This is a genomic window from uncultured Marinobacter sp. (assembly GCF_913055835.1).
Classification (GTDB): domain Bacteria; phylum Pseudomonadota; class Gammaproteobacteria; order Pseudomonadales; family Oleiphilaceae; genus Marinobacter.
On sequence record NZ_CAJXKQ010000006.1, the window covers coordinates 57,672 to 115,342 of the forward strand.

Genomic DNA, 57,671 nt, shown 5'->3' on the forward strand with positions numbered 1-57,671 from the left:
TTGAGAAACTGCCGCATCTCCGGTTTGTCGCGGATGACTGGCGCGGACAGGAAGCGCTTGTCGAAGGTGAGGGCGATCTTGTCGGATTCGAACGCCAGCGGGCAGTGAAAGATGTGCCGGTATTCGTCGCCATGGGCGGGCCGCGGGTAATCGAATTCGGCCTTCTCCAGCTCAATGGGTTGGCCGATCAGCCAACTGCCCAAACGGTGCCAGATCACCAGGATACTCTCCCGCAGGAAAAAGCTCGGGTCGTTGATCTCACCCTCCATCCGTGCGACGAGCTGAGCCTTGTCTTCGCCAATCTCCAGTTTCATCGACACCATGGGCTCGAACAGACGGGAGAACTGGAACGCCTGTCGGTACACCGACTCCAGATTGGGGCAGTCAATCACCAGCGCGCACATGGTGGCAAAGGTTCCCGTCCGGGCCCGTCTGGGTCCGAGCCCCATGAACTCATCCCCCATCCGGTTCCAGAGCACCTGCATCAGATGGCTGAACTGGTCACTGCTGACCCGGGCCATCTCGATACGTAGCAGATCGGGGGAGATTCCCGCCTCCCGGAGCATTTCGCGGGTATCAAAACCAAGTCTCTCGGCACCCCCAAGGGCCGCCTGAACAAAGTGCTTCGAAACCGTCAGATCGGACATCACGCTCGCCATTCCAGAAAAACGAAACCCATCATAAAACCCCGGCAGAACAATGCAACCGAAGCCGCTCGGATGGGCTGGTAGAAACGGCCAATCGGAATGACGGAACCGGCAGTTGGCCCCGTTGGCAAAACCGGGCAGCATGAAGGAAACGAATGCTATTCAGACAACTCTGAGAACAAAAGGAGATCATCATGGCGGGTCCTCTGACGTCGCTGAAAGTCCTGGATTTCAGTACCTTGTTGCCCGGCCCCTACGCCACTATGCTACTGGCAGACATGGGGGCCGATGTATTGCGGGTGGAGGCGCCCGACCGAGTGGATCTGACCCGGGTAATGCCACCCCACGATGCTGGTGTGAGCACGGCTCATGGCTTTCTGAACCGTGGCAAGCAGTCCCTCGGGCTAAACCTTAAAGAGGAGGGCAGCCGGGAGAAGGTTCTGGAACTGGTCAAAGACTATGACGTTGTCGTCGAACAATTCCGGCCGGGAGTGATGGACCGGCTTGGTATCGGCTATGAAGCCCTCAAGTCGGTAAACCCTCGCCTGATCTATTGCTCCATCACCGGCTATGGCCAGACCGGCCCCTACAAGGATCGAGCGGGCCACGACATCAACTATCTCTCCCTGGCTGGAGTGAGCAGTCACTGCGGCCGAGCCGACAGCGGCCCGCCCCCCATGGGTATCCAGATAGCGGATGTGGCGGGCGGATCCCACCATGCCGTGATGGGTATCCTGGCGGCTGTGATCCATCGACAGCAGACCGGGGAGGGGCAGTTCGTTGATATCAGCATGACCGACGCGGCCTTTGCACTGAACGCCATGGCCGGGGCCGCCTGCCTGGCTGGTGGCCAGGAGCAGAAGCCGGAGAGCGCATTGCTCAACGGCGGCTCATTCTACGACTACTACCAGACCAGCGACGGTCGCTGGCTATCCGTCGGCAGCCTCGAACCCCAGTTCTCCGCTCGCCTTTGCGACACCCTCGGTATTTCCGATATGAAAAGCCTGGCCATGAGCCAGAAGCCCGAGCATCAGCAGCAGCTTAAAGCCGCCATCAAGGAAAAAATTGCCGCGAAACCACTGGCCGATTGGCAGGAGATTTTTGCCGACCAGGATGCCTGCGTGGAGCCGGTTCTGACTATTTCAGAGGCTGCCGAGCATCCACAGCTGAAATCGAGGGACATGGTGATTGGCGTTGATAGGGGAGACGGCACTCAACAGCCGCAGATCGGGTTTCCGATCAAGTTTGAAAAAACGCCGTCTGAAACGTCCCGAATCGGGAAAATGCTTGGGGCTGATAACGATCAGTTTCTTTAGAAGAAAATAACGTGAATACATGTTCAGTTTTGTCTGGCTGAAAAGGAGGGCTCTGCTAATTTTATAAGTGTCACCGGACATGGTGAAAACGTAGTGAACAAATACAAGGACAACACTATGAAACTCAGGAAAACCCCGAGTGGCAGGCATGCCCTCAGTCTCACTGTCGCCCTGCTTGGCAGTACTTTGCTGGCGGGTTGTTTTGATAGCGATAACGACTCTTCTGGACCCTCACAGGCTGAGGTGGATCCCAATCTCTTTCCGTCAGATGGTCAGCTTGAGGCGACCATTCGTCGAACTACGGGCGGCGTTCCTCACATTGTTGCTGATGACCTGAAATCCGCCGCATTCGGGCACGGTTATGCTCAGGCTCAGGATAACGTTTGTATGCTGGCTGAGGCGGTTGTAAAGGCCCGAAGCGAAAGATCCAAGTATTTTGGGCCTGGGCCGGACGTTCAGTTTGCGCCCGGGGCCAGTGTAGGGCTCAACATCATTAACGACTTCAGCTACAAGGCCCAACAGATATATGCTGGCGCTGAAGCCGAATTCCCGACTCTTAGCCCGGAAAGTCGTGCGCTTATTGAGGGCTTTACGGAGGGGTATAACCGGTACGTTAACGAAACCGATGCCTCTCAGTTCCCTGTGGAATGCGCGGATCAGGAGTGGGTCAAACCGATAACACCGGTGGATCTGCTGGCTCACTATCGCATTGTTGGCCAGTATGCCAGTGGGGCGTTGTTTGCCACGGGGGCGGTTTTCCTCGCAGTTCCTCCAGGAGAGAGTCCGGCACCGACGCCGGTAACCCCTGTGGCCAATGCTGAGGAAGTCAATAAGCTCCTCAAGAATGTTGTGGCTACCGCAGAGGCTGGCGCGAAATCACAGACCAATTTCGCGGACATGGGCCTTGCCAGCAACGCGTGGGGTATCGGTAGTGAGTTGACCGAGCAGGGACGGGGTGCTCTTTTGGCGAACCCGCACTTCCCGTACACAGGCCATCGAAGGCTTTATGAAGTCCAGATGACCGTTCCTGGGTACCTGAACGTCCACGGCGCCGGGCTGCTTGGTACGGCGATTCCTCTGATCAATTTCAACGAAAACCTGGCCTGGTCACACACGGTGACGACCAGTCGTCGCTTTACCTGGTATGAGCTGGTGCTCAAGGATGGAGATAATCTGACCTACGTGAAAGACGGGGTTGAAAAGCCGATTACAACCGAGACCTATCAGATCGAGGTCGATTTGGGGATGGCCCAACCCGTCGTGCTGGAAAGAACGTTCTACTTCTCCGAGTATGGCCCGATGATCGCAGCGAATGCTGTGAGTAGTCAGCTGCCAGCCTGGGGCGACAACGGTGCGCTGAACACGTCTTCGGTGGTTGCTCACACCTATCGTGATGCCAATGCCAATACCGGCGGCCTTCTGGACACTTGGCTGGGAATGAGTCGAGCCAGTAATCTCGAGGAGTTCCAGAGTGTTTTCCGGAACTGTGGTTCAACCCTCTGGACCAACACAACCTACGCGGATGATCAGGGCAATGCGTTCTACATCGATAGCAGCTCGGTGCCGAACCTCTCCGAGAAAGCCATTGCGCTTGTGAACTTCAGAAGGGCCGGCAGTGCAGCATACGCTGGCCTCTTTGATCAGGGCGTTACCTTGCTCGATGGCAGGCTTTCCCAAGAGGACTGGGTTGAGACGGAGTGCGGTCCCTTGGTGCCGTATGACCAGAAACCGAAGTTGGTGAGATCGGATTGGGTGCAGAACTCGAATAGCAGCTATTGGTCAACCAATCCGGACGAATTCCTGACAGGCTTCTCGCCTCTGTTTGGTGATGAAAAGGCGCCCATCAATCCCCGTACGCGCCTGGGCATCAAAATGCTTCAGAATCTCATGGATCCGGGCTTCCCGGATGCGCCGCTGCCAGCAGGGCAGGATGGCAAATTCAGCGCGGAAGAGCTGATTGGTGTGATCTGGAACAACCGCGCATGGTACGCAGAACAGTTCCTGCCTGAGCTTCTGCAACGCTGTACTACCATTGGCAGCACCGCAGTGAACGGCGTGGATCTGTCTACCTGGTGCCAGTCTCTGAGCAACTGGGACGGACTCTATAATCGGGATAGCGTTGGCGCCCACATCTTCCGGGTGTTTATGGCCAACTACATCGAAGACCTTGAGTCAGACCTGACAACGCCTTTCAGTCCGGCTGATCCTGTTGGCACACCGGCGGACCCATCCGAAGAGAATGCAGGCACAGCGACCGACACCATGCTTCTGGCGCTTGCCGATGGTGTGACAGCTTTGCAATCTCAGGGCATTTTGCCAACTGATGCTTTGGGAGATCTGCAATACTATCGCGCTTCTGGCGGTGTTGTGCCCGGTTCCGGTGGAACCCCGGTTTTTCAGACACAACCAATTCCCTGGCACGGTGGTGACGGCAACATTGATGGAGCGTTCAACGCGATCGGTGTGGTGACGGATCCGTTCCTGGAAGACACTCGTTTCCCTCGGATTGCACCGTCAACGATCGACAATACCGCCGGATTGTCTGACGGAACGGATGGCATTGATGGCTGGTTGATGGCCAGAGGTACCAGTTGGCATTTTGGTCTGGAGTTCACGGACAATGGTCCGGAGGCTTATGGCCTTGTGAGCTATTCGCAGTCCACAGACTCAATGTCACCATTCTTTAGTGACCAGAGCGAGCAGTATTCCAACAAGGATTACCGCCAGCTGTTCTTCACGGAAGAGGACATTCAGGCGAATTTGTTGCCACAAGGTGAGACTGTTATTTCTTCGGATTAAGAAACAGTCCACTATGAAAACGCCGCACTCTAACAAGTGCGGCGTTTTTCGTTGCTATTGGTCATGTCGTTGAGCACAAGTGGCATTGCCGTCTGAGCCCTCGCAACGCCTGAAATCTCTAAGCCTTGACTACCTATCCTGCCCGACACCACCCCCTTCGCTGGTCAGCTGAGCGCCGTTAACAAGCCTCATGATATGAACTTCTCTGGAAAACGTGAGCCGCAGACATTGACGCATGAGTTATGGGGCCTGGGGACTGTTCGGAATATTGATTGTTCGTGCCTGACCCATGTCGGGCATCGTCCAAAAAAAAAGCCCCGGCGATGCCGGGGCTTGGTAGGCAGAAGCTAGTCCTTAAGGAGCAGCTTGCTCGTCCTGATCGAGTGCGTTGGCCAGAGTCGGACTGGTTCCCAGTGCATCGATGTTGTTGGGGGAAGCTGGCACGTTGCCGCCGCTCAGAGCTTGGGCTGTTTGAGTGACCATTACCGTAAAGGCGTCACTGGTAACGGCAAACCCACCTGGGCAGGCTTCATTTGGCGCTTGAGGCGCTACAAAAGTACCGTGATTCGCGGTAGAGCATGGGTCACTGCCATCAAAGAATACAGCGACCGGTGTGGCAGCAGACCCGGAGATATCTTCGCCCTGAAGCAGGTTCAGGTCGGCATCATCTGCAAGGTTGGTGCCGCCTGCTCCCAGATCCAGCAGTGCCATCAGAGGCTCTGTCCCAGCCAATGGGGCTGAGAATGCGTTGCCCAAAGGGTTGACGTTTGCTTCGTTCGGGACGGTGCTATCGCCAACCACCTCAGTGATCAACAGATTGCTGGTTGAAGCTCCAAGTTCAACCGCAAAGTTCACCGGGTCGCCAGCATCAACAGCTGATTGGAACACATAGAAGAAACTCTCGAAGGCCGAAGTTCCCTGCGTAACACCCGCAGCGGCAAGGCCTCCAAGAATTCGTCCTGAAATGTCAGATGAATTTTCGACAAGACGAGTGACTTGGCCACCTGTGTCATGAAGAACCACACTATTGAGATCTGGGTATGTAAAACCAGAGGTTCCCAATACCTGATCTGCCAACTGGTTACGCGTGAGATCTGCCGTTGTCGGTGGAGTTGTTGAACCATCCACGACTACGGTGTAGGTGCTCTCCCCGTTTACCAGTGATGAGAATGTGGTGCCTGAAATTCCTCCAAGGGAATGCCCGACAAAGTTAACAGGAACACCTGACAAAGCAGGAACAGTGCTTGGTTCTTGAGAGAGCGCAAAGGCCGATGACAAGTTGAACGTTTGAATAGACGCCGCAACGTTCAATAGGTCGACCACTCCCTGGCGCAAATTGTCACGACTATTCAACATGTTCAGAGGGTTGATGAACAGGCTGCCAGAAGAAATATTCGCAAGGTCAGCAGCTACTGGTTGCAGAGATTCATTGGCAGTGTAGCCAAAGTGGCGTTCCCCGATGTAGTCAGCGTTAATCAGAGCTGTGAGAGCACCGATGGTCTGCGCGTCTGCTTCTGGATCAAGGGTGCTGATGACTCCCTGAACTGTTGCCGTCAGCACATCAGGATCCAGTGCACTTAAGCCTGGGACAGTCCCGACTGTATCGCCCGAAAGGCCATGCAGTGGTTGGTCAATCGCCACTACAGTCTGGCAGGCACTCTGTGCGAGCAGGATTGCAGGCAGCATAGATACGCTGCGATCAACGGTAATGCCATGCTGGAAAATAGTTACGCCATTTGGCGATCCAGCGTTGACGCATGAATCCGGCTCCGCTGCGGTGCCCAGTACAGGATGGAAAATAACGACTGGCACAGTAGTTGTAGCTTGTTGTTCTGGGAATGGGAAATAACCATTAACGTTCAACTGACCGTCGATATCCCGCAAAAACTCGAAGATTTCTTCGCCTGGCGAAAGTGTTTCATTCAAGGCAGCCTCAAGGCTGGTGTTACCTGTCCAGCTTCCATTTACGATGCCAGTACCAGTTTCACCGGGCAGAGACTGGAAGTAAGGTAGCGTGATTGCACCCTGGGAAACCAGAACCTGCTTGGCAGCTAGTGCGATAGCATTGGTCTCGTCCTGAGCCAAACCCTGAATAGTAGTCAATTCCGTCGCAGACTTGGTGTCATAGAAGAAAGACGGGCGAGGTTGGGGAACGTGTATGGTATCGCCGATTTCAGCGCGGATTGCAGGAGCAATAGTTTCAGCGGTTACTTTTTCCTGCACGTTTGCGAGCGCTGTGATAGCGGCAAGTTCTGAAGCAGTCAGAGTTGCAGGATCTAGTTCCCCTTCACCGAGTAAAGCAGCTTTCTCAGCGATGTCAGCCAACTTGGCCGTTAATTCAGAGAAGTTCAGTTCTGGGTAGTTATCACGAACGGCTTTTAGTTGAGCGGTGAAGCCTATTTTCTCGCCAAGCGCTGTCGCGAATGCTGCCGGCGCCATCAATGCTTCTAGAACGTCTGTGTCGGAGTTGGTGGTAAATGTATAGGCGAGAGCAGACTCAGGAGTATTTTCCGGGATTGCTATTTCAAGGAAACCGTTTGCCAACGCATCAGAAGCCTGGAGAATGCTTTTAACATTACCCAAGGCTGGATTGCCCAAAACGCCATCCGCCAGATTGACATCTTGAACAGACCTTTCAATGGGTTGTCCGTCCGCCCCGACGATATTATTCGTCGCGACGACGAGATACTTTTGTCCTTCCGCAAGTGGTTCAAGCGGGACAATCCTGATGGCGTTATCGCTACCGCCGTCAACGCTAACAACATCAGCTCTGAACCGAGGGAGAGAAGTCAGGTCAACAGGGTCTTCCTGATCGATGTTGGACGGATTGGTATTGGGAAGGGCATTGGGAACACCTTCAACCTGATCATTCACATTTAGGGGCAACAAGAAAACGGTCGCGCCTGCCTGTACCGAAACGGGGTTCAAGGAGCCGTCAAACTTCAGCGTGAACGCCCCAGATGTGGAGAAGCCAGAAAGGCGGTTCACAGCGTCGTCTGCAGGTGTTGAGCCTGTCGAAAGCCCTGTAAAGTCATAGTTGGCGCTCTGAGTCGCACCCAACAACAGGATCAGGTCGGCATTGATTGGGAACGCAGGCTCTTCTGCAATCGGGTTAGGGTTGTAGATCGGGCGAACAATCGACTTGTCGATTGTCGTGTCTTCAATTTTATAGTCCGGATTAGCATTCGCCCCCGTCTCGCCACTATCAAAGCAGCCTGTAAGTCCAACGGAAGACGCCACGGCAAGACTTATTAGAGTTTTCTTGAACATGGGTGGAACCTTTTCCTGTTGTTGTGTCGTTATGTTCGGCAGCTGACGGGGCCGGTCTGATCCGGTAAGCCCGTTGTCAGTGGCCTGTTCTGCTTAAACTGTTGTCTGAAATTGTAGCCAGCGCTTTAAGCCAATTTCTGTATCTCTGACTATAGCGGCAGTATGGCAAGTGTTGATCAGCCAAAAGTGTGATTCTGATGCTTTGAATCCTCCCCGCACGATTGGAGTTCGGCCTTTGAGAAAAATAGTTGCCGGATAACGGTTTGTCGAGGTCCCGCAACCGGGAAATTGGGGCCTGGTCGAGGTTTATTCGAAGCGCGAGAAATCCGGTGGGCGTTTTTCCATGAAAGCCCGGAAAGCTTCGGCAGCTTCGGGGGATTTCAGGCGCTCTGCAAACAAATGTCCCTCCTCCAACATGGTTTCCCGTAGTGCTTCCATGGTTGGCTTGTTGAGAAGCGCTTTGGTGGCCCGAATCGCCGCCGGGGCTTTTTCAGTCAGCCGCTGGCAGGCTTCGAAGGCATTGGCTTCCGTCTGCTCGGGCTCGCAGACCCGGTTGATCAGGCCAAGCCGAAGCGCTTCTTCCGCGGAGAAGGCGCCGCCAAGCATCAGCAGTTCGGCGGTGCGTACCCGTCCGATCCAAGAGGGCAGTAGAAGGCTCGATCCGCCCTCGGGGCACAGGCCGAGGCTGGCAAAGGGCATCTGGAATGCCGTGTTGTTGCCGGCGAACACCAGGTCGCAGTGCAGCAACATGGTGGTACCTATGCCAACTGCTGCGCCATTGACGGATGCCACCACAGGCTTGGTTGCGCTCGCCACTAATAAGAGAAAGCGGCCAACAGGAGTCTGTTCGAAATCACCGGGCAAGCCGGCGGCAAATTCGCCCAGATCGTTGCCTGCGGTGAAACACTCGCTGGTGCCGGTGAACAGTACGCACCGGATTTTGGTGTCATCCCGGGCCTGCTCCAGGGCATCGCCCATGGCGGTGTACATAGCGTGAGTGAGGGCGTTCTTGCGATCTGGCCGGTTCAGTCGAACGATGAGGATCTGGTCTTTGATTTCGGTGAGGACGAGTTCAGTCACGGTGTCTCCTGCGCTGTTATTCTAGTTTGGTTAGGATGATACCTTTATCTCGTGGCGATTTTCACGGGTTTTAATCCTCGCTTCGCCATCTGTCGAATCACTCGCCAAACCGATTTTCTGGTAAACTCTCGCCTCCCGATTTTTGATGACACGACATAACGATATCAAGCTGATGAGGCGCCTATGACCACCGTAATCCGCCAGGACGACCTGATTGAAAGCGTAGCGGACGCGCTGCAGTTCATTTCCTACTACCACCCGAAGGATTTTATCCAGGGCGTCTACGAGGCCTACCAGAAGGAAGAATCCCAGGCGGCCAAGGATGCCATGGCCCAGATCCTGATCAACTCGCGCATGTGTGCCCAGGGCCACCGGCCGATCTGTCAGGACACCGGCATCGTGACGGTATTCGTGAATGTCGGCATGAACGTCCAGTGGGACTGCGAACTGCCGCTGGATGACGTTATCAATGAAGGCGTTCGCCGTGCATACACCCATCCGGACAACGTGCTGCGTGCTTCGGTACTGGCCGACCCGGACGGCAAGCGCCAGAACACCAAGGACAACACCCCGGCCATCATCCATTACAAGATTGTGCCGGGCGACACTGTAGAGGTTCACGTAGCAGCCAAGGGCGGCGGTTCTGAAGCCAAGTCCAAGTTCGCAATGTTGAACCCTTCCGACTCGGTCGTGGACTGGGTGCTGAAGATGGTCCCGCAGATGGGTGCCGGCTGGTGTCCGCCGGGCATGCTGGGTATTGGTATTGGCGGTACCGCTGAAAAGGCGATGGAACTGGCCAAGGAATCCCTGCTGGACCCGATCGATATCCACGATCTGAAAGCCCGTGGCGCTTCCAATCGCTCCGAAGAGCTTCGCCTGGAGCTGTTCGACAAGGTCAATGAACTGGGCATCGGTGCCCAGGGCTTGGGCGGTCTCACCACGGTTCTGGATGTGAAGGTGAAAGACTATCCCACCCACGCGGCCAACAAACCGGTTGCGATTATTCCGAACTGTGCAGCAACCCGTCACGCCCACTTTACCCTGGACGGTAGCGGACCTTCCCTGCAGACCCCGCCGAGCCTGGACGACTGGCCAGAAATCACCTGGGAAGTGGGTGAGAACGTGCGTCGTGTCAATCTGGATACTGTTACGCCGGAAGACGTGAAGGACTGGCAGCCGGGCGAAACCGTTCTGCTCTCCGGCAAGATGCTGACCGGCCGCGACGCTGCCCACAAGAAGATGGTGGACATGATCGAGAAAGGCGAGGAGCTGCCCGTCGATCTGAAGGGTCGCTTCATTTACTACGTGGGTCCGGTTGATCCGGTGCGTGAAGAGGTGGTTGGTCCTGCAGGCCCGACGACCGCAACCCGTATGGACAAGTTTACCCACACCATGCTCGAGAAGACCGGCCTCACCGGCATGATCGGTAAAGCCGAGCGCGGTCAGGTGGCCATCGACGCCATCAAGGAATTCGGTGCAGTCTACCTGATGGCCGTGGGCGGTTCAGCCTACCTGGTCTCCAAAGCCATCAAGAATGCGGAAGTGGTTGCCTTCCCGGAACTGGGTATGGAAGCCATTTACGAGTTCGAGGTAGAGGACATGCCGGTCACAGTCGCCGTTGATTCACGGGGCTCGTCTGTGCACCAGACAGGTCCTGCGGAATGGCACGAGAAGATCATCGCTGCCAAGGCGGTCTGAAGATCTGAACCTGGGGTCAGATGAAAATTTCATCTGACCCCGAATTTACTCCTGCTCCCTTTCCATCCCGTCAGCTTGAACAGCTGATATTCAGGTGCTTGCCCCAATCCGGCGGCAATGCAGCATAAGCCTCATTCTCCGGTTGCTCGTCAAAGGGCCGCTCAAGAACCTTCAGCAGTGCTTTCATAGGTTCGTAATCCCCGTTCTGGGCTTCCTGGATGACCTGTTGCGCCAGGTAGTTTCTCAGCACATACTTCGGATTCACGCGGCGCATAGCGTATTCCCGCTCATCGTGAGCGCGGCTTTCGTTCAGGAGTCTCACTTCATAACGCTCCAGCCACTGGTCGGCCACGCTGCGATCCACAAACAGGTCCCTCACCGGCCCATGGCCATGGCTGTGCAGATTCGAGAGCGCCCGGAAGAAGGCGGTGTAGTCGACATAGTGCTCGTGCATCATGCTGAAGGTGTCCATGATCAGACTCAGGTCTGCTTCGTCCTCGATGACAAGGCCCAGCTTGTCTCGCATGTTCTGGAGGAAGCGCTCGTTGTAGGCCACTTCATAGCGGCGAAGCCCCCGGCGCACATCGTCCTCCTCCATTACCGGCAGCAGCGCGGTGGCCAGGTAGCGGCAATTCTCGAACCCGACTTGCGGCTGACGGTTGTAGGCGTAGCGCCCGCCCTGGTCGGTATGGTTGCTTATATAGCCGGCATCGAAATCATCAAGGAATGCGTAGGGGCCGTAATCAAAGGTGTCGCCGATGATGGACATGTTGTCGCTGTTCATCACGCCGTGGCAGAAGCCCACCGCCTGCCAGTCCGCAATGGTTCTTGCCGTGCGCTCCACCACTTCCTCAAACCACCGGCTGGAGCGTTCGTCATCGGGCAGATTGATCAAGTGGGGAAAGTGCAGCGAGATCACATGCTCAATCAGGGTTTTGACGGCTTCAGGCCCTTCATGATGGGCGGCGAATTCGAAATGCCCGAAGCGAATGTGGGTCTGGGCCACCCGTACCAGCGCCGCCGCCGTCTCGATGGATTCCCGGCGCACCGGGTCTTTGGCGCTCACCATGAACAGGGCCCGGGTCGTCGGGATGCCAAGTCCATGCATGGTCTCGCTGCACAGGTATTCACGAATGGTGGAGCGAAGTACGGCGCGGCCATCCCCGAAGCGGGAGTAGGGGGTCATACCTGCACCTTTGAGGTGCCAGTCCCAGCGTCGTCCATCCGGGCCAACGGTTTCCCACAGCAGCAGGCCTCGCCCGTCGCCGAGTTCCGGATTGTAGACGCCGAATTGATGGCCGGTGTATTTCATGGCCACTGGGTCCATGCCCTCCAGCAGTTCAGAGCCCGCACCCACGCCGGTCCAGTCAGATTCGGAATCGGCGCGAAAGCCCATCTGGTCCGCGAGCTTGTGGTTGAAGCACACCATTTTGGCGTCTTTCAGTGGTGAGGGCTGGACCCGGCTGTAAAAACTGTCCGGGAGCTCCAGGTAGCGATGCTCTATTCGAAAATCGTTGCCACTCATAAAACGCCTATACTCCCATTGGTATGAATTCTGCTGCCGTCTCTCTTCAGTCATCCATTAAACCGGAAATCCAACGTGTCTGATCGCTCGCTAGAACAAACCGTCAGCGCCCTGATTCAACAGGAGGGCCTGCCCGACGCCTACGCCGAAACGGTGGAAAAAACCATTCTGCCGCTGGCAGACCGAATCTGTGCGCTCCATGATACGCAAAAGCAGCCTATTGTGGTCGGTATCCACGGAGCCCAGGGTACAGGCAAGTCCACGTTGACCCTCTTTTTACGGGAAATTCTGCTTCGGCATCGCAACCGTGCCACTGCCAATTTCTCCCTCGATGACATTTACCTTACCAGAGCAGAGCGTGAGGACCTTGCCCAACGGGTTCACCCTTTGTTCAGAACCCGTGGTGTGCCCGGAACCCATGACGTGGCGCTGGGGCAAGAGGTTCTGCACCGTTTGCGCAGCGCGGGGCCCGAAGACGCCACAGCCATTCCTGCTTTCGACAAATCCAGAGATGACCGTGTTCCACCAGAGGATTGGCCCGTCTTCGTCGGAAGGGCAGAGGTCATTCTCCTGGAGGGCTGGTGCCTGGATGCCCGACCGGCGAAAGCCAGTGCGCTCGTTGAGCCGATCAATCGCCTGGAGTCGGACGAAGATCCAGAGGGCGTCTGGCGCCGCCATGTTAACGATCAGTTGAAGGGAGAGTACCGGCAGTTTTTCGATGAAATCGATTGTCTGGTCATGTTGAAGGCGCCCTCCATGGAGTGTGTGCTTGAATGGCGTCGACTACAGGAGAAAAAGCTGGCGAAGAAAATCCGAAATGCACCAGAAAAGGGCGGCGCCTCTGGTGGCGCACAGGATTTGCGCATTATGACCGACGAGGAAGTCGGTCGTTTCGTGATGCACTATGAGCGCGTCACCCGATCCTGCCTCGCTGAGATGCCAGGCCGGGCCGATGTTCTGATCAACGTGGCCGAGGACCACTCCCTCGGTCTTCCGAAGTTCCGCAAGTCTTGACGGAGACCGGCCATGGCCAGACCCCATTTGATTATCTTTTCCGATCTCGATGGCACCCTGCTTGATCATGATGATTACCGATGGCAGGCGGCGGGCCCGGCCCTGGACAGACTGAAAGCCGCCAGGATCCCGCTGGTACTCAACTCCAGCAAAACCATGCCGGAGATCCGGGCATTGCGAGAAGAGCTTGGAAATACCGATCCGTTCATTGTCGAAAACGGTGCAGCCGTGGTTATTCCGCCCCATGTGCTGGGCAATGCCGAAGAAGAAGTGGTGAATTTTGGTGCAACCCGGGATCGGGTCCTTGAGGTTCTGGTCGCCCAGCGGCAGAAGGGTGCGCGGTTCAAGGGCTTTGCCGACATGTCCGCGAACGAGCTGGCAGCCGAGACAGGCCTGGATCCGGCGGCAGCCGGGCGTGCCAAAGAGCGGCTCGGGACCGAGCCATTGATCTGGCAGGGCACCGACGAGGAGTTGGTCCACTTCGAGAAGGCTCTTGGTGCCGAACAACTTCGCCTGGTGCCCGGCGGACGGTTCCTCCATGCCATGGGAATTTTTGATAAAGCCGATGGGGCCCGGTTCTTGCTAAACAAATATAAAGAGCGATACCGGGAGCAGTATGGCGATGCGCCCGTGTTGGCCATTGCCCTGGGTGACAGCCCCAACGATCAGCAGATGCTGGAATCGGCCGATATACCGGTAGTGATCCGGGGTGTGAAAAGTGAAGAGGTGCGGTTGCCCTCGGCAAAGCATGCCATGCGCTCCCTCAAGCCCGGCCCCGAAGGCTGGAATGAGTGCGTACTCAATCTACTGGTTGAGTACGGGTACTGACCCGTTTGAGTGCGGGCATAAAGAAGGAGAGCCGCCATGGGCGACTTTTACCAGAATGGCATAATCACAACCCTTCATAACCTGGTTCGGCGTCCGGTGGAGGATCTCGAAGCAGAGCTGATGAGCTTTCGCAAGGCCCGGCCCATGTCGCTGGTGCTGCCGTCACTGTATTCCGAGCTGGAAGGGCCAGCCCTTGAAAATATCGTGCAGGAGCTGGGCAAGGTGCCGTATCTGGATCAGGTAGTGATTGGCCTGGACCGCGCCAACGAGGCGCAATACCGCCATGCCCTCGAGTATTTCTCGGAATTGCCCCAGAACTTCAAGGTACTCTGGAACGACGGGCCCCGGCTCAGGAACATTGACATGAAGCTGCGGGAGCAGAACCTGGCGCCGACGGAAATGGGCAAGGGCCGAAACGTCTGGTACTGCTTCGGTTATGTCCTGGCCTCCGGTGTCAGCAAGTCCGTTGCCCTGCACGACTGTGACATCCTTACCTATTCCCGGGACCTTGTGGCCCGCCTTATCTACCCGGTGGCCAACCCGGGGTTCAACTATATGTTCTGCAAAGGCTACTACGCCCGGGTGGCGGACGGAAAAATGAACGGAAGGGTGAGCCGGTTGCTGGTGACACCGCTGATTCGCGCGCTGAAGAAGGTCTGCGGCCCCAACGATTTCCTGGACTACCTGGACAGTTACCGGTACCCCCTGGCCGGTGAGTTTTCATTCCGCACCGATGTGATCAATGATCTTCGCATCCCCAGCGATTGGGGGTTGGAGATTGGCGTGCTGTCGGAGATGAAGCGCAACTATGCGACCAACCGTTTGTGCCAGGTGGATATCGCTGATGTCTACGACCACAAGCACCAGGAGCTTTCACCGGAGGATGCCAGCAAGGGGCTGTCCAAGATGAGCATGGATATCGCCAAGGCTCTGTTCCGAAAGTTGGCGACCAACGGTGAGATTTTCTCCAATGAGAAATTCAGGACCATCAAGGCCACGTATTTCCGCATTGCCCTGGATTTCGTGGAGACCTACCAGAACGACGCCATTATTAACGGCCTGACATTCGATCGGCACAAGGAAGAAAAAGCCGTGGAGCTGTTCGCCCAGAACGTGATGCGGGCCGGGGCCTATTTCCTCGATAACCCGATGGATACACCCTTTATTCCCAGCTGGAACCGGGTAACCAGCGCCATTCCGGACATCAAGGAGCAGTTGCTGGAAGCGGTGGAGCTGGATAACGAGGAATTCCGGCCATGACCCAGCCTCTGAAAGCGAAGCTGGTTGCCATGCTGGAGGTGGTTTATCCGGATCTGGACTGTGATTTTCTGGCCGAGCAGTTGCTGAGTAACATGGGGCTGGAGCCCAATCAGGAGCCGCCACCTGCGCACCAGAATAACTGGGACGAATCGGATGTGGTGCTGATTACCTATGCCGACACGGTTCAGCGGGCGGACGAAAAACCGTTGCAGACACTGCATCGTTTCCTGGGCGATTGCCTGTCAGATTCGATTTCGTCGGTGCACATTCTGCCGTTTTTTCCCTACAGCTCCGACGACGGTTTTTCTGTGATGGACTATCTGGCCGTGAACGAATCCCACGGGAACTGGGAGGACATCGAGGCCATCGCCCGGGATTACAAGCTGATGGCGGACCTGGTGATCAACCATATGTCGGCTCGCAGCCGCTGGTTCGAGAATTACCGAAAACGGGTAGATCCGGGAAAGGATTATTTCTTCGAGGGTAATCCGAGAGATGATCTGAGTGCCGTCGTGCGCCCCCGAACCTCGCCACTGTTGAACGCGGTTCAGACCGATGATGGCGAGCGTTATGTCTGGTGCACCTTCAGTGAGGATCAGGTCGATCTTAATTTTGCCAACCCGAAGGTGCTTATCGAATTCGCCGCCATCATCCGGCGCTATCTGGAGCGTGGCATTATCATCTTCCGGCTCGATGCCGTCGCCTTTCTCTGGAAAGAACCGGGCACGCCCTGCATACATCTCCAGCAAACCCATGAGCTGATCAAGATCCTGCGCCTGCTGATTGAACATCACAGCCCGGATGCCGTGGTGATTACCGAGACCAACGTACCCAACCGGGAAAACCTGACCTATTTCGGCAACGCCAACGAAGCCCATGTCATCTATAACTTTTCCCTGCCGCCCCTGCTGATCAATACCCTGGTGACCGGTGACTGCAAGCACCTGAAAACCTGGCTGATGAGCATGCCGCCGGCGCAGATGGGCACCACCTATCTGAACTTTATTGCGTCCCATGATGGCGTCGGTATGCGGCCGACGGATGGTCTGCTGACGGAAGAGGAAAAGCAGCGGCTGATCAACACCATGGATTCTTTTGGCGGCAAGGTCTCTTACCGGCGCACGCCGGATGGCCGCGACCAGCCCTACGAAATCAACATCGCCCTGTACGATGCGCTGCAGGGCACGGCGGAATCGGGCCGGGATCACTGGCAACTGCAGCGCTTTATCTGCGCACACACTGTGATGCTGTCCCTGGAGGGCATTCCGGCGTTCTACATCCACAGCCTGCTGGCCACCGAGAACGATCTGGAGCGAGTGGAGCACACAGGACGGCTGCGATCCATTAATCGGAGTCAGTGGCAACTGGATGACCTGGAACAGAGGCTTGTGGACCCTCTGAGCCATCACAGCAAGGCCTTCCAGGAGCTGAAGCGCCTGATCGCCATTCGGCGTAAACAGCCAGCGTTTCACCCGAACGCGACCCAGTTCACCCTGCATCTTGGGCTTCAGCTGTTCGGTTTCTGGCGCCAGAGTATGCGCCGGGACCAATCCATCTTCTGTATCCACAACATCAGCAACGAGGTACAGCAGGTTGCCCTGAGCGACATCAATCTGATTGGTACCGACCAGTGGCAGGATCTGATTTCCGGAATGACCATTGATGACCTCTCCGGCTCGATTACCCTGAAACCCTACCAGAGCGTGTGGCTGTCCAATCTTGAGGTGACCGGCTGACAATCTGCAGGCGTCATTTGTGCAATGCTCGAAAAACATAGGGTATCCTGTGCCCATATGAGCAAGGCCGAGACGTCATACATGATCAAAGCAATCAAGGTAAGCGGGGGTAACCTCAGTTGGGATTCCTGGGAAGGGCCGGGAGAACCGCCGGCAGACCACGTCGAAATCGAGGTTGTCTGGACAGCCATCAATCGTGCCGACCTGATGCAGCGGGCGGGTGTGTATCCACCGCCGCCGGGGGCGTCTGAGATTCTGGGATTGGAAGTCAGTGGCCGGATCACCTCGGTTGGATCGGGTGTCACCCAGTTCAAGCCCGGCGATGAAGTCTGCGCCTTGCTGACCGGCGGCGGTTACGCCACCCGCGTGGTGGTGCCGGCGGTACAGGTACTACCTGTGCCCAAAGGATTATCTCTGGAGGCAGCGGCGGCCATTCCGGAGGTGTTTGCCACGGCGTGGCTGAACCTCTATCACGAAGCCGCACTGAAACCGGGTGAGCGGGTGCTGTTGCACGCCGGTGCCAGCGGCCTTGGGACTGCGGTCATTCAACTGGCGACTGCCTTTGGCAATCCGGTCTTTGCGACCGCCGGTGACAAAGCCAAGCTGGAGGTGTGCCGCAATCTGGGAGCCAGTGGTGTCTGGAACCGAAACGAGGGGTCCTTTGTGGATGCTGTCACTGCGTGGGGCGGTGTGGATATGGTTCTGGACCCGGTCGGCGGCAAATATATTGCCGAGGATCAGCGGGTTCTGAATGTTGATGGCCGGATTGTACTGATTGGACTGATGGGCGGCCGCATGGCCGAGGTGGATCTGGGCCTGATGCTGGTTAAACGCCAACGCCTGATCGGTTCCACTCTCCGTTCACGGACGGTCGAGGATAAGGGCGAGGTGATGCAGGCGCTCTACCGGCATGTCTGGCCACTGCTCGCAGCCGGCCAGATTGAGCCCCTGATTGATAGCACCTGGCCGATAGAGCAGGTGGAAGACGCGATGGCCTATGTGGCCGAGAACAGGAACACCGGCAAGGTGCTCCTGAAAATCGCCGATTGATCACGCAGGCCCTCGCGCCTCCGCAGAGTAATCAGTCTGCGATATGAACCAGCTGTTTGCCGAAGTTCTGTCCTTTCAGCATGCCCTTGAAGGCATCAACGGCATTTTCAAGACCTTCGGCAACGGTCTCCCTGTATTTGAGTTCACCCGAGGCAACCCGTGAGGCCAGGATGTCTGTGATTTCCTGATGCTGGTCCTGCCACTCGGTCACAAGGAAAAAACGATGCTCGGGAGCGGGATCCAGTGCCCCAAGCACGTGGAAGGGAGTCTCTACGCTGGCCATATCTTTTGCATTGTAGGCAGAGACAAATCCGCAGATGGGTACCCGGGCTCCCTCATTCAACAATGGGGCAACGGCGCGCGTAACGGCACCCCCTACGTTTTCAAAGTAGATGTCGATGCCGTCGGGGCAGGCGGTTTTCAGGTCCGCTTCCAGGTTGCCCGCCTTGTAGTCGACGCAGGCGTCGAAGCCCAGTTCATTGACCACGAAATTGCACTTTTCGGGCCCGCCGGCGACGCCAACCACCCGGCACCCTTCTGTTTTCGCGGTCTGGCCAACCACGGTGCCCACAGGGCCGGAAGCCGCCGAGACAACTACGGTTTCGCCGGCTTTCGGTTTACCCACGTACATCAGGCCGCAATAACCGGTGCGCCCGGGCATGCCTGCAACGCCAAGGTAGGCTTGCAGGGGCACATTCTCCCGTTGCTGAATCTTGTAAACCATCGGCGCATCGGCCGGAAAGGTCACGTATTCCTGCCAGCCGGAGTAGCAGGTCACCAGGTCGCCGACCTTCAGATCGTCTGAACGCGATTCCACAATTCGGGCAACACTCTCGCCGACAATGGGCTCATCGATGCCAATGGGGTCCATGTAGCCTTTGGCGTCGTTCATGCGGGGACGCATGTAGGGGTCCAGCGAAAGCCAGAGCACTTGAGCAACAACTTCTCCATCGTTGGGGGAGCGGACAGGGCGTTCTTCCAAAACGAGATCGCCTTGTTGGATTTCACCTTGCGGGCGTTGTTTGAGCACGACGGCTCGGTTCTGGTATTCGCTCACTTGTTCTCTCCGGTTGCATAATGAAACCAGATTAGGGTGCAGCAGAATGATTGTCGGGTCAACTGTTAAGCTGGTGCTTGTTTTCTTGCAACGTTTGGTCTCAGTTGTAGCGAAATGCAACAAGTGCCATAATTTGAGGTGCGAACTAGATATCTTCTTTGGAGGCAACCATGACTACCGCCGTCCGTCTCGACGATTCGCTCGTCCGTCACGCCGCCGCTGAGGGTGCGGTCAATCGGCGCTCGACGCCCAAGCAGATCGAGTATTGGGCCGAGATAGGGCGCGCTGTTGCCGGTGAGGTGAGTGCAGAAGATCTGATCGCCATTCTCCAGGGTATCCGCCAGGTGAGGGTGGAGCCGGTGGTGGCCGAATCGATTTCCAGCGATGACCTCTGGGCTGAGGTGGATCAGGCCCGGGAAAGCGGTGACCTGGAGCGCTCTATCAGCCGGGGGCGCACGGTTTACCAGGCTTCTGGCGAGAAACCGGGCTATCTGGAAGCGATCTATCCGGACGGCAGCCGCGAAGTCGGCCAGTTTCGCAACGGGCGTTTTGAGGCACTGAGTGACCGTGACAACGCAGCCTGAACTGTGGCTGCTGGTTGGCGGAAATGGGGCCGGAAAAACAACGTTCTATGAGCGGTTTCTGGCTCGTCGCAGAATCCCGCTGGTGAATGCCGACAACATCGCCCGAAGTGTCTGGCCGGACGCGCCGGAGAAGCACAGTTATGAAGCGGCCCTGATTGCCGAAAGGGAGCGGCTCAGACTGCTGGAGGAGCGTCAAACATTCTGTTTTGAAACGGTCTTTTCCCATCCTTCCAAAGTGGATTTTGTCGGGGCTGCCAAAGCGGCAGGATTTCGCATTCGGCTGTTTTACTTCCACCTGGAACTGGTATCCCTTAACAAGGCCCGGGTCGCGTCCCGGGTAACGTCCGGTGGGCATAATGTTCCGGAAGCGAAGATTGAGTCGCGGATTCCAAGAACCGTGGAGAACCTTCGCCAGTGCATCGGTCTGGCGGATGAATTGCACCTGATTGATAACTCGAGTCTCGATCAGCCCTATGTGCGCGTTGCGGTCTGGGAAAGTGGTCAGTGGCGTTCCTTGCAGGAAAGCCTGCCTCATTGGGCGGCAGATCTGATTGACACCTGATGGTTCATCACGGCCAGCTTTCGGGCACCACAAACAGGCGATTGGTTTCCTGCCATAATCCGCTCACGCAATTCTTTTCGAGCTTTGCGAGCAATAGCGGAATGCCGTGGCGCTTGATGGTATTCAGCGCAGCCGTTACGGCATCAGCCCGAGGAGGCTCTTCCTGGCGCCATGGACCGATCCAGTGGGGTTTGTTCAAAACCACCCAACCTGGGATGTCTGGCGGCTCGATCTGTGAGATGTAGCACCAGTGTCCGCGAAGGTGATTAGCAGGCACTGACTCGGGCGCAATTGCGCGGGTTTCTTTGGGGTAAAACAGATAGCCCGGCATGAAAATGCGGGGCGTCACGGGTTCGTTGATTCCAGCTTCGGCGAGCAGTGCTCTGGCTTCGGGCAATCTGGTTCGCTGGCTTTGCAGGTTGAGCATGCGATCTGACTTAAGGTCCAGTCGATCTCTTGCGTTAGGGCCGTACCAGAGAGTATTACCTCTTTGCTCCGGAACCCCCAGGTAGTATTTGATGGCAATTTCGTGATGCTCGATTCGATCCTCAGAGCGATTGTGTACCACGAAATCCAGCTCTCCAATGGTTCGACCCTGGGACTGTATTTGTTGGTTCTGCAGCAGAACATCCCAGCCCAGCAGATCTTCCAGTAATACCCGGTAAAGCCGCTCGAAATAGAATCCGAGTCGCTTCTGGGGTGTCTCTCTGAGCAGCGCAGGCGCCGTTTCCGGGTTTTGATCCCAGGCCTGAAGTTGTTCTGTCATACCGTCAGGCAGATAACGGCCCGGCTCAAACGTCAGTGGAGACTGCAGCAGTTGGGGCGCCTGGCACAGCCAGGCAAGATGCCGGACTGCCGGGGTGGTCAGGCCTGAAGTAGAGTAGTGCGTTGTTTTTGCATCCATATGGCCAGAATACCGTAAACTGTCCGCAAGGCACGATGATCAATACAGTTCTGAAGGAGGCGTCATGCAATATCTTCACACCATGATCCGGGTGAGTAACCTGGATGAGACACTGCATTTCTTTTGCGATCTGCTGGGGATGGTTGAGATCAATCGCAAGAGCAGCGACAAAGGCCGGTTCACTCTGGTTTTCCTGGCCGCGCCGGAAGACGAAGCCCGTGCCCGTGAAGACCGGGCGCCGATGATCGAACTTACCTACAACTGGGATCCGGAAGAGTATACCGGCGGGCGCAATTTCGGCCATCTGGCCTATCGGGTGGATGACATTTATGCCCTTTGTGAGCACCTTAAAGCCAATGGGGTAACGATTAATCGTCCGCCCCGTGATGGCTATATGGCTTTTATCCGCACGCCAGATAACATCTCGATCGAGCTTCTGCAGAAAGGCGAGGCACTGCCACCGAAAGAACCCTGGGCCAGTATGGAAAACACTGGTACCTGGTAAGCCCTCAGGCCGGCCGCAACAGGGGGGGCGAGCGTGATATAGTAGCGGCCTGCAATATAGCTTTCGCATCAGGATGATGCATTCATAACATGGAGAAGTTTGATGGACGATTGGCAAGGATGCCTGGATCCCCAGTGCCAGACCGCTTTGTTACGAGCCCGGGAAAGTGTTGAACGCCGCGGTGGCTCGGTAATTACCGTTGAAGACTACCTGCTTGCCCTGCTGGACTCAGCGCCTGCGATAGCCCGCTTTCTGCGCGGCTGCGGCGTGGATATGGATGAACTTACCCGCACCATTCAGTGCGAACAACCGATCGTTACAGAGGTTGGTGGCGAAGGGCAGTTATCTTCCCAACTGATGTACTGGTTCGCGGCGGCCCGGGAAACCAGCGATTCACCATGGCTTGGATGGTCGCAACTGCTGGAGACCCTGGTTCGCCACGCGGAACGGCTGCAGGAGAAAGCCTATGTGGCGGTTTTTGAGCTGGTCCCACGCTGGCCGGATCCTTCCGAGGATCGGGAGCCGCCACCAATTGATGAATTCCAGCGAGCGCCCGTGGTAGTGACTGATTCTGCATGGGTTGAACTGGCCGAGGATGTCGCGATCGGTCTGGCGGCCTCTCCGTCAGCCATGATATGGGTGCGTGGTGAGCGCGGGGCGGGCAAAACCGCCTGGCTGCAATCGCTGCTCCCTGTACTTGAGCAGGATTATGTCGAGCTGGATCTCAGGCGTGAAGCGGAGATCATGGCGAGTGATCTTCCGGTTCTTCCGACGCGCTCATCGGATGCTTTTCCGGGAGAGGACAGGTCTCGCTGGCCGGTACTGGTACTGGATAATATCTCACCGGCTGATCTGATTACCTTGATGGATCTTTCTGGTGGGCTGGCATCAGCCCTGGTACTGCAGTGGGCAGGCCCAATACTCTTGCTGGGTCCTGACGAGCCCATGGAAAGCGGTGCGGGCGCCTCACTGCAACATCGTCTTGGCCGAACTCTCGACATCTTTGATATGCCGGTTTCAAGTGTGGTTCAGCGTCAGGCCATTCTGACCGCGCATCAGGCGGCTATCGAGAAGCAGTGGAACGTCCAGATTTCCCGCCCGTTGATCCGGTTTGCTGCCTCTCGTCGAAGCCGATGTGTGAGCACACCCGGAGGAATGCTTCAGTGGCTGGAACGGGCCGCTGCGAGGCTTGATCTCTTTGCGCGAAGAGGGCCGGCCGAGGCGGTGGCTCTGGCAGGGCAGGCCGACACCCTGAGGCGTCAGTCCCTGGTGGCGCTGGCGCGAAAAGAGCCGCTTGATGATATCGAGGCGTCGCTAGGCGAAATCCAGCTCCATCGTGTTGCGGCCGAAGTGGCTTGGCATGAGCGAAAGGCTGCAGGCACGTTGCGTCGGTTGTGTGCGGAAGATTTACGACAGGAACTCGAGCGCTGGGTTGCAGCGCGGCCCGGGCCGGTTCACTATGTGCTTCATTGTAAACGGCAGGACGGAGATTCAGCAGGTGCAGGATCTGGAAATTTACATTCGTGATCTGGAGCCAGGTGCGGTCTCTGGGTGGCTTGAGAACCATCTGGACGAACTGGAACTGGATGACGGTCAGGTAACGAGCGTGATCAAGGGCGTGGCCCGCTACGAGGGCGAAAGGCTGCGGCTATCGCTCTACCCCGGAGCTTTCGGAAAGCGGTTTACCTCCTTGGTTATTGAAGGCCCGAGAGTGCCCTGGAACAGTGATCTGGACTGCGCGCGCAGCGCCTGGCGTGCCATGGATACCGAGATTCGCTGTAGTCCGGGAGACTGGAAAGAAGGTGAGCCGGTAGACGATGAGAAGTGGTGGCGATTGGATCACCGGGGCGAGCAACAAGTCGTCTGGAACTGAAAGAGGCAGCCCGTAGGCTGCCTCTTCGTTTTCAGTGGGCGATTACTCGCTCAGGATGGAAACGTTGTCGGCCTGAAGACCTTTGTCTGCCTCCACAACATTGAAGCGCACCAGTTGGCCCTGGCGCAGAACCCGACGACCGCGGCCGCGGATCGCGCGAAAGTGTACGAAAACCTCGTCGCCACTGTCGCGTACAATAAAACCAAAGCCTTTCTTCACGTTAAACCATTTGACGGTGCCTTCCTCGTTACCTTCAGGACTGCTTTCGTCATAGCCATCATCATCGTCGTCGTTGTAGCTTTGGCTCGGTGCACGATTGCTTGGCCGGGAAGTGCTGCGCTGTTCGGCCGGTTTCTTGACTGAGAACGCAATGGCCAGGAAGCCCGCAACGCCAAAAACGATCAGCGTGATGATGTAGGCGGCGATACCGCGATTGCTACCCAGCGCCTCTACCAGTTGGCCTGCAGCGATCAGGCGAAGTGGCTCGGGTGTGAACGACAGCAACAGGGCAAGCACCAGAGGCGCGGGTATGGCGATCAGGAGAGCAAAAAGGATCGCTTTGGATGGATTACGCATTGACTGAAATTTCTCCATTCTTGTAACGCTAACGATAAAAACCGGATATCGGGTAAAATCGCACATCCGGCCGGTGAAAACCGCCAGTTCCGCGGAAAACGGGAGCGCTGGCGGGCAAAAGCGGCATGATACCAGATTATCCCGAGCGCTGACCAAGCAGCGGGGTAAGCAGTGTCATCGATCACATTCTTGATAGATCCATCCAGGGAGTGCCAATACCCAATGAGCCAGAACGATCTGGAAACCCGACTGGACGAGCTGGAAACGCGACTGGCCTTTCAGGACGACGTTATCAATACCCTGAGTGAGCAGGTGGCCAGGCAGGAAATGGATATCCGGGAATTGTGGGAGGCCAAACGGTTGCTGCACAAACAGCTCAAGGATGTTTCGCCGTCCAATATCAAGTCTGAGCAGGACGAGACGCCTCCGCCTCACTACTAAAAACAGGGTCAGATGAAAATGGGGTCAGAAGAAAAGTTCATCTGAAAATCATGTAGCCAGCCTCCCATAGTCCGTCATCCGGAGTAGGCTGGTAGTTGGCAAACTCACTGCCACTACAGGAGGCTGACATGACCCCATTCTGCGCCATCGACTTGCACTCCAACAATAGCGTGGTTGTTATTCTTGATGAGGATGACACCGTCCTCTACCAGGAGCGTTTACCGAACGACTTGCCCGCCATCGAGCGGGCTCTGTCGCCCTTTCAGAATGAACTTTACGGGGTTGCCGTGGAGTCCACCTTCAACTGGTATTGGCTGGTGGACGGCCTGCAAGCGGCCGGCTACCACGTCATGCTGGTCAACACCCACGCCGTGCAACAGTACAAAGGTCTGAAGCACACCAACGACGTCTCCGACGCGCGCTGGCTGGCTCACCTGATGCGCCTGGGTATTCTGCCCACGGGGTATATTTATCCCTACGAGCAGCGAACATTGCGGGATCTGCTGCGCAAACGGTTGTTCCTCAACCGGGAGCGGGTGATGCATCTGCTGAGCGCCCAATGCCAGATCCGTCGCTGCACTGGGGTGCAGGTAAACTGCACCGAACTCAAGCGGGCATCGCCTCAACTGCTCCAGGTACACCATCATCCGAACCTGCGATTTGCCCTGCGCTGTCATCTGGTGATGGTGCAGGCGCTCAACGAACAGATTGAACTGATCGAACGCCACGTGGCGAAGCAGACCCAGGACAACCCGTATCTCCAGTCATTGCTGACGGTGGATGGCGTCGGTCCTATCCTGGGCCAGACCATCGCTCTGGAAACCGGCGACATCGACCGCTTCTCGACTGTAGGCCAGTTCGCATCCTACTGTCGCTGCGTCAACAGCCAAAGGCTCAGTAACGGCAAAGCAAAGGGTCGCAATAACACCCGCAATGGCAACAAGTACCTGAGCTGGGCCTTTGTCGAAGCGGCTCACAGTATCATCCGACACAACAAGGTGGCGCACCGGTTCTACCAGCGCAAGCGGGCCCAGAAAAACGGCGCCCTGGCGACCAAGGCCCTGGCCCACAAGCTGGCGCGCGCCTGCTATTACGTGATGCGGGACGGGGTGGTGTTCGATGAAACGCGATTGTTTGCTTGATGATTTTGCTTTGAATGTGCGGGGGAGCTCCGAAATGGGGATGGTAAAACCAGAAATCTGAATGAGTCCCCGCACATTCTCCCGAGCACCGAAGGTGCACTGATGCGCCCTGATCGTGAACCATCAAGAGACTGGCGCCACGCGTTGGCAAACCACCACATCTGTATCCATCTGGACACGATCAGGCACCGACGGTTTTCTGGGGCTTCGGCCAGGGGCTGCTCTGACGGGTGGCCTTGATCCTGATGGGTGTCTGGTGCGGATCAGTCCGCAACCACCACTGAGAACACCGGGTGCGTATTAGAAGGGAGGAGCCACCACAACCAGCGGTTGTGGTGGATTGGTATTGCCTGTTGACTACGACTGGCTAATGGGTGACCCCATTTTCATCTGAACCCAGGTCCACGTCTCAAGCGAGGAGTTCGATCAGAATCTGCTCGTAGATGTCCGACAGAGTGTTGAGATCCTCGGCCTTCACGCATTCATCCACTTTATGAATGGTTGCGTTGATAGGGCCTAGCTCCACCACTTGTGCACCGGTGGGTGCAATGAAGCGGCCATCCGAGGTGCCGCCGGAGGTGGAAAGTTCGGTTTCCCGACCTGTCACCGTGCGAATGGCGCTCTGGCTGGCCGATACGAGCGCGCCCTTGTCCGTGAGGAACGGACGCCCACTGAGGTGCCATTGCAGATCGTACTTCAGGTTGTGACGGTCCAGGATGGCTACCACCCTTTCTTCGAGACTCTCTGCTGTGTTCTCAGTGCAGTAGCGGAAGTTGAAATGCACGAGGCACTCACCGGGAATAATATTACTGCCGGTGCCCGCTTCCATTCTGGTGATCTGGAATGTGGTTGGTGGGAAAAAGTCGTTGCCGTTATCCCAGAATTCCTTTGCCAGCGCATCAAGAGCCGGAGCCACGGTATGAACCGGGTTCTCGGCCAGATGCGGGTAGGCAACATGGCCCTGAACGCCATGCACAGTCAGATAGCCATGCAGAGAGCCCCGGCGGCCGTTCTTGATCACATCACCCACTTCATGGGTGCTGGAGGGCTCGCCAATCAGGCACCAGTCGATCTTCTCGTTCCTGGCCTCCAGGGTTTCCACCACTTTGACAGTGCCGTGCTGGGCGGGCCCTTCTTCGTCGCTGGTGATGAGCAGGGCAATGGAGCCACGGTGATCGGGATGTTTTGCAACGAATCGCTCACAGGCGGTTACGAAGGCCGCAAGGCTGCCCTTCATGTCCGCTGCGCCACGGCCCAGCAGATAGCCGTCCCTGATTACCGGATCAAAGGGCGGGTGTGCCCAGTTCTTCTCCGGGCCAGTCGGCACCACGTCGGTATGACCGGCAAAGACCAGAACCGGCCCCTCGGAGCCCTTGCGGGCCCAGAGGTTATCGGTATCGCCAAACCGCAGGTTCTCGCCGGTGAAACCCAGGGGCGCCAGGCGAGACATCATCAGTTCCTGGCAGCCGGCATCGTCGGGTGTGACAGATGGCCGGCGGATCAGGTCAATGGCAAGATCGAGAGTCGGGGAATCAGTTGTTTGCATGCAGCTCTTCATTTAGCGCGATGGCGGATTTGTTGGTTTTGCATTCAACCGCGCCGGTCTGGCTGTTGCGACGGAACAGCAGGTCCGGCTGGTTGGCCAGATCGCGGGCCTTGATTACCTCAACCAGTTCGTTGTTGTCGTCCAGCAGGGCAACCTTGGTGCCAGCCGTGATGTACAGCCCGGCCTCAACCTTGCAGCGGTCGCCCAGCGGAATGCCGATGCCCGCGTTGGCGCCGATCAGGCAGTTCTCGCCAACCGCAATGATGATGTTGCCACCACCGGAAAGGGTACCCATGGTGGAGCAACCACCGCCCAGGTCGGAGCCCTTGCCAACCATAACGCCGGCGGAGATACGGCCTTCGATCATGCTGGTGCCTTCGGTACCGGCGTTGAAGTTGATAAAGCCTTCGTGCATGACTGTGGTGCCTTCACCCACATAGGCGCCCAGGCGAACCCGCGCGGTGTCGGCAATACGAACACCCTTTGGTACCACGTAGTCGGTCATCTGCGGGAATTTGTCCACCGATTTCACTTCCAGCGTGCGGCCTTCCAGCCGGGCCTGGAGCTGGCGATCGGAAAGCTCGTTGAGGTCGATTGCGCCTTCGTTGGTCCAGGCCAGGTTCGGCAGCAGACCAAAGATGCCGTCCAGCTTCAGACCATGGGGTTTCGCCATGCGGTGGGAAATCAGGTGAAGCTTGAGGTAAACCTCGGGCGTGCTGGAGGCTGTGTCATCCGATTCCAGTACTGTAACAACCACCGGGCGTTTGCTGTTGGCGGCTTTGTCCGCCAGGGTTGCCTGGTCTGTCTGGCCAATCTGTCGCAGGGCATTGGCGAGCTGGCTGAGCTGCTCGGCGGTCGCACTGATCGCCTGGTTGCCACCCTTGTAATCCAGGGCATTGGAGATGACGTCCATCAGGGTGTTGTCGGGTGTCATGACCGGCTGCTGGTAAAAGACTTCCAGCCACTCGCCCTGGTTGTTCTGGGTGCCGATACCGATACCGAATGCAAAGCTCATCTGATGGTTGCTCCTGTTCTGAATGTGGGGGTCAGAAATTCGCGCCTTCCGACTCCGGAGTTAAAATTTGGACCTGTATACCTGAGGTTCAGGTCAGCCATGCAGCCCATTCGTCTGCACTGAAACCCACGCGCACTTCCTCGCCGTTTTCCACGACCGGGCGCTTAATAATGGATGGATTGTCCAGCATGATCGCGTGGGCACTTTGGGCGCTAATGGTATCACGAACCTCCTCTGGAAGTTTGCGCCAGGTGGTGCCACGGCGGTTAAGCAGGCTTTCCCAGCCAACCGCAGTCTCCCATCGGGACAGCATTTCGTCGTCCAGACCGTCTTTCTTGAAATCGTGGAACTGGTAATCGACACCGTGCTCGTCCAGCCATTTCCGGGCTTTTTTCACCGTATCGCAGTTTTTGATGCCGTACAGTTTCATTCCTGGCTCGCCTTAACAAATTCAACAATGCGGTTTGCCGCCTCAACGCACTCTTCCAACGGCGCAACCAGAGCCATCCGAACCCGGTTTTCCCCGGGGTTGTGGCCATCCACGGTGCGAGAGAGGTAGCGCCCCGGAAGGACATGAACGTTCTGCTGGGCGGAGAGTTCCCGGGCAAAGGTTTCATCGTCCATCGGCGTTTCTGGCCACAGGTAGAAGCCAGCGTCCGGGAAGTTCACATCCATGACTTCCCTGAGAATGGGCACCACTGCTTCGAACTTGGCGCGGTAGGCGGCCCGGTTCTCCCGAACGTGGTCTTCGTCGCTCCAGGCGGCAATGCTGGCCAGCTGGTTGTGGATGGGCATGGCGCAGCCATGATAGGTGCGGTACTTCAGGTAGCCATCAAGAATGCTGGCGTCACCGGCAACGAAGCCTGAACGAAGGCCGGGCAGGTTGCTGCGCTTGGAAAGGCTGTGGAACACCACGCAGCGGCGGTAGTCATCACGGCCAATGGCGGCGCAGGTTTGTAGCAGGCCCTCGGGCGGGTTGTTCTCATCCGGATACAGCTCTGAGTAGCATTCGTCCGAGGCAACAATAAAGTCGTATTTGTCGGCCAGGGCAATTACCCGGGCCAGCGTTTCCCTCGGAATCACGGCACCACTGGGGTTGCCCGGTGAGCACAGGAACAATACCTGACACTCTTGCCAGATGGATTCCGGCACCGAATCAAAATCGGGAATGAAACCGTTGGAGCCGTCGCAGGGGAGGTATACCGGGGTTGCGCCGGCCAGGAAGGCGGCACCTTCATAGACCTGATAAAACGGATTGGGGCTGACTACGGTGGCAGGCTTGCTGGCATCCACCACTGCCTGAACGAGGGAAAAAATCGCCTCGCGGGTGCCGTTCACCGGAACGATGTTACCGGCCGGGTTGAGACTGCCGGGTGTCAGGTTGAATCGGCGGGTCGCCCAGCGACTGATCGCCTCTCTGAGTTCGTCTGTACCGCGGGTTGTCGGGTAATTGGCAAGCTTGTCCAGATTGTTTGCAATGACCTGCTTGACGAACTCCGGCGAGGGGTGCTTCGGCTCGCCAATGCCAAGAGAGATTGGCCGGAGATGATCTGGCACGTTAATGGCGGCCTTCAATTTGGCCAGCTTTTCAAAGGGGTAGGGGTGGAGTCTGTCCAGGTTCGGATTCATTGAATGTCGTCCAGCATTTTACAGAGATCTTGCTGCAGGGCCTGGCACACGGCTGGGTCCCGGATGGGGTCGCCGTGCTCGTCGGTCACGAAGAAAACGTCCTCTACGCGTTCGCCCAGCGTCGCGATCTTGGCAGTGCTCAGGCGTACCCGATGCTCAAGCAATACCTGGCCAACTCGTGCCAGCAGGCCGGGCCGATCGGGCGTAATCACTTCCATAACGGTGCGCTGGTTGATGGTGTCGTTGGAGAAGGTTACCTCCGTGGGAAAGGCAAAATGTTTCAGTTGCCGCGGAGTGCGTCGGTGGATGATGTCCGGGTAGTCCTCCGGGTCATCCAATTCCTCGATCAGGCGCAATCGCACGCGCTCCTTGCGCGCGGGGTCAATGCCAAGCGGCTGGCCCTTGTCATCCAGTACCACGTATGAGCTGATCGAGTAGGGGCCTTCGCTGGAACTGATTCGGGCGTCCACGATGTTCAGGTTCAACTGCTCAAGGACGGCGGTCGTCGCAGCAAACAGGGCCACCCGGTCCTTCATATAGATGATGATTTGGGAGTAGCCATCCGTGGGGCCGCCACGGGTGTCGCGAATAAGCACCAGCGGGTCCGGGTTGTCACCATGGCGGATAATGGCTGCAGTCTGCCAGGCGATATCGACGGTGGAGTCCTGAAGGAAGTAATCCTCGTCGACGGTGTCCCAGATGGCATCGATCTGTTCATCGGTCATGTTCTGGGCGTGCAGGATTTCGCGCGCCTCCGACTGTGTTGCGCGAACCCACTCTTGCCGGTCGATAGGAGTTTCAGTGCCTCGGCGCAGAGCCCGTTTAGCTTCAATATACAGTTGGCGCAACAGTGATGCGCGCCAGGTGTTCCAGAGTTTGGGGTTGGTAGCGCTGATATCACACACCGTCAGCACATAGAGATAATCCAGATGGGCCTGGCTGGGTACCGCCCTGGCAAAGCCGTGAATAATGTCCGGGTCGGAGATATCCTTGCGCTGGGCTGTCATGGACATCAGCAGATGGTTCTCCACCAGCCATGAAATCAGTTGGGTGTCCCGCTCACTGAGATGATGCCTGTGGCAGAAAGCCTCGGCGTCTACGGCGCCCAGTTCCGAATGGTCGCCACCGCGCCCCTTGGCAACATCGTGGTATATGCCCGCAATGTAGAGGGTTTCCAGCTTTGGCAGCCGATGGATAAGGCGGGATGCAAGGGGGTATTCGTCCCGCGCCTCAGTGCCGCTAAGCCGGACCATGTTGCGGATGACCCGCATGGTGTGGGCGTCCACGGTATAGATGTGGAAGAGGTCGTGCTGCATCTGGCCGATAATCTGGCCGAATTCTGGCAGGTAGCGGCCCAATACGTTGTACTTCTTCATGGCAGACAGGGTCTGGTCCAGCGCATGGGGCGTTCTGAGCAACTCCATGAACAGCGTGGTCACCGCCAGATCCGAGCGGAAGGCATCGTCGATCAGGTGGCGATGCGCACGCAGGGACCGGATGGTGGTTGCCCGGATTCCCTTGATCTCCGGGTGCTGTGCCATCAGCACAAAGATTTCCATGATGGCATAGGGCGCGTAGGCAAAAACCTGGTTGTTAACCGCTTCTATATAGTAGTTGCGAATCTGGAAGCGTTTGTTGATTGGCTGGATGGCGTCCTCGGATGCACTGCCGAGAATGGCTTCGTCGTAATACTGCAGGATCACGTCAGTGAGCTCGGCGAGCGCCAACACCGTCCGATAATAGGACTGCATCATCAGTTCAACGCCGAGCCGCTTGCCCTCGTCCTTGTAGCCGAGCATCTGGGCCAGGGCACGCTGGTGGTCGAACAGCAGGCGGTTCTCATTCCGGTCGGCCAGCAGCTGCAAACCATAGCGCAGTTGCCACAGGAAGGTTTCACCCTGGAAAAGAATCTGGTGTTCTTCCTCGGTAAGAATGCTGAATCGGGTCAGGTCTGCAATGTTCTGCAGTCCAAAGTGGCGCTTGGTAATCCAGCCAATGGTCTGGATGTCACGCAGGGCGCCCGGTGAGCCTTTGACGTTGGGCTCAAGGTTATATTCGGTATCGCCGTATTTCTGGTGCCGCTGCTGCTGCTCTTCCCGTTTGGCAATAAAATAGTCGCGATCGGTACTGACGCCGTCCGAGTATACCTGCTCGCTCAGGTCAGACCGCAGTTCATCCGGGCCGGCGATGGTGCGGGTTTCCAGCAGGTTGGTCAGTATGGTGATGTCTTCCCGGGCGGCGGCTTTGCTCTCTTCGATGCTGCGGACGCTGTGACCGATATCCAGCCTGAGGTCCCACAAGAGGGTAACGAAGGCGCCCAGATCTTCTTGCCAGCTGTCTTCGATACCATTTCGGGTCAGGATTAGCAGGTCAATGTCGGAGTGGGGGTGGAGCTCACCCCGCCCGTAGCCGCCGACGGCAATCAGGGCAATGTCCGGTGAGTCTGAAAACGGATAACGATTCCAGATGAGTCTTAGAACGGTGTCGACGGTGTCGGCCCGGGAGTGGACGAGGGCGCGAACATCAGCGCCCTGCCGAAAGGCCTCGGCATCGGCATTATACCTATCCCTCAAGAGCTCCCGGGCGGCTCTGACCGGAGAGGGGTCGTTACTGATGCGGGATTCCTGCTCGCTTTGGTCCACTTAGAAGGACTCTTCCTTTCGCTTGGTCAGAACCTCATGGCCGTCCGCAGTCACAAGGATGGTGTGCTCCCATTGTGCAGAGAGCTTGTGATCCTTGGTTACTACTGTCCAGCCATCCGGCAGAAGTTTGGTCTGGTATTTGCCCTGGTTGATCATCGGCTCAATGGTGAAGGTCATGCCTTCCTGTAGCTCCAGGCCGGTGCCGGGTTTGCCGTAATGCATAACCTGCGGCTCTTCGTGAAACACCGCGCCAATACCATGGCCGCAATAGTCCCGAACCACGGAATACCGGTGTTTCTCGGCGTGTTGCTGAATGACGTGGCCGATATCTCCCAGGCGGGTTCCCGGCTTCACCAGCTCAATGCCTTTATAGAGGCACTCTTGAGTGATCTGGATCAGGCGCTCCGTACCCGGTTTCGGCTTGCCAACGATCCACATTTTACTGGTGTCACCGTGGTAGCCATCCTTTATTACGGTGACATCAATATTAAGGATGTCTCCGTCCTTCAGGATTTTCTTCTCTGACGGAATGCCGTGACAGATAACGTGGTTGACCGAGGTGCAGATAGACTTCGGAAATCCTTTGTAATTGAGCGGTGCCGGTATGCACTTCTGCTCGTTGACAATATAGTCGTGGCAAATCCGGTCGAGTTCTTCAGTGGAAACGCCCGGTTTGACATAGTCGCCAATCATCTCGAGCACTTCGGCCGCCAAACGGCCAGCGACGCGCATCTTTTCGATTTCTTCCGGAGTCTTGATCGATACCTGCATTGGGCTTCCCGTTGATGTGTATCAAACCGGCATTTTAAGGGGCCTGCGGCCCGGGTACAAGGAAGCGGGTCGTCAAAAATAATGGCGTTTACTGGCTCGAATATGGTATAAACGCGCCCGCTGGAAACGAATCCAGCAAATTCACACACGTGTCGGCACGTTATCCCAGGGTGCCTGCTCCTGCTTTTCAAGGAGCGAGGTTGGGGTAATCGGATACGTGGAGGACTAACCCGAAGCTAAAAAGGTAACTATCATGGCTCAGGTAAATATGCGTGACCTGCTGAAGGCAGGTGCTCACTTCGGTCACCAGACCCGCTACTGGAACCCGAAAATGTCGAAGTTTATCTTCGGCGCCCGTAACAAGATTCACATCATCAACCTTGAGCAGACTGTTCCTGCCATGAACGACGCGCTGAAGTTCGTTCAGCAGTTGGCAGAGAACAAGAACAAGATCCTGTTCGTTGGTACCAAGCGTGCCGCGGCCAAGATCATCAAGGAAGAAGCCGAGCGTGCCGGTCAGCCGTTCGTTAACCACCGCTGGCTTGGTGGCATGCTGACCAACTACAAGACCATCCGTCAGTCTATCCGTCGCTACCGTGATCTGGAAACCCAGAGCCAGGACGGTACTTTCGACAAGCTGACCAAGAAAGAAGCGCTGGATCGCACCCGTGAGATGGATCGCCTTGAGCGCTCTATCGGTGGTATCAAGGACATGGGCGGCCTGCCGGACGCCATGTTCGTGATCGACGTTGACCATGAGCGTATCGCTATCAAGGAAGCCAACAAGCTGGGCATCCCCGTCATTGGCGTTGTGGATACCAACAGTGATCCGGACGGTGTTGATTACGTGATCCCGGGTAACGATGACGCCATTCGTGCGATCCAGATTTACGTGAAAGCCGTTGCTGACACCTGCATCGAAGCAGCCCAGTCTGCCGGTGCCGGCGCTGACGAGTTTGTTGAAGTCAGCGAAGACGCTGAAGGCGCTGCTCCAGCCGCTGAGTGACGCTTTATCTTCACGTTTGAGATGTAAGGTGTGTCCCGGGTCGCCCCGGGCGCACCTCCCCACCGAATTCGGAACATTTGAGAGGATTGAACATGGCTGCAATTACCGCTGCAATGGTCAAAGAGCTGCGTGAGCGTACCGGCCTTGGCATGATGGAGTGCAAGAAGGCGCTCGTTGAGGCCGAAGGCAGTGTAGACGCCGCAATCGAAGAGCTGCGCAAGTCTTCCGGTCTGAAGGCTGCCAAGAAGGCCGGCCGTACCGCTGCCGAAGGCGCTTCACTGATCAAGATTTCTGACGACAACACTGTTGCCTACATTCTGGAAGTGAACTCCGAGACCGACTTCGTTGCTCGCGACGACAACTTCCTGAACTTTGCCAATGACGTCCTGAACGTTGCCTTTGAAAAAGGCGAAACCGACGTGGCCAAACTGATGGAAGGCGATCTGGAAGCCAAGCGCGAAGCGCTGGTTCAGAAGATCGGTGAGAACATCACCGTGCGTCGTATCGTCAAGGTTGAAGGCCCGGTTGTTGGTGGATATGTTCACAGCAACAACAAGATTGCTTCTGTAGTCGCCCTGACTGCCGGCGATCCTGAAGTTGCACGTGACATCGCCATGCACGCCGCTGCCGTTAACCCGCGCGTTGGCAAACCGGAAGATATGCCGGCAGAAGAGCTTGAGAAAGAGAAAGAAGTGATCAAGGCTCAGCCGGATATGGAAGGCAAGCCCGCCGAGATCGTCGAGAAGATGATGGGTGGCCGCATCAAGAAGTTCCTCAAGGAAAACAGCCTTGTTGAGCAGCCTTTCGTCAAGAACCCGGACCAGACCGTGGGCGAGCTGATCAAGTCCAACGGTGGCGAGCTGGTTGGTTTTGTTCGCCTGGAAGTGGGTGAAGGCATTGAGAAGGAAGAAGTGGACTTTGCTGCCGAGGTTGCTGCTGCAGCCGGCACAGGCAAGGCCTGATCCTTCGTTTGATGCAGCTGGCGTTGCGCCTCTGCATCACCTGAGTCTGCCACGTTAGCCGGGAAATTCCGGCTCTCGTGGCGGGCTTGTATCTGAGATACCCCTTTTATTGAGGAGTATGTCAGATACAAGCCTGCAACGGGTATCACGCCGGATAGCAGCCAACAGACGACAAGGGGATCATCATGCCGACATCATCGAAAACCCAGCCCAGATACAAGCGTGTTCTGCTCAAACTCAGTGGTGAGGCCCTGATGGGAGAGCACGATTTCGGTATTGATCCCAAAGTTCTCGACCGCATGGCACTGGAAATTGGTGCGCTGATTGGTATTGGCGTGCAGGTTGGTCTGGTGATTGGTGGCGGTAACCTGTTTCGTGGCGCAGCCCTGAATGCAGCCGGCATGGACCGGGTGACCGGTGACCATATGGGGATGCTGGCCACCGTAATGAACGGCCTTGCCATGCGCGACGCCCTGGAGCGCTCCAATATCCGTACCCGTGTGATGTCGGCTATCCCGATGAGTGGCATCGTCGAGCATTACGACCGACGTCGGGCGGTACGGGATCTCAAGGACGGCGATGTCGTGATCTTCTGTGCCGGTACCGGTAACCCATTTTTCACGACTGACTCCGCTGCCTGTCTGCGTGGCATTGAAATCGAAGCCGATGCCGTGCTCAAGGCCACCAAGGTGGATGGCGTATACTCAGCGGATCCGCACCTGGACAGCAGTGCAGAGAAATACGACTACCTCACCTATGATGAGGTTCTGGACAAGAAGCTGGGTGTGATGGATCTGACAGCTATCTGCCTCGCCCGTGACCACGGCATGCCGCTGCGGGTATTCGATATGAATCGTGCAGGCGCGCTGACTCGCATCGTAACTGGCGAGAAAGAAGGTACACTGATCGAATAAATCACTGTCCAGGCCCCACAGGAGTGTGGGGCCAGAATACAGAATGACATGACGAACGAATTGAGGATGCTGAAGTGATTAACGACATCAAAGCAGAAGCCGAAAAGAAAATGAAGAAGAGCCTGGAGTCTCTGAACAATGCGTTCAACAAGATTCGCACTGGTCGGGCCCATCCTTCTATCCTGGATAGTGTCACGGTGAACTACTACGGCCAGGAGACACCGCTCAAGCAGGTGGCAAGCGTCAACGTCGAGGATAACCGGACTCTGACGGTCTCCCCCTGGGAGAAAAACCTGATGCCGACCATCGAGAAGGCCATCATGGCGTCAGATCTTGGCCTGAACCCGGCCACCAGCGGCGATATCATTCGTATTCCGATGCCCATGCTGACCGAAGAAACCCGTAAGGAAATGGTCAAACAGGCAAAAGCAGATGCCGAGCACGGTCGTGTCTCCATCCGCAACGCGCGCCGTGATGCCAACAGCATGATCAAGGATCTGTTGAAAGAGAAGGAAATCACCGAAGACGACGAGCGCAAGGGCGAGGATGAGATCCAGAAGCTGACTGACCGCTACATTGCGGAAGTCGAGAAGATGCTCAAGGCCAAAGAAGAGGACCTGATGGCGGTTTGACCGTTCGGGTTCACTTGCAAGCGAATTGAAAGGCCGCAGCAGTGAAGCGCTTCGGCCGCACAGGGGATTTCATGACGGGAACTGTATCCGCAGAGATTCCGGTGTCGGCAGACAGCCGACCCCGGCATGTGGCCATCATCATGGACGGAAACAATCGGTGGGCCAAGGCCCGTCGTCTCAAGGGAGTGGCGGGCCACAAGGCCGGTGTGGATGCGGTCAGGGCGGTGGTGGAAACCTGTGCCCGAGAAGGCGTGGAAGTTCTTACCCTGTTTGCCTTCTCCAGTGAAAACTGGCGCCGTCCAAAAGATGAGGTTTCGGCCCTGATGAAACTGTTCCTGTTCGCATTGGAACGGGAGGTGCGCAAGCTTCATCGGAACGACATCCGGCTGCGCATTATCGGGGATCGGTCCGCGTTCAGCTCTGCGCTTCGCGAACATATGGAAGCGGCTGAAGAGCTGACCCGAAACAATTCCCGGATGACCCTCGTGATCGCGGCCAATTACGGCGGTCACTGGGATATCACCCAGGCCACTCGCAAGGTTGCAGAGCAGGTTCGTACCGGCCAGTTGGCCCCATCCGATATTACCGACGACCTTATTCAGCAGCACCTCAGCATTGGTGACCTGCCGATGCCGGATCTGATGATTCGTACCGCGGGTGAGCAGAGAATCAGTAATTTTATGCTGTGGCACCTCGCGTACTCAGAGCTTTACTTTTCTCCGGTGTACTGGCCTGATTTCCAGCAGGAAGAGATGCTCAAGGCCCTGCAGGCATATGCCGGTCGACAGCGTCGTTTTGGCCAGACCGATGATCAGATAGCGGCCAAGGCTCTACAACAATAACGAACGATAGCGACGTCAACCGTGTTAAAAACCCGAATTATCACCGCACTGATCCTCGCTCCGATTGCCATTGGCGGGATCTTCTTTCTCCCGCCATTGGGATTTGCGCTCTTTACCGGAGCCATTATCACTGTGGGCGCCTGGGAATGGGCGAATATGTCCGGCATCGGGAATCCTGCAGGCAGGGTCGGTTATGCCCTGGCTACCGCGGTTATCCTCTATGGCCTGCTCAACGTTCCGTTTGTGGCAGTGCTCTGGCTGGCGCTGCTTTGGTGGTGCGTCTGCTTTCTTCTGGTTCGAAGTTATCCCGCCGGCTCAGATAAATGGGGCAGTCTGCCGGCAAGAGCAGTGATGGGGTTGTTTGTACTGGTGCCTGCTTGGGTGGGGCTGAACCACTTGCGCACCGGTGGCTTCCAGTTCGGGGACAGCACCAACAACTTGCTGCTGATTCTTTACGTGTTCTGCGTCGTCTGGGTCGCCGATATCGGCGCTTACTTCGCAGGTAGGGCGTTCGGTAAAGCGAAGCTGGCACCCAGGGTCAGTCCTGGCAAGTCTTGGGCGGGCGTCTGGGGCGGCCTGGTGGCCGTTGGAGTTTTTGCCCTTGTGGTCAGCTTCCTGGCGTCCGCAGGGCTGGCCCAGACAATGCTCTTGATCGTTGCCAGTCTGGCAACCGGCCTGGTTTCCGTTCTGGGTGATCTGCTGGAGAGCATGCTCAAACGGCACCGTGGTATCAAGGACAGTAGCCAGCTGCTTCCCGGGCATGGCGGTATCATGGATCGGATTGACAGCCTGACAGCCGCCATCCCGGTATTCGCGCTGATCATTACCCAACTTGGTTGGCTTACAACCGGGCACTGGTGATTATGGTAACCCGCTCTATCAGTGTTCTTGGAGCCACAGGTTCCATCGGTCTCAGCACCCTGGATGTCGTTCGGCGCCATCCGGAACGCTTCTCGGTTTATGCGTTAACCGCCAGCACCCGGGCCGAGGAACTGGCGGTGTTGTGTCGCGAATTCCGTCCCAGGGTAGCCGTCATGGCCGATCCTGACGCTGCCATTGTTCTGTCCGGGCTTTTGGCAGACCTACCCGATACCGAGGTGCTCGGTGGCCTGGATGGGTTATGCCAGGTAGCTTCCGCGCCTGCGGTTGATACCGTAATGGCGGCCATCGTCGGGGCGGCGGGTTTATTGCCGACGCTTTCTGCAGTAACGGCAGGTAAGCGGGTATTGCTTGCCAATAAAGAAGCCCTGGTGATGTCCGGCAAACTGTTTATGGATGCCGTGGCCGAGTCCGGAGCAGAATTGCTGCCGATTGACTCCGAACACAACGCTATTTTCCAGTGTATGCCGGCAGACAAGGTTCGGGATCCAGTGGGTGCTGGCATTACCCGTATACTGTTGACGGCTTCCGGCGGCCCCTTCAGAGAGCACTCTGCCGAGGACCTGCGGTCGGTAACCCCTGCCCAGGCCTGTGCCCATCCGAACTGGTCCATGGGGCAGAAGATTTCCGTGGACTCCGCGACTTTGATGAACAAGGGGCTGGAGTTGATTGAAGCCTGCTGGCTGTTCAACACCACGCCCGATAAAGTCGAGGTGCATGTTCACCCCGAGAGCATTGTTCACTCCATGGTTGAATATGCCGACGGCTCTGTGTTGGCCCAACTTGGCAGCCCGGATATGAGAACGCCGATCGCCAATGGTCTGGCCTGGCCGGAGCGAATTGATGCCGGTGTGGCACCGCTGGACCTGTTCGCTATCGGGCGTTTTCACTTCGAACGCCCGGATCTGGTCCGCTTCCCCTGTCTGCGCCTGGCTGCGGAAGCCTTCCAGGCGGGTGGCACAGCACCGGCAGTTCTGAATGCCGCCAATGAGGTGGCCGTCGCCGCTTTTCTCGAAGGTACCCTGTGTTTTTCGGATATCCCCGTTATTATAGAGCGAACGCTCGCTGCGACTGCCGTTGAGCCAGCAGACAGCTTTGACATTATCTTTGCCAAGGATAAAGAGGCACGGGGTCGTGCGAAGGAACAGATAGGTCTGTTAACTGTCTGATAGTCGCAGTGGAATGTTGCCCGGCTGAAGCCATTCAATCAGGAACGCTATGCAGATTATTGAAACTGTCCTCGCACTCGCGCTTACCCTGGGCATCCTGGTGACCCTTCACGAATACGGTCATTTCTGGGTGGCCCGGCGTTGTGGCGTGAAGGTGCTTCGCTTTTCTGTCGGTTTCGGGAAGCCGATGTTTTCCTGGTATGACAAGCATGGAACCGAGTTTGCGGTCGCTGCCATTCCGCTGGGCGGCTACGTCAAGATGCTGGATGAGCGCGAAGGCCCGGTTCCGGAGGAATTAAGAGAGCAGGCCTTCACGTCAAAGCCTCCCGGCCAGCGTATAGCCATCGCGGCGGCCGGCCCCTTGGCCAACTTCATTTTTGCCATCTTTGCCTACTGGCTGTTGAGCGTGGTGGGCGTTACCCATGTTGCGCCCATCGTCGGGCAGATTGCCGATGAGAGTGTGGCCGAGAGGGTAGGGTTGCAGGAAGGCATGGAGATTCACGCGGTGGATGGCCATCGTGTCAGTTCCTGGCGTGATGTGAATATGCGTATTCTGGAGCGGACCGGCGAGCATGGTCTGATCTCCATGGAGGTTTCCGAGGATGGTGCTCGCGGCACCGTCAGCGGTGAGCTTTCCGGATGGGGCCTGAGTGATGATACGCCCAATCCGTTAGCGGAATTCGGAATCACGCCGTGGCGACCCGCTGTGCCCCCGGTATTGGGGCAGATTTCCGAAGGTGGTCGTGCGCAGGCTGCAGGGCTGCAACCCGGGGATCGCATTGTCGCTGTGAATGGAGAGCCGGTCAGCAGCTGGTTTGAGCTGGTCGAGTTTATTCAGAATGCTCCGGAGCAGACACTTCAGGTTACGCTGGAGCGCAATGGTACGGAACGATCTGTCAGCGTGACACCAGAGGCCAGGACCCAGGAAAGTGGTGAGTCGATCGGTTTTGTCGGTGCGGGCGTGGAAGCGATCTCATGGCCGGACGAGGTCCTGCGTGATGTCAGCTACGGTCCGTTTGCTGCCATTCCGGTTGCCCTCAGCGAAACCTGGGCAGACACCCGATTAACACTGGTGGCCATCAAGAAAATGGTCACCGGGCTGTTGTCGCCCACAAATCTCAGTGGCCCGATCACCATTGCCCGGGTTGCTGAAGCCAGTGTCAGTTCGGGGTTCGAAGACTTTGTGCGTTTTCTGGCTTATCTCAGCGTCAGTCTGGGTATTCTGAACCTCCTGCCTGTACCGGTACTTGATGGTGGTCATATCGTTTACTACACCATCGAAGCTCTTCGGGGAAAGCCGCTTTCCGAGCAGGCTCAGGCGTTTGGATTACGAATTGGTATGGCAATGATCCTCACATTAATGGTGTTTGCTCTTTACAACGACCTGATGCGGTTGTGAGAATTGCGGGCTCCTTACGCGCATTAACCAGGCGAAATATTTGAATGAGACGTTCTCTTCTAGGTGTAGCCGTTGGCCTCGCTGTAGCCGTGTCCGGCCTGAAGCCAGCACTTGCTAATCAGTTCACTGTTGCGGATATTGAGGTGGAAGGCTTGCAGAGGGTATCTGCGGGTACGGTTTTCTCCGCCTTCCCCATCAACATCGGAGAGCAGGTGGATGAGACCGAGCTGGCTGATGCGATCAAATCGCTCTTCCGGACCGGGCTCTTTACCGACATTGAGGCCAGCCGGGATGCAGGCGTACTGATCCTGACGGTTCTCGAACGCCCCTCCATTAGTGACATCGAGATCGAGGGCAACAAGAACATCGAAACCGAAATGTTAATGGACGCGCTGGCGGGAGCTGGACTCCAGGAAGGACAGGTGTTCCGGCGCGCAACCCTTGAACGTCTGGAGCTGGAAATACTGCGCTCCTACATTGCTCAGGGGCGCTACAACGCCCGGGTAAAGGCAACGGCGGAAGAGCTGCCCAGGAATCGTGTAGCGATTCGTCTGGACATCAACGAAGGCTCTGTCGCTGCGATTCACCACATCAATCTGATCGGCAACCAGGACTTCAGCGACGAGGAGCTCCAGGAACTGTTCGAGCTGCAGACGACGAGCTGGTGGAACTCCATTACGAATTCCGACAAGTATGCCAGAGAGCGTCTGAGCGGCGATCTGGAGTCGCTCAGGTCATTTTATCTCGATCGCGGTTATCTGGATTTCAACGTTGAATCCAGTCAGGTGTCTATTTCGCCAGACAAGCAAAAAGTCTTCATCGCGATTGCCCTGAATGAAGGCCCCCAGTACACCATTTCCGAGATTAACCTCCGCGGTGATCTCATCGTAGGGGAAGAGGAGCTGCGCTCGCTTATTCCAGTTGAAGAAGGTGACGTTTTCTCCCGCTCCCGAATGACGGCTATTTCTGAATCCCTGGCATTCCGGCTTGGCCGGGAAGGCTATGCCTTTGCCAACGTGAATGCCGTTCCCGAACCCGGCGAGAACAATACGGCTGCTGTTACTTTCTTTGTGGAGCCTGGTAAACGGGCGTATGTGCGCAGAATCAATTTCGACGGGAACGTTTCTACCCGCGACGATGTTCTGCGCCAGGAAATGACGCAGATGGAAGGTGGTGTTGCGTCTTCCGACCGAATCGAGTTTTCCAAAACCAAGCTTGAGCGTCTTGGTTTCTTCCAGACAGTCAATGTGGATACCGTCCCAGTGCCCGGCACCGATGACCTGGTTGACGTGAACTATTCCGTGGAAGAGCAGCCGACCGGGAGCCTCTCTGCCTCTGTCGGCTTTTCCCAGGATTCCGGGGTTATTCTCGGTGCCAATGTTTCCGAGAATAACTTCTTTGGTACCGGTAAGCGGGTGTCATTTGGCGTGAACGTCAGCGATTCCATCAAGAGTGCGAACATCTCCTACCTCGACCCGTACTACACCGTGGATGGAGTGAGCCGCGGGTTCAGCGTATTCGCCCGGGAGACTGATTATGAAGAGGAAGATATTTCCTCATTCCTGCTGGATGAGTACGGTGGCCGCGTTACCTTCGGCTACCCTACGGACAGTATTACCCGCCTGAACTTTGGCGCCGGTGTGACCCAGTCGAATTTGAAGGAAGGGCTCTTCACCTCGCAGGAAGTAAGTGAGTTTATCGATGAGGAAGGTGACTCGTTCACCAACTTCTTCCTGTTTGGGAGCTGGCGCCGCAGTACCCTGAACCGTGGCGTGCTGCCCACGGATGGTTACAGCCACTCGCTGTCGCTGGATGTGGCGGTTCCGGGTAGTGACCTGACGTTCTACAAAGCCACCCATAAAACCGATTTCTACTATCCTGTGACTGACAACAATCGCTGGGTGCTCCGGGCAAGGTCAGAGATTGGTTACGGGGATGGCTATGGTGATCGTAGCCAGATGCCGTTTTACGAACATTTCTATACCGGTGGCTATGGTTCGGTTCGTGGGTACGAAGCCAACTCGTTGGGCCTCAGGGCAACCAATAACGTCAACGACCTGTCGGATCCGGATCCGTTCGGGGGTAACCTTTTGACCGAGGGTGGTCTGGAGCTGATATTCCCGACGCCGTTTGCCGGCGATACCCGCTCAATGAGAACCGCGTTCTTCCTGGATGCCGGCCAGGTGTTCGATACGGCTCGCGGTTTTGATCCGAAGCTGAGTGAAATCAGGACGGCAGCCGGCGTTGGCTTCCAATGGATAACGGCAGTAGGCCCGCTGGCCTTCAGCCTTGCTTATCCGCTGAATGATAAGGCTGGAGATGACACCCAAGTGTTCCAGTTCTCACTGGGCCAGACCTTCTAAAGAATGGATAATAACAATCTACGGATGAAAACCAGGAGAAAACCAATGTCCCGATTTTTGTTGATGTTCGCTGCTGTGATCATGGCGTTTTCATTCCCGGCGATGGCCGAAACCCGGATTGGTGTGGTCGATCTGCGTCAGGCTCTGTTCTCGTCCGACGATGCCAAGACCTTCAGTGAATCGCTTCAAAAAGATTTTGCCGGCGACGAAGCCCGGGTGCGTGAAGCCCAGGAGGCAGCACGGAAACTTCAGGAGCGCCTGGAGAAGGATGGAGCCATGATGAACGAGAGCGAGCGCAACAAGCTGGCCGGCGAGTTCCAGGAAAAGGTAAAGGAATTCAACTTCCTGAAGCAGCGGCTGGATTCGACTGTGAATCAGCGCAAGCAGGCGTTTCTCGAGCAGGCCCGCCCCGAGGTGGACGCAGCGGTCAAGGAACTTCTTGAGGAAAATAACCTCGATCTGATCCTGCCAAGTGAAGCGGTTGTTTATGTAAAGCCGGAAATGAATCTGACCTCTCAGCTTCTTGAAAAACTGAACCGTTAATCTGTGACGGGCACCCCGGTGCCCTGATCGTTGCTTGGGAGCTCGCAATGACAGAAAGGTCCTATCGCCTTGGGGATATCGCCAATGCCCTGGGTGCGGAGCTACGGGGTGATCCTGATGTAAAGGTATCGGGTCTGGCGACGTTGCAGGCGGCCGGTCCCGGACAGATCAGCTTTCTGGCAAATCCATCCTATGGCAAGTATCTGGCGGATACGCGTGCTTCCGCCGTAATCGTCTCACCTGCCGCGGCCAAAGATGCTCCGACCAATGTCCTGTTACTGGACAACCCCTATCTCGGCTACGCTCGTTTGAGCCATTGGTTCGATCCCGCGCCTGTTCCTTCCCCCGGGGTTCACTCAACCGCAGTCGTAGACCCGTCCGCTACTATTGCTGAGGATGCCAGTATAGGTCCTAACGTGGTAGTGGAGGCCGAGGCAGATATTGGAGAGAAAGTGGTTGTAGGGGCGGGGTCCATTATTGGTGCCCGCACCATTATTGGCGCCCGGACTCTCATCCGGCCCCGTGTGACATTGGCTCACGACGTGGTGATTGGCGAGCGGTGCCACATACTCAGTGGCGCAGTCATCGGCTCCGACGGTTTTGGTTTCGCCAATGAGAAGGGTGTATGGCACCGAATTGCGCAGCTCGGGCGGGTTGTGCTCGGCAATGATGTGGAAGTGGGGGCCAACACCACTATTGATCGCGGGGCATTGGATGACACCGTGATTGGCAATGGAGTGAAGCTCGATAACCTGATCCAGATTGCCCATAACGTATGCATCGGCGACCACAGCGCCATGGCGGCGATGGTTGGCATTGCCGGCAGCACTCGGATTGGTCGGCACTGTGTTTTCGGTGGTGCGTCTGGAGTGGCTGGCCATCTGGAAATCGCAGATCAGGTCCATCTGACCGGTATGACTCTGGTAACCGGTGATATCCGGGAGTCAGGTGTCTATTCATCTGGCACCAGTGCCGATACTAACCGTCAATGGCGCAAGAATGCTGTGCGCTTCCGGCAGCTGGATGTTCTGGCTCGACGGGTAAAAGAACTGGAAAAGAAATTAGAGGGCTGAGGCCGATCAACATGATGAACATCGACGAAATTCTGGAATACCTGCCGCACCGATACCCGTTTCTGCTGGTGGATCGGGTAACGGAGGTCGAGAAGGGAAAATCGATCAAGGGCTACAAGAATATTTCGTTCAACGAGCCGTTCTTCCAGGGCCATTTCCCGAACAACCCGATCATGCCGGGCGTATTAATTATTGAGGCCATGGCCCAGCTGTCGGGCATTCTCGGTTTTGTGACCGTGGGCCGGAAACCTTCTGACGGCGTGGTACAATATCTCGCCGGTTCCAGTAAGGCCCGGTTCAAACGCCCGGTGTTGCCAGGGGATCAGTTGTGCATGGAGTCGGAACTTATCTCCGGTAAACGGGGCATTTATAAATTCGAATGTCGCGCGCTGGTCGACGGTGAAGTCGTCTGCGTGGCAGAGATTCTGACCGCTGAGAGAGAAGTTTGATGGCGACAAATGACTGGTCGGGTGTCCATCCTCAGGCGATTGTAGACCCGTCAGCCAGGCTCGGGGACAACGTCACGGTTGGGCCCTGGAGTTACGTTGGCCCGGATGTGGAGATCGGCGATGGTACCGAGATCCTGTCCCACGTGGTTGTTAAGGGGCCCACGGTCATCGGCCGCAACAACCGCATCTTCCAGTTCTCCAGTATTGGTGAAGAGTGTCAGGACAAGAAATACGCGGGCGAGCCAACCACACTGGTTATTGGCGACAACAATGTCATTCGCGAGAATTGCACTATCCACCGAGGCACAGTCCAGGATCGTGGTGAAACCCGTATTGGCAGCGGTAACCTTTTGATGGCTTACGTGCATGTCGCCCATGATTGTATTGTGGGGGACAACACCATCCTGGCCAATTGCGCGACCCTTGCGGGCCATGTTTCGGTCGGTGATTTTGCCATTCTGGGCGGTGGCACCATGGTGCACCAGTTCTGCCATATTGGTCCGCACAGCATGGCGGCCGGTGGCAGCATCGTTCTCAAGGACATCCCGGCCTATGTGATGGCAAGCGGTCAGTCAGCCGAGCCACATGGCATGAATGTCGAGGGTCTCAAGCGCCGCGGTTTCAGCAAAGAGGTTCTGCTGGCCTTGCGCCGGGCCTACAAGGTCATCTACCGCCAGGGACTCACGACCGAGCAGGCCGTCGAAGAACTCGAGAAATCCTATTCCGATGTTGCGGAGATTCGGCCGCTCATTGACTCCCTGCGTGGCGCACACCGCGGCATCATCCGCTAGCCCGGCAGGAGCCTGTCGGTGACAGATCTTTCTCACGCGACCATCAGCGAACGCAAAATCACATTCGCAATCATTGCCGGGGAGGCATCGGGAGATATCCTCGGTGCCGGTCTGATTCGTTCGCTCCGTCAGCGCTATCCTCGGGCCCGATTCGTAGGAATTGGCGGTGAGGAAATGGTAGCTGAGGGTTTTCATTCCCTGGTGCCGATGGAGCGCCTGTCGGTCATGGGGCTGGTGGAGGTCCTGGGGCGAATCCGTGAGCTGTTCAGTATCCGGGCTCGGCTGCTGGACTATTTCTTCAAGACCCCGCCGGATGTGGTCATTGGTATCGATTCCCCGGATTTCACTCTAGCGATCGAACGGCGCTGCCGCGAGGCCGGCATTCTTTCTGTCCATTATGTCAGCCCTTCAGTCTGGGCCTGGCGGCAGAAGCGGATTTTTAAAATCGCCAAGTCGGTCAACCTGATGCTGACTCTGTTCCCGTTCGAGGCGAGGTTTTATGAAGAGCATCAGGTGCCTGTTGCATTCGTGGGGCACCCCCTGGCGGATCGCATTCCCATGGAGCCCGATACTCTGAAGATGCGGGAGTCGCTGGGTATAGATCCTGGTGCGTCCGTGTTGGCGGTCCTGCCGGGCAGCCGGGCAGGGGAGGTGGACAGGCTGGGTACCCTGTTTCTGGAGGCTTCTCGCTGGATCCAGGAAAGGCGCCCGGATCTTCAACTGGTGATTCCCTGTGTAAACCGTGAACGCGAAAAGCAGGTGCGCGATCTGGTCGATGCACTTGAGGTCAAACTGCCGGTTACGATTGTGCGAGGCCGGTCCAGAGATGTGATGGCCGCCTCTGACGTGGTTTTGCTGGCTTCCGGAACGGCGACCCTGGAAGCGATGCTGCTGAAAAAGCCGATGGTAGTGGGCTATCGTTTGAGCGGATTCAGCTACGCACTTTTGTCCCGGCTGGTGAAGGTGCCCCACGTGGCATTGCCCAATCTGCTGGGAAAACGCCAGCTGGTGCCGGAGCTGCTCCAGGACGACGCAACGGCCGAAAGCCTGGGGGCAGCAGTACTTGAGCGCCTGGAGAATACCGAGGAAAGGGTGCGGCTCAAAGAGGCCTTCACCGATTTGCACCATACTCTGAAGCAGGATGCCGACGAAAAGGCAGCCCAGGCGATCTCGGATCTGGTGGAGCGGGGTGCGCACTGATGCCGAAGACTCCTTTACCACCTTTCGAATGTCGCTATACGGGTTCGCTACTGGCCGGTGTGGACGAAGTCGGTCGGGGCCCGCTGATCGGCGCTGTTGTGACCGCCGCGGTGATCCTGGATCCGGATCGGCCGATAGCAGGCCTTGCTGACTCGAAGAAGTTGACTGAAAAACGTCGTGACTCCCTCTATAAGCAGATTCTGGAGCATGCCAAAGCCTGGAGCATCGGCCGCTGTGAGGCCCATGAAATCGACGAGCTGAATATCTATCAGGCCACAATGTTGGCGATGGAGCGTGCGGTTGCGGGATTGGCTATCGCGCCTGAATACGTTCTGGTGGACGGAAACCGTTGCCCAAAATGGCACTGGCCGTCGGAGCCTGTGATCAAGGGTGATGGCCGTGTGGAAGCCATCAGCGCAGCTTCCATAATTGCCAAGGTAACCCGTGATCGGGAGATGGAAGCGCTCGAGGCGCGCTTCCCCGGGTTCGGTTTGGCGCAGCACAAAGGCTACCCGACGCCGGTCCATCTGGAAGCCCTGCGCCGGCTCGGTGCAACCGCCGAGCACCGCCGCTCCTTTCGCCCGGTTCAGGAGGTGATCGAGCAGGTGGGTTTCTATCGCGAGGAGGTAGTGGCGCCAGAACCCGACCAACTCCGATACCGAGCCGACCTTTTTGAAGATATTGATTGACAGCGCTGCGTTCAATCCTTAATATACGCGCACGTTGATCGGGGGTGGCCCGGTCAACAGCCAGTTTTGATGCGGGGTGGAGCAGTCTGGTAGCTCGTCGGGCTCATAACCCGAAGGTCGTTGGTTCGAATCCAGCCCCCGCTACCATTATTTGAACAAAGCCCGCTTTTGCGGGCTTTGTCGTTTTCAGGCGGGGGCTTTTGAGTCGCCGACTCTTTTTAAGCACTGCGTGCTGCAGTGTCGGCGCCGCGAACGCACAGTCGCGTTCGCTCCCCGCTACCACTGCAGAAAAGGCCCGCGTTTGCGGGCCTTTTTGCTATACAGATCCTCCGATTTCCGTGCCGGTTTAGACTTTCTTACAATGCTGACCGCAACTGCAACCCTCCTCCAGGCAAGTTTTTGCTCGCCTAATCAGTAACTTCCCTTGTTTTATTACGAGTCCCTGACGGGAAATTGACATTTTCGTAATTAGGAAATTGACTGCTATCACACCGATAATCGTCCACGTTTTATACAATTTAACAAAGTCGACGATATATTGGTGCTAAATGCATATGAAACGCGTCATCAAAGTGTCACAGGCATGGATCGCCGCGTTTGTTCTGGGAGCAGTTCTCACGGGCTGTGGGGGTGGCTCATCGGGTAGTACTAGCGCCGTATCACCGGGTGATTCCGGAGGTTCGGTTGGTTCAGGCAATCCGGTTGATTCAGGTGACGTTGGTGGTCAGGATCCTTCTCCTGAACGCTCCGCAGTCCTGAGCTGGAGCGCCCCGCTGACCCGTGTGAACGGCGAGAGCATCCCGATGGGCGAGCTCGACAGATATGTGATCCGATACGGCCAGAATGCGGACGAGCTGAGCGAAGAGGTTGTCGTCACCAATGCCCAGGCCGAGGCGGAAATGTCCTACGAAGTGAGTGGGCTGGACGTCGGTACCTGGTATTTCACCATCCAGGTTCAGGATACCAATGGGCTGATCAGTGAGCCCTCTGATATTGTAAGTAAATCGATCCGTTCCTGAGAGCCTGGCCTCGGGCCTGAAGTGTGCAGTCTCAGGCCAGAGGGTCTGCAATCGGGAGCTTGAGGGTGAAAGCAGAACCCTCGCCCGGTTTTGAAGAAACCGAAATCTCCCCCCTGTGTTTTTCCACGACAGTTTTCACGAAGGAAAGCCCCAGCCCGGTTCCGTGTACGCCGGCCAACTCTGTGCTTTTTTGACGCCGATATCGGTCAAACAGGTGAGGCAGTTCTTCTGGATCGATTCCTGTGCCTTCATCGGCGATCGTCAAACAGGCCTGATGACCAGCACGGAACACTTGAATACTAATATCTGATCCTCTGGGGCTGTACTGAACCGCATTGGTCAGCAGGTTAATGACAGCCCGCTCCAGAAGCTCTGCATTGCCTTTCAGCCACAGATCCTCGGTTCCCTGTAACTGGAGCTGTATCTGCTTCTCGATGGCCTGCTCACTGACGCTGTCGCGGGCGTTTTCGACAATGGCCAGAAATTCGCATTCGTAGAACCGGGTTTCCGTTAGCTGTTCGGCCCGTGCCAGCTGAACGAATTCCTCGGCCAGGTGGTAGCTTCTCCGGGCCAGTCTTCCCAGCTGTTCCAATTGTTCCTGCTCAATGTGGCTGGGATCTCGTTTCAACTGTTCAATCAGGGCAAGCTGCGAAACCAGTGGCGAACGAACGTCGTGGGAAATAAAGTCGATGGCTTCGCGATGCTGGCGCTGCTGTTCCCGAAGTTCCGAGATGTCCGAAATGTTGGCAATGATGCCTTGCTGATCGCTGTCGGGCAGTGAAAACGGGGCGAAATGAATCAGAAAATCCTTGTCCCGGATTCTCAGGTCCACGGTTCGGCTCTGCTGAAGGGTCAGGGTATCCGAAACAGTTTCGTGCCAGGGTGGCGTTTCCCGAGGGTCGTGTCCTTCGAGCAGTCGCACCAGGGGAAGGCCTGCGAGGCTGGGCATGGGTTCGCGGAACCATTCTTCAATATGGCCATTGGCAAAGCGGATAACCCCCAGCTCATCGGTCACGATGATGCCGTCTGGCATGCGCTCGAAGCTTCTGCGAATAAACTGTTGCATGTGATTCAGCCGATCCGTGGCGATTCGAACCCGCTCAATTCGGGCTGAAATATTTTCGCTGGGCCTTGCGGCTGAATCCGCTGGTACGGTCTGCTCCAGATGAAGCCTGCGCAAGTAGCGCTGGATGGCCTCGCGACCAAGGTCATTGGGCAGCATCAGTCCCAGGTGATAGCGGGTACCTGCGCGTAAGAGCTGAATCCAGCTGCGGTTGCTGTCGTGGAGCCAGTGTCCGGGCGTCAGCTCAGCCGGAATATCGGCACGCGACAAACCACGGGCGGAGAGAACCTCGCTCTCCTCGGCCAAAAGCCATCCAGTGGGCCGGAAGAGCGCCTGAAAGTGCTCCAGAAGTTGAGTTGGGCTCCTTCCCGAGGGTGGGGGGAGGGCGACCTGAGGGCTCCGGGCGAGGTCGTCCAACTGCCGGTTCAGAAAACGGTTGGTCATGGCGAGTCGAAGGCCACTCGAAACCGGGAATGCCAGGAGAGGGACCAGCAAGGCGTTCGCCAGGGGGATCCACCATTTCATCGCCAGAAGGGCGAACAGATACAGGCCGGCCAGCCCGACCAGGGCCGCTGCGCAGGCCAGCAGGGTACGTGCCGGGCGCATCGGGGGAAGGGCGAGCGCAAGTATCAGTATGGTTACTATAGAAAGAAGGGCTGAAGCCCACTCCGGCGACGGGCGAATCAGCAGCCCCTGGGTCCTGGCCGAAAATACATTGGCGTGAAATTCGACGCCGGACATAGGGCGGCTAAGGCCGGAGAAGGGGGTGGGTAGTATATCCCCGAAGCCCGCCGCCGTGGCGCCGACAAAGACGGTTTTGCCATTGAAACGTTCGGGTGCGGGCGGTTCTGTCAGGACCTGGGCAAAGGAATAGGACTGCAGGGAACCAGCACCACCGATAAGAGGGACTGCCCGGTACTGATCACGAACATTCACGTAGGGCAGGGTTTCTTCAGTCTCTGTTTCTTGCGGCCCAACGCCGCTGGCGGCCAGGGCAAGGCCTGGCCAGAGCTGTTGCCCGAGGCCATTGAACAGGTAGAGACCACGAGCGACGCCGTCGCTGTCCAGTTCCACATGCGCATGGCCAAGCCCTGCGGCCGCTGATGCCAGCTCTCCAACTGGCAATTGTTCACTTAACAGGTACCGGGATGTGGGCGGAGACAGGTAGACCGGGAGGATCACATTGCTGTGGCGGCGCATCTGTTCCGCCAGTTGCTTGTCGTCGGGTGACGGTTCCGCAAAAAGGATGTCGAAGACAATGGTTTTCGCCCCTGCCTGCTCAAGCTTGCCAATAAGCTCTGCGTGCAGGTTGCGAGGCCAGGGCCAGCGCCCCAGGCGGTTCAGGCTGAGCTCGTCAATGGTTACCAGCACAACCTCATCCGAGGCTTTGACGGGATTTGAAGTGATGGCCTGATCATACAGCCAGTAATCAAGGCGTTCGGGCAGTTCCGTTGTCTGGATGAGCAGAAGAAGTGCCAGCAGTATCAGGCCCAGAGTCCAGGGGGTCGTTTTAATTGGAAGCCAATCCCGGTTCATGAGTCCTGCTGTGTGTTTCGGTCGATCAACGGATTATTCCAGGTACAATTCCCTCCCTGGCCCCCAGCGGCTTTGCAAAGGACCATCAGAAAGAGCTTTCAGGCGCACAAAATACCGCCTTCCGGGAATAAGACGCAAGGCTGCTGTGGTATCAGACAGCGTTGCTTCCTTGATAATGTTGTTGAATCCAGGCTCTTCCGAAAGCTGAAGGCGGTAGTCTGTGGCCGTGTCCACCTTCTCCCAGAAAACCCTGACCTGGCTGTCGATATAGTTCACGCTGATGATTCGAACCGGCGGCAGGCTGCCATTAACCACAAGCTCTCGTGCTTCGGTAGTGGCGACGGAGTTGCCACCTGCTTCGGTAACGACCCGCCAGTAATATTTGCCCGGCCCCAGCGGACGTGACGGCAGGGCTGATGTTTCCGGCGCCCACTCGCTGGTAGCGATCAGGTTTCTGAAATCCCTGTCCTCGGCAACTTCTACGCGAGCCACTTCGTTGTCGCCGTTAAGCTCCCAGCGGAACTCGGGCATATCATCGTTCACGGTGTCCCCGTTAGCGGGCGATACCAGGCTGGCTGTTCTCGCCTGAAGATCGACCTCCACTGGCACCACCTGGGGCATGCCTGCGGTTCCTCGAGCGTCTAGCGCTGCCAGGTGTACCTCATAGGTGCCGTTATCCAGCCGCCCGATATCAAAGCTGTTGCCGGTGAGTTTCCGGCTTTCCACCCAGCGGCCGGTGTCGCTTTCAAAAATATCCACCCGGTGCATGGGAGCTCGGCTTTCCTGCCAGGTCATGGTGGCCGGCAGTTGGGTCAGTATCGGGGGAAGAGGGTTGAGTGCCGGCGCTGGCGGCAGGCGGCGAATGCTGAGGCCACCATTGCCATTGGTGGACAGGCTGGCACCGAAACCAGCGGGAATGCGGCGGGTTTTACCGGGCGCCCCGAAGTCAACGTTGCCCTCGGTTACCTGCAGGCGAGTGCCTTCTGGAGATGTCTGGAGGGCAAACGCGGTTCCGCGCACGGCAGCGACCGCCGATGGCGTTTCGATCTCGAATCTGGCTCCGCCTTCCATTACGGGCTTCACCCGAGTGTGGATCTCGCCCCTGTCGAGTCTGAGCCGGGTATCCACCATTCCGGCTTTGCCGTATTGAGTCAGCCGGTTGAAGATCAGTCGTGAATTCGGAGAAATCCGCACTTCCGAGCCGTCAGCCAATTCGACGGTGGCGGTTCCGGATGCTGACAGAATTTCATCACCGACACGGATCAGGGTTTCTTCACCAAGAGGTGTTTTCCTGCTTGTGCTTCCTGAAATCAGTTGAACGGTTCCCGTAACTGATGTCGCCCGGGCAGGCTGGGGTTGGCGCTTCAGCCAGGTAAGAGGAATTCGAATACTGTCGCCGGCACCGAGTATGGCGCCATTGCCAATCCGGTTGTACTGCAGCAGGCGGCTGGGCGAAAAGCTCGATGCGAGCAGTTGGCTGGCCACTTCCGAAAAGCTCTCGCCAGGACGCAATGTGTAGATCCACTCAGGTACCGGGTTGGCGGAAGATGCATCGGAATGCCCGGCAGAACCACGGGTCACCGACAGCTCCGCAGCCGCGGGTGCTGCGCAAACAAGTAGCGCAAGTATAAGCAGCAGTGCGGGCAATCGCGGAGCCGGGCTTTCAGTCATTGGCTGCCCTGGCGGGTTCCTGGTCGTCAAACGCCTGATCCTGAGCCTTCATGGCTTCCAGTCGGTAGCCTCGCTGGTAAATCGTCTTAATTCGAAAGCCGTTTTCAGGATTGAGGCCCAAACGACGGCGAAGGCGGCTCATATGCGTGTCCACCGTGCGGGTATTGATGTCCCGCGCCAGGCCCCAGACGCGTTCAAGCAGCATTTCCCGGGTCAGCAGGCGGCCCTGGTTCTGGAACAGGAACAGGGTCAGGTCGAAATCCTTGTCGGTCAGGGTCAGTTCCTCACCATGGAGAGCAATGACCCGTTGCTGGGTATTGATTTCGAACGGACCGTAGCGAAGCACTTCTTTCTCGCTGTCCGGGTTGGAGCGCCTTGCCAGGGCGTTGATACGCGCGACCAGCTCCGCCGCACGGGCAGGTTTGGCGAGGTAATCGTCGGCCCCGGCATCCAGAGCCCGGACAATGTCTGCCTCGCTGTCCCGCTGGGTGAGAAACACCACCGGAATCGGCCAGTTCAACTGGGCGCGAACGCTCTGAAGAACGTCAATGCCCGTCATGTCCGGAATCTGCCAGTCCAGAATCAGCAGGTCATAGCTGCGATGCAGGACCGCGCTCAGGAAATTCTGACCGGTGGGAAAGCTGTCGCAGTGATGCCCGCGTTCAGACAGAATCGACTGGATGTGCTGTGCCTGTTCGGTTTCATCTTCAAGCAAAGCAATACGCATTTAACCTCTCCCGGAGTGTTGCTCTCTTGCCTGTTATGGAGCAGAGGTCTTTACGGACTACTCTGCTATATCAAGCAATTATCACAAAATGTGGATCTGCGTTCAGTTTCGTTATGTAGACTTGCGTAAACGGACTGCAGGCTTTCCGTTGTCGTCGTCAAGTGTTTGTCGGCAGCCGGGAAAATTACTGCAGCCCCAGAACCAGCCTTTTTTACCCTTGCGCCGCACCAGGGGCGAGAAACAATAGGGGCAGGGAATGGGTTTCTGCCCGCTTCCGTCTTGGGGCGTGGCTTCTTCCAGGGGGCGGGTGCCACGACAATCCGGGTAGCGGGTACAGGCATAGAATCGGCCGAATTTGCCGTCTCGCTCCAGCATGGGTGCGCGACATTTTGGGCAGTGGGGCTGTGCCTCCGGCGAGATCGAGTCGCCGCTTCCTGCCTCACTGGCTGGCCGGCCCTGGGGGCTGTTCAGAAAGCCGCGGATTTCTTCCTTCAGGGTTTCGAGGAACTGTCTGGGGTCCCCTTCACCACGGCGAATGCTCTCCAGGTTTGCTTCCCACACTGCCGTGCGGTCGGGCTTGCTGACCGACTCGGGTAGAGCGCTGATCAAAACTTTGGCTTTGTCAGTAGCCCGGATGTGCCGACTGTCCCGGTACAGGTAATCCCGCTTGAACAGGGTGTCGATGATGGCGGCCCGGGTTGCCTCTGTGCCCAGGCCATCGGTTTCCCGCAGGGTTTTTCTGAGTTCGGTATCGGTGACAAACCGGGCAATGTTGGTCATCGCCGAGAGCAGGGTCGCATCGGTGAAATGCTGTGGCGGCTGGGTCTTCCGTTCGGTAAGGCGGCTATCGTCGCAGAATACGGGTTCGCCTTTCTCCAGCCTCGGCAGGGGCGTCTTGTCCGGTTCGTTGCGCCCCTCCCGAAGTTTCAGCTCCAGCGTTTTCCAGCCCGGTTCCAGGATGGCGGTTTCCGTGGCGCGGAACTGGTGTTCGGACACCCGCACCGTCAATTTGCCTTCCCGGTGCACGGCATCTGGCGCGAACTGCATCAGATAATAGCGACTGATCAGGCCGTAGATTTTTTCTTCTGCCGCGCTGAGTTTACCGTTCGGCGTGGGACGGCTGGTTGGAATAATGGCGTGGTGGGCGTCAACCTGTTTATCGTTCCACGCGGCAGTCCTTCGGTCCAGATCTGCGCCGTTGCAGGCCTCCTCAAGATCCGGTGCCACCCGGGCAATGGCCCGCACCACCTGTTCCCGCTGAGCGTAATGGCCTTCCGGCAAGTACCGGCAGTCGGACCGTGGGTAGGTGATGAGCTGGTGGCGCTCGTAGAGGTTTTGGGCGGTATCCAGTACTTCTTTGGCGCCCATCCGGAACAGCCGGCCGGCTTCGATTTGCAGGGCCGAAAGGGAAAAGGGCAGCGGTGGAGCTTCCGACCGATCCCGGAAGCGGGACTCGGTAATGGTGCCGGGGCGGCTCCGAACGCTGTCGGCAATCTGTTCAGCGATTTCCCGGTTCAGCAGACGATTTTCTTCATCCAGATAGTCCTGGAATTGCTCGTCGGGCAGCCAGCGGGCGGTAAAGGTTCGTTGGTCGGCTTCCTCCTCCTGTGCCTTGAATTGCCCTTCAATCCGGTAATAAGGCTTGGGCTGGAAGTTTTCGATGGTGTTGTCTCGCTCAACCACAAGGCCGAGTACGGGAGTTTGGACCCGGCCAACTGAATAGACGCCTTGTTCCCCTTGCTGCTGGTAGCTGAGCGTATAGAAGCGGGTGAGGTTGATGCCATACAGCCAGTCCGCCCGTTGCCGGGCCAGTGCCGAGTGGGACAGTCGACGGAATTCCCGGTTGTCTTTCGGGCTCTGGATCGCGCGAGCCACGGCCGCCGGTGTCAGATCGTTGATCAGGATACGCTGCACAGGTGCGCTGGTGCCGAAATAGCGGATAACCTCGTCCACTAGCAATTGGCCTTCACGGTCAGGGTCGCCGGCATGAATAATGGTCTGGGCCTGACGGATCAGCGATTCCAGCACTTTGAGCTGCTGCCGCACGCTGTCCTTTGGCATGACTTCCCATTTTTCGGGAAACATGGGCAGGTCCTCTTGCCGCCATTTTTTCCACGATGGGTTATAACGTGCGGGCTCGGCCGGTTCCAGGAGGTGGCCGATGCACCAGCTTACGGTGGCAGCGTTTTCGCCGTTGCCACAGCGTATCCAGCCCTGGCCTTTCTGGTGGGGGCCGGGGAGGGCAGCGGCGATGGCGCGGCCGAGGCTTGGTTTTTCGGCGATGTACAGGTGCATGGGGTTTGGGTGTTTTGGAATCGGGATGGGAATGTGGCGCTTTGGCTTTATGCTGTCAAGGCTCTCGGGTACGTCGGTTGTTCTGTAGTAGACTGTGAGCTAGCGGGCAGTGGCTGTGGGAGAGGCCTGTCCAAAACACGCCGTAAACCCATCCCTGGGGGCTTGGTGTTGCCATCCATGGCAACACACAGTTTTGGAAAGGCCTCTCCCACACCCACATCGAGCTCCCCGTAATTCGCCCCTTATACCTCGGGTTGAGCATTAGGAGTCCTGGAACATGAAAATCCAAAACGCAATTGAAACCAAATTGAACGACGCCTTCGAGGCGCGTGTGCTTCAGGTGGAGAACGAGAGCCACAAGCACAGTGTGCCGCCTAATTCTGAAACTCATTTCAAGGTGACCCTGGTGTCGCCGGAATTTGAGGGGCAGATGAAGGTGCGGCGGCATCAGGCTATTTACAAGGTGCTTGCCGAGGAACTGGCGGGGCCGGTTCATGCGTTGGCGTTGCATCTATACTCACCGGAGGAGTGGGCGGCGACCGGTCAGTCGGCGCCCGAGTCTCCGAACTGTATGGGCGGGTCCAAGAAGGATCCGGCGATGGCGGCGCGGACCGCTCAGGGAGAGGGTTCATGAGTCAGTTTTTCCAGATTCATCCGGAGACGCCGCAGAAGCGTCTGATCAATCAGGCGGTGGATATTCTGCGTCGTGGCGGGGTGATTGTGTATCCCACGGATTCCGCCTATGCCATTGGCTGCCACCTTGGAGACAAGCAGGCGGCGGATCGGATCAAGCGGATTCGCAAACTGGATGACAAGCATAATTTTACGCTGGTGTGCCGGGATCTTTCGGACATTGGGGTATATGCCAAGGTGGACAATACCCAGTATCGGTTGCTGAAGAATTTCACCCCCGGGCCCTATACCTTCATTCTGGATGCCACCAGTGAGGTGCCCCGGCGGCTGCTCCATCCGAAGCGTC

The 57,671-nt window shown here is 57.0% G+C and carries 50 protein-coding genes and 1 tRNA gene (2 of these 51 cut by a window edge); 34 read left to right on the forward strand and 17 right to left on the reverse strand.

Annotation, left to right across the window (positions count from 1 at the left end; translation table 11 throughout):
- A protein-coding gene (locus QZ534_RS05505) for an AraC family transcriptional regulator (RefSeq protein WP_296932308.1) crosses the window boundary here: on the reverse strand, positions 1-647 show its 5' portion. It extends 373 nt beyond the left edge of the window; 647 of the gene's 1,020 nt are visible here — the first part of the coding sequence; the start codon lies at positions 645-647; the stop codon falls past the left edge of the window.
- Between the two features lie 194 nt (positions 648-841).
- On the opposite strand from QZ534_RS05505, the gene QZ534_RS05510 reads away from it, so the two are divergent.
- Both QZ534_RS05510 and QZ534_RS05515 read left to right on the forward strand, forming a co-directional pair.
- Complete coding sequence (locus tag QZ534_RS05510; RefSeq protein ID WP_296932311.1) at positions 842-1,963, forward strand: CaiB/BaiF CoA-transferase family protein; 1,122 nt, start codon at positions 842-844, stop codon at positions 1,961-1,963.
- A gap of 117 nt (positions 1,964-2,080) precedes the next feature.
- Positions 2,081-4,762 carry a penicillin acylase family protein gene (locus QZ534_RS05515; protein ID WP_296932312.1) on the forward strand — a complete coding sequence of 894 codons (2,682 nt, stop codon included), beginning with the start codon at positions 2,081-2,083 and terminating at the stop codon, positions 4,760-4,762.
- Between the two features lie 354 nt (positions 4,763-5,116).
- Here QZ534_RS05515 and QZ534_RS05520 read toward each other — a convergent pair whose 3' ends face one another.
- Together QZ534_RS05520 and QZ534_RS05525 are read right to left on the reverse strand one after the other, a co-directional pair.
- Entirely contained in the window at positions 5,117-8,032 is a 2,916-nt protein-coding gene (locus QZ534_RS05520; protein WP_296932315.1) for an MECDP-synthase, read from the reverse strand.
- 306 nt (positions 8,033-8,338) lie between these two features.
- Positions 8,339-9,112 carry an enoyl-CoA hydratase gene (locus tag QZ534_RS05525; RefSeq protein WP_296932318.1) on the reverse strand — a complete coding sequence of 258 codons (774 nt, stop codon included), beginning with the start codon at positions 9,110-9,112 and terminating at the stop codon, positions 8,339-8,341.
- A gap of 183 nt (positions 9,113-9,295) precedes the next feature.
- On the opposite strand from QZ534_RS05525, the gene QZ534_RS05530 reads away from it, so the two are divergent.
- Positions 9,296-10,810, forward strand: coding sequence for a fumarate hydratase (locus QZ534_RS05530; RefSeq protein ID WP_296932321.1), 1,515 nt, complete (start codon positions 9,296-9,298; stop codon positions 10,808-10,810).
- A 70-nt stretch (positions 10,811-10,880) separates the two neighbouring features.
- Here QZ534_RS05530 and QZ534_RS05535 read toward each other — a convergent pair whose 3' ends face one another.
- Entirely contained in the window at positions 10,881-12,335 is a 1,455-nt protein-coding gene (locus QZ534_RS05535; protein WP_296932324.1) for a YdiU family protein, read from the reverse strand.
- A 75-nt stretch (positions 12,336-12,410) separates the two neighbouring features.
- On the opposite strand from QZ534_RS05535, the gene QZ534_RS05540 reads away from it, so the two are divergent.
- The 5 genes from QZ534_RS05540 (at position 12,411) to QZ534_RS05560 (ending at position 18,223) form a co-directional block, all read left to right on the forward strand.
- Positions 12,411-13,349 carry a hypothetical protein gene (locus QZ534_RS05540; protein WP_296932327.1) on the forward strand — a complete coding sequence of 313 codons (939 nt, stop codon included), beginning with the start codon at positions 12,411-12,413 and terminating at the stop codon, positions 13,347-13,349.
- A 12-nt stretch (positions 13,350-13,361) separates the two neighbouring features.
- A complete protein-coding gene (locus QZ534_RS05545; RefSeq protein ID WP_296932331.1) occupies positions 13,362-14,177 on the forward strand; it encodes a mannosyl-3-phosphoglycerate phosphatase in 816 nt (271 codons plus the stop codon).
- Positions 14,178-14,213: 36 nt separating this feature from the next.
- On the forward strand, positions 14,214-15,437 hold the full coding sequence (locus tag QZ534_RS05550; RefSeq protein ID WP_296932335.1) for a glycosyl transferase: 1,224 nt from the start codon (positions 14,214-14,216) through the stop codon (positions 15,435-15,437).
- The gene (locus QZ534_RS05555) at positions 15,434-17,173 is read left to right on the forward strand and encodes a sugar phosphorylase (RefSeq protein ID WP_296932338.1); all 1,740 of its coding nucleotides are present in this window, start codon (positions 15,434-15,436) and stop codon (positions 17,171-17,173) included. The genes QZ534_RS05550 and QZ534_RS05555 overlap by 4 nt, the downstream gene beginning before the upstream one ends.
- A gap of 81 nt (positions 17,174-17,254) precedes the next feature.
- Complete coding sequence (locus QZ534_RS05560; RefSeq protein ID WP_296932342.1) at positions 17,255-18,223, forward strand: NAD(P)H-quinone oxidoreductase; 969 nt, start codon at positions 17,255-17,257, stop codon at positions 18,221-18,223.
- A gap of 31 nt (positions 18,224-18,254) precedes the next feature.
- Here QZ534_RS05560 and QZ534_RS05565 read toward each other — a convergent pair whose 3' ends face one another.
- On the reverse strand, positions 18,255-19,280 hold the full coding sequence (locus QZ534_RS05565) for an NADP-dependent oxidoreductase (RefSeq protein ID WP_296932346.1): 1,026 nt from the start codon (positions 19,278-19,280) through the stop codon (positions 18,255-18,257).
- 170 nt (positions 19,281-19,450) lie between these two features.
- Between QZ534_RS05565 and QZ534_RS05570 the strand changes: the two genes are divergently transcribed.
- On the forward strand, positions 19,451-19,864 hold the full coding sequence (locus QZ534_RS05570; protein WP_296932350.1) for a hypothetical protein: 414 nt from the start codon (positions 19,451-19,453) through the stop codon (positions 19,862-19,864).
- Entirely contained in the window at positions 19,848-20,426 is a 579-nt protein-coding gene (locus QZ534_RS05575; RefSeq protein ID WP_296932353.1) for an AAA family ATPase, read from the forward strand. The genes QZ534_RS05570 and QZ534_RS05575 overlap by 17 nt, the downstream gene beginning before the upstream one ends.
- A gap of 7 nt (positions 20,427-20,433) precedes the next feature.
- Here the strand turns inward: QZ534_RS05575 and QZ534_RS05580 are convergent, their stop codons facing one another.
- The gene (locus tag QZ534_RS05580) at positions 20,434-21,330 is read right to left on the reverse strand and encodes a DUF1853 family protein (protein ID WP_296932356.1); all 897 of its coding nucleotides are present in this window, start codon (positions 21,328-21,330) and stop codon (positions 20,434-20,436) included.
- A 64-nt stretch (positions 21,331-21,394) separates the two neighbouring features.
- On the opposite strand from QZ534_RS05580, the gene QZ534_RS05585 reads away from it, so the two are divergent.
- From QZ534_RS05585 to QZ534_RS05595, 3 genes are all read left to right on the forward strand, one after another.
- Positions 21,395-21,835 carry a VOC family protein gene (locus QZ534_RS05585; RefSeq protein ID WP_296932360.1) on the forward strand — a complete coding sequence of 147 codons (441 nt, stop codon included), beginning with the start codon at positions 21,395-21,397 and terminating at the stop codon, positions 21,833-21,835.
- 102 nt (positions 21,836-21,937) lie between these two features.
- On the forward strand, positions 21,938-23,362 hold the full coding sequence (locus QZ534_RS05590) for a hypothetical protein (RefSeq protein WP_296932363.1): 1,425 nt from the start codon (positions 21,938-21,940) through the stop codon (positions 23,360-23,362).
- Positions 23,334-23,708, forward strand: a complete 375-nt coding sequence (locus tag QZ534_RS05595) for a hypothetical protein (protein ID WP_296932367.1) — start codon at positions 23,334-23,336, stop codon at positions 23,706-23,708. Before QZ534_RS05590 ends, QZ534_RS05595 begins: the two co-directional genes overlap by 29 nt.
- A 42-nt stretch (positions 23,709-23,750) precedes the next feature.
- Here the strand turns inward: QZ534_RS05595 and QZ534_RS05600 are convergent, their stop codons facing one another.
- On the reverse strand, positions 23,751-24,284 hold the full coding sequence (locus tag QZ534_RS05600) for a cold-shock protein (RefSeq protein WP_296932369.1): 534 nt from the start codon (positions 24,282-24,284) through the stop codon (positions 23,751-23,753).
- Between the two features lie 222 nt (positions 24,285-24,506).
- Between QZ534_RS05600 and QZ534_RS05605 the strand changes: the two genes are divergently transcribed.
- Positions 24,507-24,725 (forward strand): SlyX family protein, encoded by a 219-nt coding sequence (locus QZ534_RS05605; protein ID WP_064227410.1) that lies wholly within the window; start codon positions 24,507-24,509, stop codon positions 24,723-24,725.
- Positions 24,726-24,853: 128 nt separating this feature from the next.
- On the forward strand, positions 24,854-25,867 hold the full coding sequence (locus QZ534_RS05610; RefSeq protein WP_296932374.1) for an IS110 family transposase: 1,014 nt from the start codon (positions 24,854-24,856) through the stop codon (positions 25,865-25,867).
- 409 nt (positions 25,868-26,276) lie between these two features.
- Here the strand turns inward: QZ534_RS05610 and dapE are convergent, their stop codons facing one another.
- From dapE to map, 6 genes are all read right to left on the reverse strand, one after another.
- Positions 26,277-27,413, reverse strand: coding sequence for a succinyl-diaminopimelate desuccinylase (dapE, locus tag QZ534_RS05615; protein WP_296932377.1), 1,137 nt, complete (start codon positions 27,411-27,413; stop codon positions 26,277-26,279).
- Positions 27,400-28,428 (reverse strand): 2,3,4,5-tetrahydropyridine-2,6-dicarboxylate N-succinyltransferase, encoded by a 1,029-nt coding sequence (gene dapD / locus QZ534_RS05620; RefSeq protein ID WP_296932380.1) that lies wholly within the window; start codon positions 28,426-28,428, stop codon positions 27,400-27,402. The genes dapE and dapD overlap by 14 nt, the downstream gene beginning before the upstream one ends.
- Positions 28,429-28,516: 88 nt before the next feature.
- Complete coding sequence (locus QZ534_RS05625) at positions 28,517-28,858, reverse strand: ArsC family reductase (protein WP_296932383.1); 342 nt, start codon at positions 28,856-28,858, stop codon at positions 28,517-28,519.
- Positions 28,855-30,057, reverse strand: coding sequence for a succinyldiaminopimelate transaminase (gene dapC, locus QZ534_RS05630; RefSeq protein WP_296932386.1), 1,203 nt, complete (start codon positions 30,055-30,057; stop codon positions 28,855-28,857). The genes QZ534_RS05625 and dapC overlap by 4 nt, the downstream gene beginning before the upstream one ends.
- Positions 30,054-32,699 carry a [protein-PII] uridylyltransferase gene (locus tag QZ534_RS05635; RefSeq protein WP_296932389.1) on the reverse strand — a complete coding sequence of 882 codons (2,646 nt, stop codon included), beginning with the start codon at positions 32,697-32,699 and terminating at the stop codon, positions 30,054-30,056. Before QZ534_RS05635 ends, dapC begins: the two co-directional genes overlap by 4 nt.
- Positions 32,700-33,470 carry a type I methionyl aminopeptidase gene (gene map / locus QZ534_RS05640; protein WP_064227416.1) on the reverse strand — a complete coding sequence of 257 codons (771 nt, stop codon included), beginning with the start codon at positions 33,468-33,470 and terminating at the stop codon, positions 32,700-32,702. It abuts the gene before it with no gap.
- A gap of 253 nt (positions 33,471-33,723) precedes the next feature.
- Between map and rpsB the strand changes: the two genes are divergently transcribed.
- From rpsB to QZ534_RS05725, 17 genes are all read left to right on the forward strand, one after another.
- Entirely contained in the window at positions 33,724-34,476 is a 753-nt protein-coding gene (gene rpsB, locus QZ534_RS05645) for a 30S ribosomal protein S2 (RefSeq protein WP_069184906.1), read from the forward strand.
- Positions 34,477-34,568: 92 nt separating this feature from the next.
- Positions 34,569-35,438 carry a translation elongation factor Ts gene (gene tsf, locus QZ534_RS05650; protein ID WP_069184905.1) on the forward strand — a complete coding sequence of 290 codons (870 nt, stop codon included), beginning with the start codon at positions 34,569-34,571 and terminating at the stop codon, positions 35,436-35,438.
- Between the two features lie 185 nt (positions 35,439-35,623).
- Positions 35,624-36,352: a UMP kinase gene (gene pyrH / locus QZ534_RS05655; protein ID WP_008170379.1), complete on the forward strand. Its 729-nt coding sequence runs from the start codon at positions 35,624-35,626 to the stop codon at positions 36,350-36,352.
- A gap of 74 nt (positions 36,353-36,426) precedes the next feature.
- Positions 36,427-36,984 carry a ribosome recycling factor gene (gene frr, locus QZ534_RS05660; protein ID WP_069184904.1) on the forward strand — a complete coding sequence of 186 codons (558 nt, stop codon included), beginning with the start codon at positions 36,427-36,429 and terminating at the stop codon, positions 36,982-36,984.
- A gap of 71 nt (positions 36,985-37,055) precedes the next feature.
- On the forward strand, positions 37,056-37,826 hold the full coding sequence (gene uppS, locus QZ534_RS05665; protein WP_296932400.1) for a polyprenyl diphosphate synthase: 771 nt from the start codon (positions 37,056-37,058) through the stop codon (positions 37,824-37,826).
- Between the two features lie 21 nt (positions 37,827-37,847).
- Entirely contained in the window at positions 37,848-38,687 is an 840-nt protein-coding gene (locus QZ534_RS05670; RefSeq protein ID WP_296932402.1) for a phosphatidate cytidylyltransferase, read from the forward strand.
- Complete coding sequence (ispC, locus tag QZ534_RS05675) at positions 38,687-39,874, forward strand: 1-deoxy-D-xylulose-5-phosphate reductoisomerase (RefSeq protein WP_296932515.1); 1,188 nt, start codon at positions 38,687-38,689, stop codon at positions 39,872-39,874. Before QZ534_RS05670 ends, ispC begins: the two co-directional genes overlap by 1 nt.
- A 49-nt stretch (positions 39,875-39,923) precedes the next feature.
- On the forward strand, positions 39,924-41,273 hold the full coding sequence (gene rseP, locus QZ534_RS05680; protein WP_296932406.1) for an RIP metalloprotease RseP: 1,350 nt from the start codon (positions 39,924-39,926) through the stop codon (positions 41,271-41,273).
- A 44-nt stretch (positions 41,274-41,317) separates the two neighbouring features.
- Positions 41,318-43,636 (forward strand): outer membrane protein assembly factor BamA, encoded by a 2,319-nt coding sequence (bamA, locus tag QZ534_RS05685; protein WP_296932411.1) that lies wholly within the window; start codon positions 41,318-41,320, stop codon positions 43,634-43,636.
- Between the two features lie 45 nt (positions 43,637-43,681).
- The gene (locus QZ534_RS05690; protein ID WP_296932413.1) at positions 43,682-44,179 is read left to right on the forward strand and encodes an OmpH family outer membrane protein; all 498 of its coding nucleotides are present in this window, start codon (positions 43,682-43,684) and stop codon (positions 44,177-44,179) included.
- Positions 44,180-44,226: 47 nt separating this feature from the next.
- Positions 44,227-45,252, forward strand: a complete 1,026-nt coding sequence (gene lpxD / locus QZ534_RS05695; protein WP_296932416.1) for a UDP-3-O-(3-hydroxymyristoyl)glucosamine N-acyltransferase — start codon at positions 44,227-44,229, stop codon at positions 45,250-45,252.
- A gap of 11 nt (positions 45,253-45,263) precedes the next feature.
- Positions 45,264-45,701, forward strand: coding sequence for a 3-hydroxyacyl-ACP dehydratase FabZ (fabZ, locus tag QZ534_RS05700; protein WP_296932419.1), 438 nt, complete (start codon positions 45,264-45,266; stop codon positions 45,699-45,701).
- Positions 45,701-46,492, forward strand: a complete 792-nt coding sequence (lpxA, locus tag QZ534_RS05705; RefSeq protein WP_296932422.1) for an acyl-ACP--UDP-N-acetylglucosamine O-acyltransferase — start codon at positions 45,701-45,703, stop codon at positions 46,490-46,492. The genes fabZ and lpxA overlap by 1 nt, the downstream gene beginning before the upstream one ends.
- Before the next feature lie 18 nt (positions 46,493-46,510).
- A complete protein-coding gene (gene lpxB / locus QZ534_RS05710) occupies positions 46,511-47,692 on the forward strand; it encodes a lipid-A-disaccharide synthase (protein ID WP_296932424.1) in 1,182 nt (393 codons plus the stop codon).
- The gene (gene rnhB, locus QZ534_RS05715) at positions 47,692-48,381 is read left to right on the forward strand and encodes a ribonuclease HII (RefSeq protein ID WP_296932426.1); all 690 of its coding nucleotides are present in this window, start codon (positions 47,692-47,694) and stop codon (positions 48,379-48,381) included. Before lpxB ends, rnhB begins: the two co-directional genes overlap by 1 nt.
- Positions 48,382-48,451: 70 nt before the next feature.
- Positions 48,452-48,528: transfer RNA gene (locus tag QZ534_RS05720), tRNA-Met, on the forward strand.
- A 407-nt stretch (positions 48,529-48,935) separates the two neighbouring features.
- A complete protein-coding gene (locus tag QZ534_RS05725) occupies positions 48,936-49,400 on the forward strand; it encodes a fibronectin type III domain-containing protein (RefSeq protein ID WP_296932427.1) in 465 nt (154 codons plus the stop codon).
- A gap of 31 nt (positions 49,401-49,431) precedes the next feature.
- Here the strand turns inward: QZ534_RS05725 and QZ534_RS05730 are convergent, their stop codons facing one another.
- From QZ534_RS05730 to QZ534_RS05745, 4 genes are all read right to left on the reverse strand, one after another.
- Positions 49,432-51,999, reverse strand: a complete 2,568-nt coding sequence (locus tag QZ534_RS05730; protein WP_296932430.1) for a CHASE2 domain-containing protein — start codon at positions 51,997-51,999, stop codon at positions 49,432-49,434.
- Positions 52,000-52,032: 33 nt separating this feature from the next.
- The gene (locus QZ534_RS05735; protein ID WP_296932432.1) at positions 52,033-53,670 is read right to left on the reverse strand and encodes a FecR domain-containing protein; all 1,638 of its coding nucleotides are present in this window, start codon (positions 53,668-53,670) and stop codon (positions 52,033-52,035) included.
- Positions 53,663-54,397: a response regulator transcription factor gene (locus tag QZ534_RS05740; protein ID WP_064227432.1), complete on the reverse strand. Its 735-nt coding sequence runs from the start codon at positions 54,395-54,397 to the stop codon at positions 53,663-53,665. The genes QZ534_RS05735 and QZ534_RS05740 overlap by 8 nt, the downstream gene beginning before the upstream one ends.
- A 111-nt stretch (positions 54,398-54,508) precedes the next feature.
- Positions 54,509-56,692 carry a DNA topoisomerase III gene (locus QZ534_RS05745; protein WP_296932436.1) on the reverse strand — a complete coding sequence of 728 codons (2,184 nt, stop codon included), beginning with the start codon at positions 56,690-56,692 and terminating at the stop codon, positions 54,509-54,511.
- Between the two features lie 277 nt (positions 56,693-56,969).
- Between QZ534_RS05745 and QZ534_RS05750 the strand changes: the two genes are divergently transcribed.
- The gene (locus tag QZ534_RS05750; RefSeq protein ID WP_296932439.1) at positions 56,970-57,326 is read left to right on the forward strand and encodes a BolA/IbaG family iron-sulfur metabolism protein; all 357 of its coding nucleotides are present in this window, start codon (positions 56,970-56,972) and stop codon (positions 57,324-57,326) included.
- Positions 57,323-57,671: the 5' portion of an L-threonylcarbamoyladenylate synthase gene (locus QZ534_RS05755; protein WP_296932442.1), read on the forward strand. Its footprint extends 275 nt past the window's final position; only the first 349 of its 624 coding nucleotides appear in the window; its start codon is at positions 57,323-57,325; the stop codon falls past the right edge of the window. The genes QZ534_RS05750 and QZ534_RS05755 overlap by 4 nt, the downstream gene beginning before the upstream one ends.

Bases quoted from the DNA above. Each gene is read 5' to 3' on its own strand.
- QZ534_RS05510 (WP_296932311.1), top strand. From the start codon at position 842: ATGGCGGGTCCTCTGACGTCGCTGAAAGTCCTGGATTTCAGTACCTTG.
- QZ534_RS05515 (WP_296932312.1), top strand. From the start codon at position 2,081: ATGAAACTCAGGAAAACCCCGAGTGGCAGGCATGCCCTCAGTCTCACT.
- QZ534_RS05520 (WP_296932315.1), bottom strand. From the start codon at position 8,032: ATGTTCAAGAAAACTCTAATAAGTCTTGCCGTGGCGTCTTCCGTTGGA.
- QZ534_RS05530 (WP_296932321.1), top strand. From the start codon at position 9,296: ATGACCACCGTAATCCGCCAGGACGACCTGATTGAAAGCGTAGCGGAC.
- QZ534_RS05535 (WP_296932324.1), bottom strand. From the start codon at position 12,335: ATGAGTGGCAACGATTTTCGAATAGAGCATCGCTACCTGGAGCTCCCG.
- QZ534_RS05545 (WP_296932331.1), top strand. From the start codon at position 13,362: ATGGCCAGACCCCATTTGATTATCTTTTCCGATCTCGATGGCACCCTG.
- QZ534_RS05550 (WP_296932335.1), top strand. From the start codon at position 14,214: ATGGGCGACTTTTACCAGAATGGCATAATCACAACCCTTCATAACCTG.
- QZ534_RS05555 (WP_296932338.1), top strand. From the start codon at position 15,434: ATGACCCAGCCTCTGAAAGCGAAGCTGGTTGCCATGCTGGAGGTGGTT.
- QZ534_RS05560 (WP_296932342.1), top strand. From the start codon at position 17,255: ATGATCAAAGCAATCAAGGTAAGCGGGGGTAACCTCAGTTGGGATTCC.
- QZ534_RS05570 (WP_296932350.1), top strand. From the start codon at position 19,451: ATGACTACCGCCGTCCGTCTCGACGATTCGCTCGTCCGTCACGCCGCC.
- QZ534_RS05580 (WP_296932356.1), bottom strand. From the start codon at position 21,330: ATGGATGCAAAAACAACGCACTACTCTACTTCAGGCCTGACCACCCCG.
- QZ534_RS05585 (WP_296932360.1), top strand. From the start codon at position 21,395: ATGCAATATCTTCACACCATGATCCGGGTGAGTAACCTGGATGAGACA.
- QZ534_RS05590 (WP_296932363.1), top strand. From the start codon at position 21,938: ATGGACGATTGGCAAGGATGCCTGGATCCCCAGTGCCAGACCGCTTTG.
- QZ534_RS05600 (WP_296932369.1), bottom strand. From the start codon at position 24,284: ATGCGTAATCCATCCAAAGCGATCCTTTTTGCTCTCCTGATCGCCATA.
- QZ534_RS05605 (WP_064227410.1), top strand. From the start codon at position 24,507: ATGAGCCAGAACGATCTGGAAACCCGACTGGACGAGCTGGAAACGCGA.
- QZ534_RS05610 (WP_296932374.1), top strand. From the start codon at position 24,854: ATGACCCCATTCTGCGCCATCGACTTGCACTCCAACAATAGCGTGGTT.
- dapE (WP_296932377.1), bottom strand. From the start codon at position 27,413: ATGCAAACAACTGATTCCCCGACTCTCGATCTTGCCATTGACCTGATC.
- dapD (WP_296932380.1), bottom strand. From the start codon at position 28,428: ATGAGCTTTGCATTCGGTATCGGTATCGGCACCCAGAACAACCAGGGC.
- QZ534_RS05625 (WP_296932383.1), bottom strand. From the start codon at position 28,858: ATGAAACTGTACGGCATCAAAAACTGCGATACGGTGAAAAAAGCCCGG.
- dapC (WP_296932386.1), bottom strand. From the start codon at position 30,057: ATGAATCCGAACCTGGACAGACTCCACCCCTACCCCTTTGAAAAGCTG.
- map (WP_064227416.1), bottom strand. From the start codon at position 33,470: ATGCAGGTATCGATCAAGACTCCGGAAGAAATCGAAAAGATGCGCGTC.
- rpsB (WP_069184906.1), top strand. From the start codon at position 33,724: ATGGCTCAGGTAAATATGCGTGACCTGCTGAAGGCAGGTGCTCACTTC.
- tsf (WP_069184905.1), top strand. From the start codon at position 34,569: ATGGCTGCAATTACCGCTGCAATGGTCAAAGAGCTGCGTGAGCGTACC.
- pyrH (WP_008170379.1), top strand. From the start codon at position 35,624: ATGCCGACATCATCGAAAACCCAGCCCAGATACAAGCGTGTTCTGCTC.
- uppS (WP_296932400.1), top strand. From the start codon at position 37,056: ATGACGGGAACTGTATCCGCAGAGATTCCGGTGTCGGCAGACAGCCGA.
- rseP (WP_296932406.1), top strand. From the start codon at position 39,924: ATGCAGATTATTGAAACTGTCCTCGCACTCGCGCTTACCCTGGGCATC.
- bamA (WP_296932411.1), top strand. From the start codon at position 41,318: ATGAGACGTTCTCTTCTAGGTGTAGCCGTTGGCCTCGCTGTAGCCGTG.
- QZ534_RS05690 (WP_296932413.1), top strand. From the start codon at position 43,682: ATGTCCCGATTTTTGTTGATGTTCGCTGCTGTGATCATGGCGTTTTCA.
- lpxD (WP_296932416.1), top strand. From the start codon at position 44,227: ATGACAGAAAGGTCCTATCGCCTTGGGGATATCGCCAATGCCCTGGGT.
- fabZ (WP_296932419.1), top strand. From the start codon at position 45,264: ATGATGAACATCGACGAAATTCTGGAATACCTGCCGCACCGATACCCG.
- lpxA (WP_296932422.1), top strand. From the start codon at position 45,701: ATGGCGACAAATGACTGGTCGGGTGTCCATCCTCAGGCGATTGTAGAC.
- rnhB (WP_296932426.1), top strand. From the start codon at position 47,692: ATGCCGAAGACTCCTTTACCACCTTTCGAATGTCGCTATACGGGTTCG.
- QZ534_RS05725 (WP_296932427.1), top strand. From the start codon at position 48,936: ATGAAACGCGTCATCAAAGTGTCACAGGCATGGATCGCCGCGTTTGTT.
- QZ534_RS05730 (WP_296932430.1), bottom strand. From the start codon at position 51,999: ATGAACCGGGATTGGCTTCCAATTAAAACGACCCCCTGGACTCTGGGC.
- QZ534_RS05735 (WP_296932432.1), bottom strand. From the start codon at position 53,670: ATGACTGAAAGCCCGGCTCCGCGATTGCCCGCACTGCTGCTTATACTT.
- QZ534_RS05740 (WP_064227432.1), bottom strand. From the start codon at position 54,397: ATGCGTATTGCTTTGCTTGAAGATGAAACCGAACAGGCACAGCACATC.
- QZ534_RS05745 (WP_296932436.1), bottom strand. From the start codon at position 56,692: ATGCACCTGTACATCGCCGAAAAACCAAGCCTCGGCCGCGCCATCGCC.
- QZ534_RS05750 (WP_296932439.1), top strand. From the start codon at position 56,970: ATGAAAATCCAAAACGCAATTGAAACCAAATTGAACGACGCCTTCGAG.